The sequence below is a fragment of the Stenotrophomonas sp. PS02301 genome, from assembly GCF_029959485.1.
In the GTDB taxonomy this organism is placed as follows: Bacteria; Pseudomonadota; Gammaproteobacteria; order Xanthomonadales; family Xanthomonadaceae; genus Stenotrophomonas; species Stenotrophomonas maltophilia_Z.
Genome location: NZ_JASCOO010000003.1, coordinates 1 through 57671, shown reverse-complemented (window position 1 = coordinate 57671; position 57671 = coordinate 1). Strand labels below are relative to the sequence as shown.

Here is a 57671-nt window from a genome sequence, read left to right as displayed (position 1 = left end):
CGAAGGATGGACAACTGTGTGTCTCACCGAAGGACGGTGATGCCGCCTTTGGCTACGACGCCGACGCTCAAATGATGTGGGCGAACGTGGAAGCTGCGTCCGGCACGCGCATGTTCCGTACATCTGCTGGGCGGATCACGGTGCGGGATGTTGTGTCAGACGAGTGGGACACTGTGATCGCTGACCGCGTGATGACCAACGCCTTGGGGGCCAGCGTCGATGGGCTCAATTCCACCGGTAAGGCCGCATCGGTTGGCTTCACCACCGCACAGATGGATGCGTTTCACCGGGAACTTCCCTACCATCGCTTCAAGAGCGCGTTCGCTTCCAGGTCGATGTCTGTGCCAATGGATCCGAGTGCCGGCAGAGAGCTAAAGCCCCACGCCACCTTGGTGTTCCAGTACAGGTTGCGAAGCCCCTTGTTAGCTCAAGGGCTGGATGTCCAGGCCGCTACCATGGAAAGCCCTGTCAGCCTGGCTGTGGAGAAATCAGTGGTGCTGGCTGACTTGATTGCTGTCGGCATAGTCGATGGGCGCACTGGCAAGGTTCTCGCTGTGAAGCGGCCCACAGAGACACCATAATTTCTCGATCCAAACCTCAAATCATCTAAGGCGAAAGAATGAGCCAAGCAGAGTGGAAAAAAATTGATGAAGCTTGTCGTGCGGCATTCACTGATGAGCAGGTGCAGCAGAAAATTGCTTATGCATCGCAATTGCTAGGCTCCGGAGGAATGTCAAGGGAAGATGTTTTAAACCAAGGAGATCTGGTTACAAGACACCTTTGGATGGTCTATGAAGCGCAAGACTTGTTACACACTTGGAACGCATCAGCAGACATACAAGCCGTAAAAGACGAGGACAGTCTTCTGGGTATGGTCGATGCGGAAACGGGAAATATTGTAGCTTTTACGGCAGACTTTTCCGACATTGCTGAAATTGAGGTCGAATTGCCTAAGGGCAAGTACGCTGTAGCTTCGTACTCGGATCTGTTGATTGGAGTTTTCGACAGCTTTAATGAGTACCGAGCGAAGTGGGTAGATGCATTCGGAGACAATTCACAACAAAAAGCTCAAGGCGATGTTGACGGCATGGAGAGCATGGTTAACTCGCTTGACGCCATGTTGGATGCGGGCGGCGCGAAGGGGTTGATGCAGCAACTTGCGACGGAACGTCTCATCGATGCTGATGAAGATGCAAGCCAGGGTCATGATGTTCTGCGATCAAACTTAGATCAGATGAGTAAGATCGCAAACGCCTATAAACCGCCATCAACAATCTATGAGGCGCGCCAACAAGCAGCATCTGTATTTCGGGAGCCGTCGGATATATTTCTTGAGGGCGTGATTAAAGGTTTGTATCAACGCAAACTTGATGACATGGATGAAGGGGATCTACGACACAGTGCCATCGCAGCAATTAGAATTGCAAGCCGCCACTTGCATGAAATTGCCAACGTGGACTTTGATGAAAAAACTCAATTCTCGCGCATTCGATCAGTTGTCGATGATGATGGTGCGATTCAGTCCTACCAGTTGAACGGTCACCATGTTATTTTTGGTGATGAGCCATTGGTTGAGGGTGATGAATTTGTTGTCGATGGTGGTTTCGTCTATGACTCTGTGTTTTACGTTGACGCGGAAACGCGTACGCTCGTAGACATCGCAAATCGCATTTCAAAGAAAAGCGGTGAGCGGGAAGGCGAAGTCATGAAGTTTCCAAGCCTCATCGATCTTATTGAAGGGCGGGGGCATGATCACCTTAAAATTGTCGCGAACAATTTGAAAGTGATTGATGGTGTTGCGCTTGATCAGGTCAATCAATCCTTAGTCCTCGCATTGCAAGTTGCCAAAATGCAATTTAGGGACGCGGAGCTCGAGACAGTTGATGCGTACATTCGCGTTCGCTATGCAATGCGTGATAGCGGTGATGCAGGCTGGGTTGTAGCTCAGAGTGGCCGAGCCGTAATTGGTAAGCACACGGCTATTATGCTCAACCACACTGGCGGTACGCCTGACCAGTTCACTGACACACAAATTGCTCTTTTTGGTTGCAATGCGCTGTACTTTGTAAACAGCGATGGTGTGAGCAGGTTTGATCGGTCCGGGTCGTAATTGTGAGTGAAATTGAGCCGGTGTTGCCACCGGCTTGTTTCATCTGAGTAATTCACCAACCGCCTTCACCAACTCAATAAGAAGTTGTATTTTTGATGCTGGGGTTTGGGTTGCGATGAGTGCAAGTAAAACGATTGTTGTGTTGATGTCCATAATTTTATCCTTGTGTTCTTATGGTTGCATGCAATTCCTCTATTGAGTGTTGAGTGCCTGGGCATTTTACCTGCGGTGTTATAATAAACAACTGACCAGTGTGGTTGACAAACTTCCTTTTTTTGTTTGGCTGTATCGAGTCAATCAATTTAAAGGAGGTTTGCATGTACATCGGTTCAAGTTTGAAAGATGTTCAAGAAGTCATCGCGTCAGGCCGCAATATGCTTGAGCGCAGCGGCATAACCCAAAGTTCAGCGTTGCACCGCGCCGTAGATGGCAAATTCTACGAGCCGGGAGTCGTGACCGCGCTTGTCCAGGCAGGCTTAGATCCCAACGCACGTGAGGTCAACAAGCGCACGCCCTTGCACTACGCGCGCCATCCTGAGGCCATTGCGGAACTCCTCGCTAACGGCGCAGATCCCAACCTGGGTGACGTAAATGGTCAGACGGCCTTGCAGATCAACTTATCCAAGGAGAAGTCGATTTGCCGAATGGAGCGCGTCCACGCGCTATTGAACGGTGGGGCAGATATCAACCACGCAGACAACAACGGGGTCACACCACTTCTCTCCGCTCTTGAAGCACGACGCCCATCGGAGTTCATCGAACTGCTGATTGAACGGGGAGCGGACATCAACGTCCAGGATGTCGATGGGCAAGGTGTGCTGTGTTGGTCCACAGCCGAAGGGGATGTTGAGAACACAAAGCTTCTCATTTCACTGGGTGCGGATATAAATGCTGTTTCACGCAGTGGTATGAGCGTGCTCAACTACTGCGCACAATCAGGGCAATTGGAATGTGCCGACGTACTGTTGGACGCCGGGGCCGATCCGAGGATTGCAAACAGCTACGGGATTACCCCATTACATAATCTTGCAAGCTCGGGGCGAAGGGCTGTCAGTGGGATCGACGTAAATGATTTGGTTCATAACATGATGAAGGCAGGGGCGGACATCAACGCCCAGGATGTCGATGGGAGGACCGCACTTCATGCAGCTGCAAGGCATTTATGTATGGAAACGGTCGAAGCACTCATTGGGCATGGCGCGTCAAGCACAATCGTAAACAAACAAGGTAAGACCGCATTGGAGATCGCAAATAGATCTTCCGAGCAAACGAAGCAGGGTAAGTCAACGGCTGACGTGGCTAATGACTACAAAGTTCTATCGGTGATCGAAGCTGCAACCCAAAAGGCAGCTTTGCAAGAAGCCTTGCACATCCAACGCGACGAGCCACAGACAGCGTCACGATGGCGGCGTATGTAAAGCAACGGCCCGCTTTCGCGGGCTTCATTTTGGAACTACTATCAGCGAACCTACACGCGAAGGAGTGCGTATGACATCCCATAAAACACACCATGGTTCCGTGGCGATCTACCACGAATGCAATCCCGGCTCAGCCGCCGAAATGATCATCACTGGTGTTTTCAGAACATTCAACAACGTTGGCGGATACGATGGGGGGATGAATTTTTGTGGTGTCCTGGGGCTTGTTCCCAATACACAGCCGGTCGGAGAAGGGGCTAAGCTTCATTGCTTATGGATTGGGCCAATAAGTGAATCGTTACCACCTGCCTCATACAACTATTCAACCCCCAACATACTGTACGACTTCAATGGTTCAGGAAATCATTTTCAGAACAACGATCCTCGCTGGTTCCTTCCGTATGGATCAGTCATCGTCATAAAAGGTATTGAGTGCAATCCCTCTGCCTTAGAAGTTTATTACTTGAGTCACTCAAAATGGCTGTGGCGCTCGATTTACAAGATATCAAACCCTGCAAAGCGCAAAAGATTGCTCAAGGAATTTTACGACCACCTCAACGACCTTTGCAGTGCTGAAAGGAGGACGTTGAGAATTGAGCGGGGACATCCTACGCGAAGTAATGGCGGTGAGTTCTTCGGAAAACGGCTTGACAATCAGTAAATATTTGTTTGGATGAGGCTTTCTATCAATAGGAGGCCTCATGCAAAGATTGAACGACAATGATTTGGCAAAGTATATCGACTCAAGCACACCCGATGATCTATTGGCATATTTCGCGGAGCACAACGTCAACGACAGAATTACGGTTGAAGTGGGTGACCGATTTGGAGTTGAAGAGGGCGCTGACGCAACTTTCTATGGAACAGCGCTAAGTTATGCTATTTGGAGCAATAAGACCGGTGTGGAGCATATCCGTACATTGATCCACGAGGGAGCGGATGTGTCATTTGAAGACAACTTGCAAACCACCCAAACCCGGTCAGCGGTGCAGTTTGTGGATGAGGAAGGTGACGAGAGGGGACGCATTGAAATAAATCTACTGCGAGACACCGAAGGCGAAAAAGGGGCGTTAATCAATCGAACGCACCAGCATTGGAGGCAGCGCGACCGGACTGATGCAGAGGTGGTAACCATGTTGCGGCAAGAACGCTTAGATGTAATTGCAGACTACTTTGAGTCGCGTGATCCGAACTCTCAGATCACCGTAGAGTTCCCACGGGATGACATCCGTTACATTGGTCCTGTCGCTGGTTTTGCTGCATTTGACAGTCATGTTCCGAACGAGGCATTCAAAGCTCTTATGGAACGTGGCGGTGAAATAAACGCCGTGTGCCGCATTGAAAAAATAAGCGACACCCGTCAATACGACCAGGACGCTGTTCTACACCAATGCTCATCACCCGCCAAAGTGCAGACTGCCTTGGATGCCGGGGGCATGCCAGACGTACGTTTGATCAATGATGTATTGAGCCTTCCCCACTTCAATGCTCCTGGACGATGGGAGCTCGAGCAGCGTTTGGTCAACGTGGCTTCTGAGCAGTTCCAGGACCGACATTTACACGAACTGTCCAACCCAAAAGTTCTTGTCGATTTGTTGATGATGGGGCACGACGCGTCTGTACTGAACGCCGACGGACAATCATTGATGGTCAACGCTGTCGTATCAGGTGACTTCTTAAGGGCTGATGCATTGCGGGAATTTGGTTTGCCAATGAATGGGGGGGCGGGTCAGCACCCGATGGATCACGTGGTCAACAAGTTCAATGAGGATCTTGCATATTCCAATGGATCGGTTCTGCATCTTGAGAGTAGATGCAACCGTTGTGTTGATTATGTTGTAGAGAACTCCGAGGATCCAACGGCTGATTTGGTTGGTTACATGAAAATGGCGTATGGGGTTCGGGAGAGCAAACTTCAATCCCTCTTCGATAAAGGCGCTGACTCAAGCCAAGTGGATCTAGCGGACATCAAAGATGAGCGCCTACAAGGAATTTTCAATAATCAGCAATCCAATATTCTTAATAGGCATATCGGTAGCCAGGATGCATTGATATCTAGGCAACAGCGGCGAATGTAAATTGGTTGTTTAATTTTCAAAGAGCCCGCTTCGGCGGGCTTTTTATTTGCCCGCGAAAAATAACTTGACAATGTTGAAGTCCGTGTTTGATTGAAACCATATCAATCAATACGGGGGTGGTATGAACCAACTTAAATATCTGGCGGCAATGGCGTTGGCTCTTGAGCTTATATTGGCTTTCATTGTCATCCACAATGCGATTGTTTTTACGACCTGGGCCGACATCGTTATGCTGTTGTTGTTTGTCGGTGTGGGTTCCAATTACGCATGGATCAATGTTGTGGACACCTTAAAAGACTATGCGTTGGCCGCGCTTGCGTGCTACACGGCATGGACACTTGGCGATTTTTGGCACGTTACTCTTGTTGTAATGTTCCCCGCAATGCTGGTGGTGAATGGGTGCATGGCCCGGTTGGTGCAGAGGGCTTTGGTATGAACGCACACCTTTATTCTCTTCTGGAACTTGCGTGCAACAACATGGACGATAACGCGCCTCGCCTTGACTATTTGGGTGCGCCCCAAGCGATTGTCCGCTCTGTATTCCATTCACACCAATCTGAGTTGCATGAAAGATTGGAGAATGGAGCGAAGATCAATCCTTACGACGCGGCAACACTCCTGCAAATGCACAGTCATGCACTGTATTTCGGCGATGGCTCATGCGATCCGCCCAAATGGGTGTCGGATAATCGGTGGCCGACGCATCAACAGCAGTGCGACCATTTGATTGATGTGGTGCGCAGGCGACAACGAGGAAAGCTGCAGGATGCAATCTCCGACGTACAACATGACGTTGAAGCTCCAGCGAAAAGAAGAATTTAAGAGCAAAAGAGTAAGCCCGCTTCGGCGGGCTTTAATTTATTGGCATTTTATCCCACTCTTAAAGCCGCTTGGGGCTTGTTAATGTGAAGCACAATAAAAGGTATTGACAATATTGGCCCCTGTGTTTGATTGGAGGTGTATCAAACATTTGGAGGATCAAATATATGTCAAAATTGTTATTGAGTGGTTCGCCTAAGATGTGTGCTTGGGTGGCAACCGCCAAAAAAAAGATTGCTGATGCAAAGCGCAGGTTTCAATCAAACAGATCAATAAAGGAAATGGAGCGTGCGCTTGCAAAACGCCCGGTCGGTTTGCGATTGGCGCGTGCCATTTCAAAAGGCGATGTTGGGATGTTCCGGTCGTTGATAAGCATAAACCCATGTCTTGCTCAACAACACACTCCACTGGGGACAACCGAATTTCTCACGATAAACGAAATTGTCTGTTCTTACTCGGCTGATGTTGAGCCATACAAAGAAGAGATGATCTTGTTGGCACTCAAAAGTGGGGCTGACATCAACGCGCGTTTGCACGGTAAGAGTTTTACCGCTTTGGAGTCCGCAATCTATTCCAGAAACATTAGACTTATCCCGTTTCTTATCAAGCATGGTGCGCGACCTGTAGACGGTGAGGGGGGCGATGTTCTTAGGAGTGATAACATTTTGCAGGAAGTTTTCACAATCAATCGCTCGTATCTTGCTGTTAAGAATTGGACACTTCTCCTGGAAATTGTAGACACCTTTGCTTCAATTGGACTGGTAATGAATTGTTGCAATCCAAATCAGTTGTTCATTGAATTTATCTACTCTGATCCTCCCTCTGAGATTTACGTTGCAGTTGTCAATCGCTTGGTGGAGTCGGGCCTGAAGACTGATGAGGTGAAATTCGACCTTTGTTGGCTATGGGGGTTGCTAAACGAAAAGATGGACGGTTCATTTGATCTGACCGTACTCAGAAACAGTTTTATCGAGAACTTGGCTGTAAGTGGTTTTGAATTGATTGATAGAAATAATATTTGCAACATCAACATGTTAACCGTCCCAACTGGAAGGCGCCCCGCAATTAAAGAATTGATTTCTCAATTCAGTGCTGCAAAGGCAATTGTGCAGGCTAGAAAAGAGAAGGAAAATATCTTGCACGAACTTGCTATCGCTTCGGAAGATATAGAAGTCCGACCAAAGCGCCGCATGTAACAGCAGTTCATAAGCCCGTTTCGGCGGGCTTTTTTGTGCTTGACAATGTTGAAATCCGTGTTTGATTGAAATCATCTCAATCAAATTAGGGGGTTTTAATGAGCTATAACCAACAATACTATAATCAAGAATATGTTGATGGATTAAAGAAATTGCATCATGCCCATGTGAGTGCGGTTGAGAGAATGTGGTTGGGACATCTATTGTTCGCCATTGTCGCCGCTATAAGCTTGGGGATTTCTGTGGGTATTCTTTTTTTATCACTTTTATTATCAGTGCCGATGACTCAACAACAATCCAGCCAGGGCGTTGCTCCGCAGTCAGAAAGCGCTAATGGACAGCGTGTTGCGAATGAAAGGCAGTGAATGCAGTGTAAAACAACGAGAAGCCCGCTTTGGCGGGTTTTTTGTTGCTTGACAATTTGATCCGATCTGTTTGATTGGAGTTGTACCTATCAAACACAGGAGGCTGTATGGATCAACACAAATTTGCAAATATCATGGAGAAATCATCGGGGCTGGATCTTGAGTTTCAGCTGGCGCACGTTTTAAGCGATTGGCGCAAGTACAGCGAACGACTCAAGGAGTACCGCCACTTGCTTGGTGAAGTGGAGGATATCAACGCCCCAAACGATAACGGCTACACCTTGCTGCACATGGCGGCCATGCAAGGGCATACCCATTCATTGCGAGAGTTGGTGGGTGCAGGAGCCGACATCAATGCAGAGCACTCTGAGACACTGACGCGACCACTGCACACTGCAATGTTTGAGGATCGGCAGGCCAGTGCGATTCAGTTGATCAACCTGGGCGCGAACCTCAATGCAACTGACAGCGAGGGCCATAACGCACTACATATCGCAGCGTCGTACAACCTTAGTGCAGTTGCCCAGCTAATAATTGAAAAAGGTGGTGACGCCACTGCACAGAACAGCAAGGGTGATACACCGTCAAATCTTGCACTACATCCTGAGTTGCGTTCACGTTTGGATGACGCATTGGCGGTTCAACAACGAGAAAAGCTTGTCGCGGCCGTTGAGGAATTGGAGACAGTGCAAGTTCAAGCTGTACGACGACGGATGTGACCCAAAGCCTATTGCAATCAAGCCCGCTTTCGCGGGCTTTTTTGTGGCTTGACAAATTTAGGTCTTCTGTTTGATTGAATGTATTCCAACAGCAAACAAGGGGTGCATATGAAAGAAGTGTCGTGGCAATCAAATGGAGATAGTCTTGTTGTAACCGTCCCTTACGAAATCAAAGATGATTTCCGTGCGGAATTCAAGACGGCAAAGTGGAGTTCCAGTGATAAAGGTTGGTTGGTCGGTGACAACAAACGAAACCTCAACAAACTTCAAGAATGGGCGCGTGGACATGTCAACGAAAAACTGGACATGATTAAAGATGGGTACGAGCCTATCCTGGAAGGCGCTGAACTGGATCGCGCTAAAGCTCGTATTGCAGAGGTGGGTAAATACCACTTGTCGTACGAGCAGGCGCAGCACTTCTATGATGAGGCGTTGTCCAACATTGAGCAATTCAACCAAACGGGTGGCGACCTAAGCACCGAAGTCAGTTCGCTAAAAAACACCATGGAAGTCGGCATTGCTCAGGACAATGGGAAGATTGCGCTCAAAACCTCTTTTGATCTGAAAGACGCAATCAAAGGGACATTTCCAACAGCCAAGTGGGACGGAGAAGGTAAATCGTGGGTCATTGATGACGTGCCGGGCAACCTTGAAAAGGCTGAGCGTTGGAAGGATCTTGTTGATCAATCGGGGATCGGTTTGGCTCAATCACTAACCAAGCAGGCCCAAGAATTAGAAGCACGCTTGGCAAAAGCTAACCCAGTCGCCCAGGTGTTGAGTAGTCCGGATGTGCATTCTGTTCTCAAAACAGATCAATCCAATGCCGTTTTAGATCGCAATGCCGTACGAAAGTTCTTTGAGACACATGATGTCAACGCTTCTTTCAACGTCCTGAGTTTGATTGACAATAAGGAGATGACACCCTTGGCTTTTGTGGCATCAAAGGTGATGTCTTTCAAAGACGAAGAGCATGTATTGGATGTCATGAGCGACCTGATCGAATTGGGCGCGAATGTAAATTCCATCGTTGTAATCAAGCGTTATGGTGATGGTGATGGTGATTTGGACTATGATTTTGAATGCAACAAAACTACTGACCTCGTTGATATCGCAAATGGTGGCCAACGAATTAAGTTGCTGGTAAAAAATGGCGCCCCAGTCAAAGAGAAACACGTTGAATTGATGATCCGATCAAGCGGTGATCCAGAGCTGATCGCTGATAAGTATATTGACATGATAAAACCACGGCATTTTATGTGGCTTGGAATTCATGAGGATGGTTCCACCTTGCTGGAAAAGCTTATTCTTGCAGGCCATGACGTTAACGCCCAGGATCACAATGGTGATACCGCTCTCCACTATGTTCGGAGCATTGAGCATGTGAAATATCTGGTGGACGCTGGTGCGTCAATGACCATTGAGAACAATGGGGGTAAAAGTTTCCTTGACTTTTGTGATGCGTCGTTTGTAAAGCGAAATGCAAGCCGTGCAGGTGTGCAGATCATGAAAGATCTAGGTATTGATTTGAATTCGACGGATCAAGATGCTGGTAACACTGCGCTGCACCTTTTAATAATGAAGGGTGACGGATTGGAAGAAATACGAAATTTGCTAGACGCTGGGGCGGACCCGGAGGTTCGAAACAACAGGGGGCAATTGCCTTCTGAAATGGTGTATGTCCATGGTGTTAATCGGCAACAAAGTCAGGAGGCTAGATTGCTATTGGAAAGTACCGCTCTTAAGAAAAAGTTACAAACGGAACTCGGAGACGTACTGGATGATCGGCGATCACAAGTCCGACGGATGTGATCATTTGCAAATGGTATGAATAGTAAAAGGCGCCAATGGCGCCTTTTATACTCAGATCCAGAAAACCATTTTCACCCTGTTGTGAACAGGGACAGCCACTATTGACTGCTGGGAGACGCTCTCTTTCACCTGGTTAGTCGTCCCGATGTAAATTTCATAAAGGGTGAGTAAGTTCCTTTATTTCCTTTACGCAATCATTCTGCGGGCCACTTTTCATTTGTCAAGCATTGACAATATTGGATCTCCTGTTTAGCTGAAATTTCAGTTGAATACATAGGGGGGGTTCAATGGCTTTAGTTTTCGATGCGGGCCCGACAATTGATGAGTCTCTCAACAAAGGGGCTGGCAATCCTGATATCGTGTGTCAATGGGAAAAGTACTTTCAGAGCAAGATACGAGAATACGGTTTTTCCGATAAGTCACTTGCTGCACTCGATCAAATAAAGCTCGCATCGAAAGATATCCGCATCAATTTCGGAAAAGCGAGGGCAATGAAATAAGATCTTCCAGCGTTGAACTTCTCAGCCCGCTTTGGCGGGCTTTTCTATGCGCTTGACAATATTGGATCTCCTGTTTAGCTGAAATTTCAGTTAAATAAATAGGAGGTTTCAATGACTTTAGGTTTCGAACGATATCCAACAATTGATACGTTTTCAGAAAAGATAAAAATGCGCTGTTTGCGCAGTACGGAGAAATGGTTCGCAGTTGAGAAAATTCATGGTGCAAATTATCAATTCATTACGGACGGGATCGAGGTGCTCTCCGCTTCACGCAATCGTATCCTTACCGATGAGGTCTTCTTTAATCACAAGACTGTCTTTGACCGCTACGCGGACGTTGTGCGTGAGAACCATCGCCAACTGTCTGCTGCTGGTGTGATCAATGAAGGGCAGACCGTACGTTTCTACGGTGAGCTCGCTGGTGAAGCTGCAGGCTTGAAGGTTCAGCAGAACGCGGACTACGGCGCTCTGGACTTCTATCTGTTCGACATCGTTGTGGACGGAGTGCGTCTGCCCTTCAACCACGTCCTCGATGCAACCGGCTTGAAACGTGCCCCCGTTGTCGCAGTCGGGTCGTTTGCGGAAGTCATCCAACATGGGAACAAATTCCCCACGTTGGTGGACGGTTCGTGCACTTGTGAGGGCTACATACTCCGCTGCGACGCAAGTGGTGAGGTCTACAAGTTCAAGAACGACTTGTTTGTTGAGAAGGTGGTCGGTTCGGGTTTGAGTGTTCAATACCCCCTCTACGTTACAGAAAACCGGGTTCGCGCGGTTCTGTCAAAAGAAGGAGCTTTTGAGCGAGCACGGTTCAACGAATACATTCAGTTGGTCACAGGGGATGTCGTCCAGGACATGGTGTCTGACGGCATTTGCGTTGACTTTGACGGAAAGGAGAAGCAGTTGATATCCCGAGTGATCGCGTCAGTTGGGTTGGGACGATGAGAACCATGCGTAACGAATAAGCCCGCGAAAGCGGGCTTTTTTTATAGCTTGACAATATTGTCATCCATGATTTGTTGGGAGAATGTTGACAAGCCTAAGGAGGCATTTATGCAGACATTACTAATACCTTTTTGCACCGTTCTCATTGTTGCATTTGCAATTCTATTTTACCGGTGGGCTCATCCGATACTTCAGGATGACTAAAATATGGGGGTTCCAATGACGGAAATGATTTGCAGCATGGGTCCATGGCGCGTCGTGACGCATCTTGAGCAATTGGCTAACGAGAAGCGCTTTGATGAACTGGCTCAATCAATTGCCGTAATCCCGATTATTCCTGATGAGTGCAATCCAGATCTAACGTTGGACAACGTAATGGGCAAGGCCAGGAGTGTTGAAGTCATCAAGGCATGCTTGGCTGCTGGCGGTGATCCAAACAGACCTGATGGGTTGCCCGCGTTCTACACCGTCCTCAGCGATGAGGCAGCGGCATTTTTGAAGCCGTTGACGAAGATGCTCAGTCACGACGAGCGTTCCAGTAGAACCCACGGCACAGATCTATTTAAGAACATTTTTGACGATGATGAGTCGGACCCGTATGCGACCGATGAACAGTCCTTGCAAGAGGCCGGAAACTCATTGGCAGTGCACGAGATCGTTGAGAATGAATTGCTCGGCATTCCCAGTGCCATAAAACTACATCAAGAGTGTCTGCGCTGGTCTAACAGCGCAGACCATGCGCGCGGCCTGATCGAATGTGGTGCAAATCCCTTTGTCTCCGAGGCACTCTTTCATCAGGATAACGCCGAAGTCGTTGCGTACTTGTGCAGTGTGGGAGTTGATGCCAAGCACACGACGTACGGAGGTCGAACGGCGCTCCACAGTGCACAAACCGGCGAGGTGGCGACTGTACTCATTCAGTATGGCGCGGATGTCAATGCAACCGATGATGAGGGTGAAACGCCATTACACACAGCACACAGCGCCGATGTCGTGGGGTCGCTGGTCCAGGCAGGGGCGAACCTGAAGGCGCGAGCTAAAGGCCGTAGGACCGCACTGCACTCACTGAAATCTGGTGAGGTTGTAAAAGCACTTATTAAGGCAGGAGCTAACCCTAATGCGCGCGACTCCCATGGGGACACTCCGTTGCATTATATGTGCTACGGCTTCAATTATGAGGATGGTGATGGGGTCAGACACCTAATTGAGGCGGGTGCAGATGTGAACGCAACCAATCATAAAGGGTTGGGTGTGCTCGGTGATCGGTACAAGCAAAGTCCGGATGTTCTGCGGGTTGTCCTTGATGGTGGGTACAACCCTCTGGATAAGCCTCTTGCGCGCGATGGTGGAACTATTTTGCACTGCGCACTTAAGTACAACACAAGTTGTGCTTTGATACACCGAATCATCGACCTGGGAGTCGATGTCAATGCGCAAGATGTGGAGGGACACACTGCCCTTCATTTAATGGTTCTGTGGGGATACAAGAAGAGATTGAACTGGCTCTTTCAGAAGAAGGCAGATCCCCTTATTGCAGACAATGAAGGGTACCTCCCAGTGGATCTTGCCACCTGTGACGAAGTGCGAGAGATGCTCAACGCGTATATGGCCCGCCGTCAGAGGACGGCGCTCAAAAGATCTCTTGGACATAAGCGAACGGCTGTTGCACCTGGAACGCGCCGCCGGATGTAGTTGTCAGCAAGAATGTTTGAGCCTTAATGGGCCTTGACAATATTGGGATCCATGTTGTTGTTGGATTATCACTACAACAAAGGGGGTTCGCATGGATCGGTTTTATATCAACTCAAACAATGTCATCTGCACAGAAGAGAATTCCGCAGTTCGCTTCACCTTGTCGCGTACGTTATCTAAGGATCTCGTGTACGACGCCGCGACCTGGAGCGAGGACGGTTGGTCTGCGGATCCCATCAAAGTGCTGGTGTCCGGTACATCTAAGGAAGACATCGTGCAGGCGTGGCAGGATTTGGAAGAGCGGTTGCTTGAGCAAACGCTCAAGTCGCTAGACGATGGAGACGAGGATTGCCGAGGCTGTGAGGAAGGCTTCATGGAGTGTGTCAAATGGTGAGCGCCAATCAATCCCAAAAGTCGATTTCCGATCTCCACGGCTACACCGTCATGCACATAGCAGCACACGCTTGCGATCTCGATGCAGTTCGTACACTGATTGACCAGGGTTGGGACATCAACGCCCTAAGCGAACGCGGTGAGACACCCTTGCATGCATTCGTATGGGGTGCGGCTCGCCTTAACGAAGTCGCTGAGGGCATCCACACGAAAGAGCGCGCTATGGTTCAAGGCTTGCTCGATTTGGGGGCAGATCCATCCATTGCGTGCCATTACCGCATGACGGCCATGGAAGCGGCTTTACTTACGGCGCGTCCGGACCTGGCTGAGCTCATTGAAACCTTCACTCAGCGCCGTGTTCTACTGCTTCAATTGGGCGGAGTGGGCGGGGTTGAGCAGCAAATGAAAAGAAAGATCTGATTAGCTTGGCAATTGAAATTTGTTGGGATATGATCCAATTGCCAATAGCGGCCAACTGACGAATACCTGACATGACCGACAAGTCTTTGAACTGGAAAGAAGCCGATGCACAGGAACAGAAGCTCGACAAAGAATTGGCTGCACTGACAGAGCGTCAGACTGCGGAACGCCAGCGTATCAAGGACGCTCGCCGCGCTTCTGCTGGTGAGGCGCTGAATGAAGCATTGGAAACCCTCTCCAATGTGGCCGAGTATCTTACCGAAGCACAGAAAGCTCAGGTGAGCAATTTCTTTGGTCCCGCTAAGAAGATCAAAGGCACGAGCAAGCCGCGCAACACCGCTCCCAAGGAACCGCGTGCACACAACCGCTTCCTGCACGACGGTAAGAAGACCCCGTTTGCATACGGTGGCAAGGGCCGCAAGCCGGACATCCTGCGTGAGTTTGAATCCAGCGATGCCGGTGTGAAGCTGATCAAGGAAGGCAAGCCGACCTACGGCGATCTTTAAGAGATCACACGCAAGTAAAAGATGAGCCCGCGAAAGCGGGCTTTTTTTTTGGAATTTATTTCATCATCAAAGCAAAAGCCTCCATGTATGAATTCATCAACTCCACGGCTTGACAATATTGAGATCCGTGTTTGATTGAATATATACCGCAATCAAGGAGGCTTTATGGAAAACATCTATACACAACTGAGCGAAAATGGATTTATCCAATTAACAGAGAGCGCCCAACTTTGGAGCCGAGAGGGAATTATTCGTGAGGCTATTGTTCGCGCCCAAGCACGTGAGAGTGATGATCTCTTGCGAGGTTGGGAAGGAAACTTTTCTTCGCAATATTATCTGACATTCAATTGGATTGACGCGTCTGAGATCTCAGATGACCAAGTTCCTGGGCTCATCCAGCAGGCAATAGAGATCAATCGCCGTAACGGTGAGGAGGGCTATGTATGAAGAAAATCGGATACTACATAGTTGGGGTTCTTACCGTGGCACTTTTGATGTCTGTGGTGCTTATCGCCATTTCAATCGCCATTCCGCATGTACCTGTGTCGATGACTTTATTCTTGCCCCTGTTAACAGCGTTCGGTGTATGCATACCCGTTTTGATGATGGATATTGAATAAGGAACGCCAACAACAAGAAATATAAAGGCCGGGAAACTGGCCTTTTTTTGTGCCCGCAATAAAAGTTTTCAGTTATTTATGACCAATATCAAAAACTGTCGGTTGCCTCACACTTTTTGAATAATTTATCAAGTTCTGCGCTTGACGAATTATAAAGTTTATTTATATTGAATATATGGACAACACAAAAGGAAGAAAAAATGATTATCGCCACTTTGCTAACAGCAACGGTTTTGCACGTATCAATCTGTAATTTGATCAACAACATCTGCGGCATCTGACGCATTTCGCCAAACACAAAAGGAGGCACCATGGACAACATCATCAATGAAACAACAATCAAAGCCGCCGCAGCCATCCTGGGGATCGCAGTTGTCTGCTGGATGGTATGGGCAATCGGATCGAGCATCTTTGGCTCAGTGTCCAACACAGGGTCCATGTACGACCGTGCAGATGCCATAACAGCATCAGCAATGAAACCGCGCTAATGGAGCGCTTACAACCGGAGAAGATCAATGATACATCGGACATTCAAAATCGAGTTCAGGCGAATATCAGACAAATCGCGACGCAACAAGCGTCTGAGTAAAAAACTGCAAGACAAAACAAAACGCCGCTAATCACATATCCACTTGGAGAATTTAATGAATACATCAACCCAACTTTTCAACGCAGTCGAAACCGCAGACTTGTCCGCCGTCCAATCGATTGTTCATGCTTACGCTGAGGTCAAAGGGCGTCCAACACCTGAAACCGTTTCGATCCTGACCAACCGGCGTTCAACCACCTGTGACGCGACAGCCATTCACTTGGCATGTTGCTTGTACCGCAAGGCTGTGATGTCCAGTAACTCAACATTGGCAGACACGTACGACAGGATCATTGAAGTTCTTTCGAAGGATGGATACGCATCTCTCACAATAGAAATGAACCGTAAGTTTGACCGCCGGACAGGCGCGTTGGTTGATGGATCGGGTTGCACAATATTCCAATTGTTCGGTCAACATCTGTCGCCATACGTTAAGGCTTACATGAAATCCGTGAACATGAGCACCTACGACAAACACACCGCCGTTGTCGAATACTGAGGAAAATACACTATGAAATTACACTACGCCAATAAACCCGCCCGCAGCGCATTCACCCACTACGCACTTAAAGCAGCGTTGTACGCGGCCATCGCCTTTGACTTCTATGCAGTGTTCTACGTTGTGTATGTTGAGGAGAACGATCCAATGGTCCTGGAGCAACCCATCGCCACAGTCGCAGATGGTTCTTCTAAGGAGTAAGCAATTATGAAATCCAGTCAATCGAAACGAAAGCTCATGGACTTCGAAGCGCGTACGCGGGTCCAGATCAACGTTGCCATGACTGCCATGCTTGCGATCTTCTCGTTCACAGCGGGCGCGATGATCTGAGGTGCACGGCAATGAAGAACAGATAAAAAGGCCCGAGTGATCGGGCCTTTTGCGTTACGAGAGTTTGAGTTGGAGCTCAAGCATTTCTTCCAGCTGCTTGCAGCGCATGTCCCAGTCAGCAGGCTGGCCCGCTACAACGCGCAGATCAGAAACGTGCGCATGGCGCTGCATGTGTTCCAGTCGCTCTTCTTGCTTGCGGGCGTAGTGCCTACGTGCGCGCACCGCACCGGCCGTCTTCGATAGAGTTTGTTTGACGGCCCAGGGAGCCTGCATTTCTCCATAGGTCTTCCGGCGTTGATTGTCTTTGAGCGTGGGGTACGAGCGGGGCCAGTACGACCGCCAGTCCTGGGGATCCTCATGACTTGGCGTGATCTCCACACGGATCTCGCGGAGCAAACAGTTCTCTTCTATCAACGCCATTGCCAGATCCGCCAACCGACTACGCTCAACCACAAACAAATGCAGCCCTGCCTTTTGGGCATGGCTATGGTGATCACCATGAGTGTCAAGTCGTTCGGCACTGAAACCAAAGTTGACCAACGCCGCCATGCTTGACACACGCTCAGACGAGCCACTTCTGTTTGTCAGGCCAACGACGGCATGCGTTGGATGCATGGTCAGGAACGCCGTTGTGCGCTCTTGAAGCCAGCGCTTTTCGACGTGCGCGCTCACCAACTTCAAATCAGATCGGGGCGACAGAGGCGTCAGATGGTTCATAGAGCGCAGTGATGCGTCAAAGCGAATACTTCTGAGCTTGTCAGACCAGGTGGGTGTGAGAGCTTGGGAATTGATTGTCAACGCCGACAAGCAATCCGCAGATCCAAATTTTTGGATGCATGGAATGCACGAGGGGATCCGATTGTCCGCTGATAGTTCGCCGCCCAAGTGAACAGGTATGGCGTGCGTGACACCCCAAGCGTTCTTCTTTGATCCGTTCAAAACTGTGCCGCAGTAGGCGCACACACCGCCGAACTTATCGAGAATATTCGGCTTTTGATATTTGGGAATGTTGATCCGCCTGCGCGCGTCTTGCATAAGAATTTTTTCAATCATAACGGCTTTTGTGTTTGTCATTGTCGCTCCTTGGGTTCGGTAAAAGTCATCCAATCAGATAAACGAAAATTGTCAATTTGACGTATTTCGTTTCGGATGCAGATGCGCGGTAATCCCATGCCGCTGCGCATGACCTTGAGTCATTCGATACGGAACACCCTGACGGCAAACCAAAGTGCATCACGAGCAGTCGCCCAGGACGTGCCCAACTGATGAACCTGGAAACTGAGCTGACAAGGCTTGAAAGCGTGCGGCCACCAGACGAACGGCCCGCTCTCACGCCGATAGGCAGTGGTGCCACACCAGACGACCGCGAGCCCAGTGCATCGAGCCTGTGACCAACGAAGCAGACGACGCGGGTAAGCAACGCGGCAGAGCACCGGCCGAGAGGCGAGGAGCGAACGGCTCACGTCCACACCGAAGACCCATGGAGCTGCAGGAGGCCCGGTACGGGCCGTGCCTATGGCGTCCCAGGAGGCGGCAGAGGGCGCACCCAACGGAGGATGGAAGCCGCGCAGAGGGGCAGGGTAGCCATCGCAATGTGACGCCCGAAACAAACAAAAACGCGAAAGCCAATGAACGGCGAGAGCAGGACAGCCGGAACAAGGCGAGTGTGACGTGCGCTGAAAAAAAATCGGAAAAGCAAAAAGAAAAATCAAAGGCGCGCGGTGGCCGAAAGAGAAAGATGTCGGATAGGGACTGTAAGGAACTTATGCACATGTCGCACCTATGGTGTTCTAACGCCATGTACATAAAAAACAGCAAAAAGCCCGAGGACGCTTCTCCGTCAATAACTCGACCGTATACACACCCGTGTATTTCATGGCCCATATTTAATTGCGAAAAAACCTTTATTTATAAGGCTTTGAGGCGTGAGCTTGACAATTCTCCGTTTTTTGTTTCATTGAGGTAATGAAAATGGAGGAAAAATGAAAACAATTAGCAAGCACATCAAAATTGCAGAGCGGCAAGTTGCACGCATTGAGCAGCAAATGGCTATATCGGGGATGACCTTTACCGACTGGGTGAGGAATGCAATAGAGATCAAGCTGGGTCATGTTGAAACAGTTGATGCAATTAAAGAAGCGAAAGCTGATTTATTGAGAACACAGGTCGAAGTACAACGAGAGGTTGCCAACCTGCGTTTAAATATTCTCGCGGATCAAAAAACATTCATTGATCAAACACGGTCTTTAAACGAACAGATGTCGGAGCGTCACATTGACATCTGCAAAAAACATATCAGCGGTTTGACCACGGTGTTCCAAAGAGGCATTGAGGGCGGAACATTCGCAGGCGGCGGATCCGGCGTTGCCCGACCCTATCAGAGCAAATCGAAGTTCGACGGTGGACAGGGACCGATATCGTTCCCGAACGATGAGTAAAGAAATCTCGTGGTGTTAAGGGGTGCATCACGATTTTAGATTTAAGCACCCCGGTAAGGAAAAACATTATTCAACAACAAACAAAGGAGTACATATGAAGAAAGTATTTTTATCAGCGGGATTAGTAATGGCGTTGGCTGCGAGTTCATTTGGTGCAACTGCACAACAAACTCAACATGAAGATGTGGAGCGTACATCGAAGGCCGGAAAGATTGGTTGCGCAGTCGGCGGAATACTCGGCGGTGTCGTCGGGGCCAAGGTGTTCAAAGACGACAAGACTGCGGGTGCATTGGGTGGTGGAGCGTTGGGGTGCGCAGGCGGCAACTTCTTTGGGAAGAAGTGGAGCAAGGCAAAACAACTCAATGAGTTCAAAGAGGCAAGCGTCCAGGCGCAACAAGCTGGGCTTCATGCAACGGTCAACGAGCGCGATGGAGTCGATGAGAAGGGCAAGCCGACAAAAGAACTTGGAGCAATGGTCATTGCTTATGACCCCAAAGACCTGGCCCCGGTAACAGAAAAGACGGCGGCAGTGTTTGACAAGGTTGCTGCTATCAGTTCGCGCTCAAAAAATCAGCTGACGTTTGAGTTCAGTGGAAAGGCTGGTTGTGAACTCCCGCTGGCCGAGCTGGGCAAGCGTGGGGCCTTCAATGGCGCTGGTGTTCAACATGCAGTCAAAGTGAGCTGCGGTCAGGGCGACAATAAGTTTGACATCACTCCATTGCCAGAGTTGGCTCAGCGGTAATAACGGAAGGGTGGTGGGGCAATGGTGCTCTGCCACTCTTTATCAACAATAAAAAATAAGGAGTAGACAAATGGAGAGCAACAACGAACCAAAAATTGATCCGCGAGCCCTCGACATGCAAATGGACGATGACGGTGAGCCTGACGAGAACGAGCAGGCTGTAGACCTCGCCGTAGATAAAACATTGGAGGCTGCTAACAAAGTGAAAGATGGTGCAAAAAAAATGGGATCGAACATCTGGGCTGGTTTAAAGAAAGGAGCCTCAAGCGCATCCCAAAAAATTGCAGAGCGCAAATCCAAGGACGATGCGCCAGTAGCGGGTGCAGCGCAGTTAACTGCAAAGGCGAATTCGAACGAAGATGGAAGCGTTATGACTGTGGACAAGGGCAGAAGCCGCGCGGCATTTGACTTGACATCTAGCCAGCCAATGTCTGCGCCGGCGCATTTGGCCTCGTGCGAGGACGAGAGCAGCTTAATTGAGGAGCAGGGCATTGCCGATGACCACATTGGAGATTTTCAAAGCGGCGATCAGGAAGTTGTGGGCAACGCCAAACAGGTTCAGCCCACATCTGTACCTGTTAAGACTAAGACGAAAACAAAAATTATTCCGGCTGACGAAAATGAATCCACGGACGAACATCTAAACGAAGAGGCAGAGCGTCCCGCCACGGTCGGAAATAAGAAGTCAAACAAAGCGGGCCTATTCGTCATTGGGACGGTCCTGGCAATTGGAATGGCCGTTTGCGGTTACTTGTGGTTACAAAGTGGTTCAGAAGAGGCGAGTTCGAACGAACAGACAGTTGAAGCTAGATCGGAGCCAATGCGCGAATTCAAAACTCCACGCGGAGCAATATTAAATGAGCGTGTGACGGCAATTTTTGGAAAGACTTGGAGTTATGGCTTAAATAACTATTCAATTTCCGATACTGGCGTTGTGACCCTTTCGGTTGATGATCGCGACTCAGTCGTGACATTTTCAATTGAGCCGCAAGAGAGTTACAGCCCTACACAACTCAATCCTCGAATTTTATTTGTATACGGCGATGATGACTACATTCCCATGACAATCAATTACGACTCGATAGAGGATGTAACGCCAAAGGGAATAACTGTGGAAATTCTAGAGGGTATGTTCGTTATGCTCAAAGACAAGTCGTTGATTGAGCGCGAAATGCAACAACCCGAGCAAGAGGTTGCAAAGGAGCCATTGCCGAAATCCATCGTGGAGGAAAAGGTGCAGCCTGCGATGAAGGGAGTGACAGTTGATGTAAAGGCAAATGATGAGAGTAGGGCCCAACCGAAACCTGCAAGCCGTAAACCGCAAACGGCACCAGGCGTTCATCGATCTGCTGATCGCGGGAAGAGCGAAAACAAAGTTCCACCAAAGCCAAGTGAATGGCAAGACAAAGCGTCCGCAGATCTTGATGCATGGGGAAAACAGTTTTGACTCTTGACAATAGATTTATCCGTGTTTGATTGAGTTCACCAACCACAAAGGAGGTTTTATGCTTTCAAAAATATACGATCAATACAAAACGAAGTTCAACTTGTCTCTTGGCAGTCGCGTTTACGATTTTTACGGACGCTACGTCATACGGACTCCATTGCATAAGTTCTCGAAAATGAACCCACATTTGGAGCGCGAATACTATTACAACGTGGGTGATCGAGCCAGCACCGAGGCTATTAAAGAATCCGAATCGAACTGGCGCGATCAAAGTTTGTTGCTGGCACAGGTCCGCGATGAGGAGGCACCTCGTGTCTCCCGTGCGGTTTTCTACACTTCAATATTGTTGATTGGACTATTGGGTGTGGCGTTTTGGGTTGTCATTCATCTCAACAATTGAAAGGAGGTTTCATGGGCTTAAACATATTTTTTATCACAGACTTCATCGACAAGCTTTTTGGTCGATTAAAAGGCGAGGTGGTTCAGACGAGCGAGCAGAAAACAGTTGTCAACGCAAACAAGCGTTACATGCGGTTGATCGGCCGTGGTGATCGTTATGTTCTGAATGGCGAATTGCCTAATGTCAAACCAAAGGACGTGGACAAAGTTTTGAAGATGGGCGCTGAGCAGCGTGAGGATGGATCATTGTTCGTTCCCAAAGGAGTGGATCTTGCGCCATTCCGAAAATACTCGCCAATGATTGCGGAAGACCTGGACGACGAGCATTCGTTGTACAAGACCACGGCTGATGGCTTGCCTTGGGAAAACTTTGTCACTTTGACCGATACATCGAGCGGAGCCGACTCCACTGCAACATCGGTTGTCTATGGAATGATTCCAGTGCTGGCTGCGCTGACAATCGTTCTACTGGCTCTGCCAAGTTGGCTGGCACTGTCGGCGTTGATACCAGCGCTTTTGGTTATTCCACATCTCGTTGCATTGAAGCAGGGCGAGAGCTTCGCGGAGTCGGTAAAGATAGGCTTCATTGCCTTTATATTCCCCGTGTTGTTGTCGGTGTATGCGGTTATGGCTATCAAATTAGGCGCGGCTCCTGTTCCACTGGATGCTATGACGTCCACGGGCGGCGCTGGGGAAGTCCTGCCCATGATAGGAAAAGTGAGCAACGGATTTATTAGCGTATTTAAGGCCGGAGTCGGTGTGTTCTTTTGGTTCGCTGCAACCGCAGTCATATTTACCGTGGGCTGCATTCTTAATTACGACAACCAAGATAAACTCGGTGGTGCGTTCCAAGGTGGCATTGATTGGGTGTGGGGATGGACGAAGTTATCGGTTGGCGTGGCTTTAGCGTTGATGCTTCCGACGATGATGGCTCCATGGGTTGTTCTGCTGTTTGCTGCGGCGTATTCAATGCGCTACACGGAAAGAAACTTCCAAGCGAGAGGGTGGATCCTGGATCAACAGAACAAAGTCATCGGTGGCGTTATTCAGGACCGTTCACATGCACGCGCTATCGAAGATCGTCAATTTCAAGCAAAGAACGTGCATAACGACAAAACACCAACAATTGTGATTGCAATTGCGACGGGCTATTTGGCTTCGAAAGGCTATGAGTTCAGCCCAGACGCGAACAAGAAAATGGTTCTCTCCATCAAAGACCTGTGCACGCATATGCTTTCGCTGGGACGTACTGGTATCGGTAAAACCACAAGTTTCGCGCGACTGATCGCTTTGCAAATTGCTCTCGCGTCAATGAGAGGTTACCGAGTTGGATTGTTTGTTCTGTGCGGAAAGGGTTCATTGCCTGGAGAGCTCAACAACGTGCTGGAGAAAAACATCAAGCCTGGGATGGCCGTTGGTTTGATCGAAGGTCTTGACGCAGAAGAGTTGGCTGTAGCCATCAACTCAATGGTGTCATCAGATGGTGTCAAAGACCCAATCTGGTCCCAAGGTGCCGACACGCATGTGGTTAACGCCGCAATTCTATTCGAGGCGCTCTGCCAGCACGAAGAGGCCGTGTACAAACATGCAGTGATGGAGCTAAACAAAATAGACATGATGCTCCCCAACCTGGAATACATCGTTAAGGATTTATACAAAAATCCTAATACGCAGGGATCTGAGCAGCATGTGAAAGCAGTGAGAGAATTGCAGAACACCCGCGACCGTCGCAGCTTCTACATTGCGGAGATCAAGCGTCCACGTGAATGGCGGTGGTGCGTTGATGATTTCTTGGCCGTACTGGTGTTGCTGGATGACGTTGAGATCCCGCGCGGCAGCGAGGTGGGAGAAATTGGCAAGAACCTGAAACGTTGGTTGAACTTCTTAGGTGTCAACGTTGTGGGCGACGAACGCCAACCAATCGCTGTACATCCAGAAGTTCGCCGTCATGGGTCTAGCCTTCAAAAGGCAATCTCATATGTTGTCAAAACCTGGGTTCCAAGGCCCCATCAACAGCGCGAGTCTTTCCGGTTAAACGTGGACCAGCGGATCAATCCATTGATCCAGTCGAAAAAATTGGTTGACGAGAATGGAACGCCCTGGACTGCTCTGACAACAGGTGTTGATATAACGGATGTGATGCGCGGTGCGCGTTACGGAATCGATTTGCCGCAACCAATTTACGGTAGCGCCGGTGTTGCAGTCTCAGTATTGCTCAAGCAACGCGTGTACGCTCAACTTAAAAAGCGTGCTGTTGGTAATTGGGAAAAAGACAATCCTGATGCAACCGTGTTTATTCAAGTGATGGATGAGTGCCAGCTTTTGGTTAGTAAGCAAGAGCGTGAACTTCTTCCAATCGCGCGTTCTTTGGGGATGGGAGCTGCGTACTTGACTCAAAACGTTGAGGGTTTGATGCCATGCTTCGACTCAAAAGATGCGTTGGAAGGTTTCTTGGACCAATTCCAATCAATCACTTGTTCCATGGCCTCTGAGGCGACTTACGAGTTCGTGATGCGCAAGGTTGGCCACGGCTCCTTGATCCAATACAACCCCACTGGTCGAGGTCTGGACTATAAGGCTGGGACCAATGCGTTCAAACGTTCAACGCTAAACATGGAAGATCATCCTCAGCGTGCTTTCTTGCGCCGCATGAAGCGTTGGGGACTGGGCAAGGTTGTTTCGCGCGACATGATGGCGAATGACTATGGCCGTCGCTGGGATCAAAAGTGGGACGCACTGCGGGGCACCAATGTGGACGAACGTGGTTTCTCATCACGCTCCGCAATCATGATCGGTGGGTCGGGTTCAAAACAAGACGGTCCGATTGTAACCATGGCTGAGTTGGGGCTGGAACTCAACACAAGTGGTGGTGCACGAGCACTGGTTTATTTGAACCGTGGGAACGTCCGCCGCGTTGACTTCGCACGCACAATTCCGGTGACCCCATCCACAGTGGATGAGTACCTAGAGAAGTTCCGCAAGGATAATTTGGAAAGTGAGTTGTTTGAAAATGAAGCTGCATAACAAAAACCAAACAGGAGACTAAAAAATGAATAAAGACATTAACAAGCAAGAGCAATACAACAACAGCCTGTTGAGCACGGATCTCAATTCAATCTTCACGGCCCCGGATGATGCATTCCGTTCGGAGAAGAAAGAAGCTGCAGAGCAAGGGGACACTCAGGCGCAAGCCTGGGTGTCACAGGACATTATGGTTGATGGTCTTGAACGGCGCATTGACCAATACGACAGTGAGATCTCGCGACGCCAGGATCCCACGCATGTATTGAAATTGGAGGATGACTATCAACGCATGTTGTTGGGACGCAGCCAGTTTCTTGAGAACAACCCTAAGCCAGCAATGTTCGGCAAGGACAAGTGGCAGGAACAGTTTGATGTGTACGAGACTGCGATTTCAAAACAAAAAGAACAAATGCAGGAGTGGCAGGAAAAGTCTTCACCAGAAGTTCTGTCTGAACTTACCCAGCGGCGAAACCAGAAATTTGAGGAAATGCTGGAAGCTACGGGCCAGCGCCAGAAGCTCGGTGAATTGCCATCTGAGCAGTTGATGCAGGCTCAAGCAAGCAAGGATGCCTACGAACTGTTCCAGGGCGAGGGTGCATTTTCGCTCTCCCAGCGGTTGAAGGAACGACGCGGAACTCAGCAGACTGAACAGGGTGAAGCTGAAGGCCAAGGCGCTCAAGGTCAACGCACGGGTGGCCCAGCATGGGCCGCTGAAACGCTGTCAAAACCCACAGATGAAGAAAAGATGCTCGCAGATATTCAGCACGGTTTTGTCATGGAGCACAACCGTTGGCCTAAAGAAAAAGAGGTCGATGCACTGATTGCAAAACGAAATCAAGTTCAAGCGCCAGTCGATACAGATGAGCAGGCTCAAGTTCAAGATCAAACTCAACGTCGAGGGCAGGTCTACGCCCAATGACGTATCTTCCAAACAACGAAGGCCAGCATAAGCTGGCCTTTTTTGTATAGGCAATTTATCAAGTTTTGCTATTGACAATATTGGGAGTTGGATTTGAATAAAAGGAGTTAACAAATTAGGGAGTTTGAATGATAAAAAACATTATGATTGCTGGGTTGCTGATTTTTTGGGCTTTGCCAGCGGGCGCTACAATCGAGCAAAAAAGCGTAGATGCGTTTGCAGGCGATCAATTGCAGATGAGTCCTGCCCCAGTACGCAACGCCAACGAAGCGCAATGGTGGAACTTCTTCAAGAAGAAGCACAATCAAAAAATTTGGAAAGGCGTTCACCCAGATCTCAAGATGAAGCTAGAGGCCGTCTACGAGGCTATGGCTCAGCGTGGCTATGACATGCGACCGCTGGAGGGCGTGCGCAGCGAGGCAAGGCAGGCAGCGTTGCTCGCGAGCAACACCGGGGTGACAAGCGTAGGGGCTGGGATGAGTTGTCACAATCACGGCTACGCTATCGACAGCGTAATGCACGTGGATGGCAAACCCACATGGGACATCGATAACGCCCATGTCCGTGAGGGCTACCTGATGTTCGGTGAGCTCACCCAAGCATTGGGGTTGGAGTGGGGTGGCAGTTGGACCCGTATCCAGGACTACCCGCATGTGGAAATGAAAGTGGAGTGTCGTCAGGCAATACGCGCGTATCGTATTGGCAAAAAGCCTCCAATAATGGTTGCCTCATTGGATATGGCTGACCCGGCACTGGTGATTGCAGCCCACTTTAATTCAACAGCGGTAGCGACAATTTGCACATTTGATCAGCCCTGTGAATCGCAATTTGGAATTGTTGCTCAGATGTGTCCCAGCCCCGTTTACCAATACAGCCAACAAATATGGTCTAAAAACACATATTTGAATTGGGTGTGAGCTTGACAGCAATCAAACCCTCTTTACATTCATTGAAAAGAGGGGGTTTATGGAAAAGATACATGATGCCTTTGGGCGCGTGGGCAAACACATCGCGCCGCATACACTGGTTCGACGCTGGGATACCGCCTTGCTTTTTGGAGCTGGCGTTTTCCTCGCGGCATACCTAATTGGTATCGCCATTTTACGAATTGGGGATGTGTACCACTCCGTTCCATACGTTTTGCATTTACAGGTTGGGATCTACTCGGGAATCCACTACGCAACGCTTGGAACATTTCTGAGAGACGTGTCACCGCAGACCGTAGAAGTGCTGCGTATGACACAACACTTTTATTCGACGCTTGCCTGCTTTTATATCTCCATTGCGCTTGCGCTTTGGGCGACGAAGTACGGCTTGAAACCCCGTCGCAATATGTATGTATTGGACGGGCCTCAGCTGTTGAAGGGAAAGAGCGCGGAGCAAGAAGCAAAGCGCATTACAAAGATTGAGGTTCAAGACAGCGCAATGCCTTTGCTGCTTCACCCGCTTCTGAGGCTTTCCCAGGAGCGCTGGAACCGCCACATGTTGATTTACGGATCCGTGGGCTCAGGCAAGACACAAGTTCTACTGCCAATCATTCGTCAGGTCATCTACAAGCGAAAAAAATTGCTTCTCTATGATGTGAAAGGTGACTTTACCAGCTATGGCGATTTCAGCGCAGCGACGTACATAGATCCCACATGGACGCGTGCTCAACGGGCGCAGGCCGCGTTTTGCAAGTCGGTATTCCCACGCCCAATTATTGTTAGTCCATACGACCGACAAGGATACGTGTGGGATGTTGCCTGTGATGTTCACACAAGTGTTCAGATCGAAGAGTTCGCGCGATGCCTTATTCCGCAGTCGCCGGGGGAAAGCAACCCATTCTTTACCAACACCGCGCGAATGATCCTTGTTGGATCACTGCGAACCTTGGTGGCAAATATGGGTAAAACGTGGGGGTGGCCTGATTTTGATGCGCAACTCAATAAGACGGCTGAGCAGATGAAGCCGGACATTCTTGCCAACTACAAGAAAGCATTTCCGCTGATTGAAAACACTGAGTCGCAGACGACGGCAAGCATCATGTCAACAATCATGGCGAATATGCAGGCCATTGAGTACATGGCAAAAGCATGGCCGAAGGTCGGAAAACGTCGCTTTTCCATCGTTGAGTGGGCACAAGACGACTATAAGGGTCGTCGCGGAGTGATCGTCCAAGGCGGTGGAATGGAGGTTTTGACAAGCTCTTACATCTCCGCGCTGATCAACATTTTAGTGGGCGAAGTCATTTCCCCCAAAATGACGGAAAACAAAGACCGTGGTATTTACATCGTCCTCGATGAGTTGACCTCAGCAGGCTGGTTGAACATTGGGCCACTAATCGATAAAGGGCGCTCCAAAGGTGTCACCTTGATCGCAGGGATCCAGGAGTTGGGACAACTTGCAAAAGTGTATTCCCAAGAAGACGCGAAAATCATACCGACGATTGTTGGTACACACGTGATTTGCCAGCTTCAGATGTCCGAAACACGCAAGCAGGTCGCCGACATGTTCGGCACAAATGTCACTGCAACCCTTGCACACGACGAGCAGGCGAACGTCCACCAAGACGGCCGACAGGTTGTCTTTGAGCATCAACTTACCAACGAGCTTGGTCCACGCAAAACAAAGAACGGCGGATTTGAAGTCCGGGCGATAGTTGCTACTGCCGGTTACGATCCTTTGCTTTTGGCATTTCCCGGTCAAAGCTTAGAGAAGCAACGTCCTGGTCAAGTGCCAGCTAAATGGATGACGGAGGCCGCTGCGGTGAAGGCTGAAGTAAAGGAGCCTTACGTGGAGCCGGAAGCCGAAGCCGATGGCGGATTGGAAGTATCAGCCCATCAATCACAAATTATGAGTCAACAAGAGTTGTATGAGCTATTTCGGTAATTTTGGCGTTAATGCTCAGGTTCTAGCTTGACATTGAAAATATCTTTGTTTGAGTGGGAGATAGTCTCAAAACAAGGAGTGACAATGAATTATTTCGACCATACATTTAAAGGGGCGATCATTGACAATGATGTCTCCGCCGTTCAACAGAAAATTGAACAAGTCGGACCAAACGTAACAGACGAGAACGGCATCACGCCTTTGCACTACGCTGTCCTGGGCGAAAGATCAAACATCACAGCGGTGTTGCTCGATGTAGGAGCGAATATCGAAGCCGTAGATCGATACGGCATGAAGCCCTTTGATCTGCGCAGGCCTGTGGTGAACAACCGGCAAGATCACAGACTAACGGCACATCAAGCAGCAAGCATGGGCAACCTTGAACAGACCCGCGCATACATCTCCATGGGGGGTGATCTTCACGCCTTGGACTACGGCAACTACAGCCTCATGCAGCACGCAGCGCTCAACGGTCACAGTGAGGTTGTTGCAGAGCTTCTCAGCGCGGGAGCGGACGCTCAGCACTTCCACCCATCGACTACGCCCCCGGTTCACCTGGCGGCAAAGAGCGGCTCGATACACGCCCTTGAAGTCCTGCTTGTGCATGGAGCGGATCCATCCGCCCTCAGTCCACTGCGGCAGAACGCAGCGCACCTTGCCAGCGAAAGCGGTAACGTCGAATGCCTTGATTTGTTGCACAAGCACGGGGTTGACCTTCACGCCGTGGATCTGCTTAAACAAACTCCTATGGATATTGCATTGAGCAAATCACACGATGTGGCAGTGCGATGGTTGGAAGAACATGGTTGTAGACACGGCGAGGTTGATAGTGACCAAACGCTTAGCAATACCGCTGCTGCCTCGTACAAGCAACGACTGCTGTCGAATGCATCACTTCAATACATTGTTGGGCGGGATGACGAAATGCCTCGACTGACATTCACAAGGATGCAATGAGCCTTGACAAACCCCTTATTTTTGATTGGATGAACTATCACTTCACGAAGTAAGGGAGAATAAATGATCCAAAATAAACCAATCAAGTTGTCGTCAAAAAGACCGAAGGGCGACGACCTGATCGAGTATCTGTTGTCTGTTCCTAATCTCGAATTGAAGATTTCGGCGCAGGTTCAAAGTGCGGGCGTTGACGCAGTGTCGGAATATTACGCCGAAGATACCAAGATCGAAACACATCTCATAACGACATCGCATTGGGGTGGAAAACTCGCGCAAGACCTGGGGCTCACTGGTAAGCCAGTCAACAAAGATGACATGTTGAAGCTGTTTGAGGGGTACGCTCCCAACGGTGACAAATTGTGTCAAAACGCGGGTCAAAAGCCACGGACAGAGGTCAAGATTGATCCCAAGACTGGCAAGCCCAGGTTGAATGAAGACGGAAGCGTTATGACGGTGGACAAGGGCGGACGGCGAGCGGCGTTTGACTTGACACACTCCCCACCAAAGTCTGTGTCGTTGCTCCTGGCGTTGGGCGATGACGAAACCAAGAAGGTCGTAATGGAGGCGCAGCGCGTCGCTGTCGATGCGTCCATGTCAAAAATGTTTGAGGCGTATACGCAGTGCCGTCGGGGTAAGGGTGGCAAAGATGTTATTGACGTTGATGGCTTGGCGTACTCGATGCACATGCAGTTCGGCAACCGAAATCTAGAGCCGCACATTCATTCGCACGTTCTGGTGTACAACGTGTGCAAGGGCTCTGATGGCGGCTATAGCACGTTCGACAGTTCCGAGATATTCCGCTTCCGCCATTCCGCCGATATGGTCTACCAGAACGTGTTGGCTACTGAGCTCACCAAGGCGGGATTTAAGATCCACCAAACCGAGGAGCTCGACGCACATGGCAAAAGAACCGGTGAGCGTGCGTGGGAGGTTGCCGGACTGCACGACCGTGAGTTGATCAATGAGTTCTCAACGCGACATCTTGAAATCATGGCGGAGCGCGGGAAGGGTACAGCGGATGCTTTGGCTTGGGCCAAGACGCGTAAGCACAAAGACGAACCGTCCTACCCCGAATTGATCGATCACTTTGATAAGTTGCTGGCTTCTGTAGGCGAGCGCAGATGCATCCCAACTGTCGAAGAGTTGAGGCAGCAGGATCATGTGCGGTGTGCTCCCCGAACCCGTGAAGAAATTTTGGAGCTCTTGCACGAGAACGATTCGATGTTTTCGTATCCAACCCTGTTGAAGCAGTTGGGCATCGAGAACCTGGGCTTCATGACCGCCGACGAACTTTTCAGTGCTGTGGATGAGACTGTTCAGGACACGGAGGATTTGTATGAAATCAACCCAATGGCGCTGCACGACGACGACAAGGGCTTGACGCTGGCCCGCAGGCACACTGAAATGCGTTACGCCGCGAAGTGGATGGTTCAAAGCGAGTTGCAGCTTATTCAAATGACCGAGGCACGTAAGGCCGAGGAATGGTGGAAGGTGCCACAGGCTTACGCTCAGCCCATCATTGAGCGAATGGAAAGGCGCAAAGGGTTCAAGCTCTCCGACGATCAGCGGCGTGCCGTTGAACACATCGTGTCGAACAGCGCGGGCGTGTGCATTGCGGAAGGCTTCGCGGGCACGGGGAAAACCACGGTCTCCGATTTCTACTCGGAGGTCTACCGATCGATGGGGAAGCGCATGCTGGGATGCGCTATCGGCAACCAGGCTGCGCAGGTGCTTCAAAGTGACTCCGGGATGGAGTGCAGGTCGGTTACCAAGATGCTCGCAGACTTGCTGCGCAAGCGTGTAGTGCTCAGCGAAAACGACGTGGTTGTCTTGGATGAAGCAGGGATGATTGACGTGCCGCAGATCAGAGCGCTGTCGTCGTACTGCAAAGCTGCAGGAGCGAAGTTGATACTGCAAGGCGACGAAGAGCAGTTGAAGCCTGTGGGTGCAGGGCAGGGCATGGCTTTGATGAGCGACATCCTGGGCTCAAGCACTCTCACTGAAATTCGCCGTCAAAAAGATCTTGAGATGCGCGAGATCGTGAAGATGTTCTACGCGTTTGACAGCAACGGTATGCCGGTCAAGCAGCGCACACCAAAATCGCGCGATGAAGTGCTGCAACAGTCGGCCGAAATTTGGTCCGCCATGGAAGCGGCGGGATGTGTGGATGAGTACGACACCCATGCACAGGCTGTAACGACGCTGGTGAGCGACTACTTTGAGTCCACCGCCACCACCGATGAGCGCTTGGTTCTGGCGCATTCCAATGCAGATTTGAAGACGCTCAACCAAGCCATCCGTAAGGGCTTCCAGGAGCGCGGGGTGGTGGACAGTGAAGAGGTGCAGATACGTGCAATTGGTAAGAAGTATTTTGAGGACATGTCCATATCAGTAGGGGATCGCATACGCTTCACGACAGCGGACAGTGTGATGAAGGTTGTGAACGGAACAGAGGCGTGCATCACATCCATTGTTCCCAACCGCAAGCGCGGTGGCTATGACGTGAATGTTGACGTTGACGAAGGTGGTGGTGTGTTCCGCAAGTTGAAGTTCAACACTGAGGAGTGGAAGGCCATTCAACACAACTACGCGCGCACTGTTCACGGCGCTCAGGGGCAGGGGAAGACCGACGTGTTCTTGCTGGGGAACGCTGGTATGACCGACAGCAGTTCGATGATGGTTGCCATATCGCGCGTGACAAAAGGTAAGTTCACGTTGTACGTGTCGTCCGACAACGCGGACACAATTCGTGAGCGTGTGGCACTGGATCGGGCAAAGGAGAACAATTTACATGTTGGTGTTCGTGGTGAGGTGGGTGAGAACTTGGAAAAAATATTTGACAGTTTCAAAATCAAGAAAACAGACACTCTCGATTTAAGAGCGAAGTCCACCAATTCAAAAAAGAAGGCTGTGGATGCACGGGAACAACTCGCTTCCAGGGAAATGGACGACTGGGTGAACAAACACGTTGACGTAATTCGTCAGGCTACTGATAAGCGTGCGTTGACGGTCCATGGACACCGTGCTAGCGTTCAAGAACACAAGCAATGATCACCATTATGTTAATCACCGCAGCAATCATTTTGATTGTCATCGGTGCGGGCGTTGTCTATCGCCGCGCCAGGAGCCGAGCTTTGCCGTCTGAGCAAGAGCAGGAGCGGCGGCGCGACGCAAACGAACGCAGCTACTTCTAAGACTATGGCCCCGATGGGGCCATGTCTTTTAAAGGTATGCGGCTACAGCTGCCACGGTAACCCCTATGCCCAGCAACCAATGGATCAAGGTCCACGATCTGGTTTTCTTGGAGACGGGCCACCGGCATTGCTTGGCGATCTCCATGCGCGCGGGTGTCATTCTCAGCACGGTGTTGACTCGGATGTTGGGCGGCTTGCCGTAGATATTCCATCCAGCCCGCTGCGCTGTGTACCGCCATGCGTACTCATGATCTTCTGCCTGGGCCGTTGTACCAACGAGGCTCGCGAGGTGAAGCATGGTGAAGCGCTGATCTTGCCAGCCCCCATCCGGTCGCCGGTGCTGCGTCTCGCGGCGCTTGAGGTCGGTAGACTGGCCTACGTAGCAGCAGCCGTTCTCAAACAGCAGAGCGTAGATGTGTCGTGTTCGGGGTCGGTATTTCTCTGAGCGGCCAAACCGTGCCGCGTCAGAGCCACTCATCCGCCCCCTTGGCGTAAGCGGATCCCATTGTCACTTAAAAGACTGAGATCCATGGTCCACTTCTGATTGTTGGAAGAGCGCTGTGTCCATAATCCAAATGCGTCGCAGATGTGCTTGTCTAAAAATTCATCATCACAGCCTGTTGCTGCTTTGAAGTGATGCCGCACTTCCGTTTCTTCGCCAACAAGTTTCGAGTACCCGTAGTTCGTCGCACGTACGCACTTTTGACAAGCACTTACAAGCCGTTTCATGGTTTGCACTTTTGAGGCGTCGTTGTAATGCCAGCGGGCTATGACATCCAAGTATTCTTCGCGTTTAGGATCCTCTACCGCTCCGCACAACTCACACGTGTGATTGCTGCGTTGTCGAAGGCCATTGGACAGACGCTTCCAATCAGACGGATCTAGGGCATTCTTGACTGATCTCATCCAACAACTCATTGGAACCATTGCAATATGCAAATGGTTGCCGCCGTATGTTCGATCTTCTCCAGTCAACGTGGTGATCGGTGAGGGATTGCTAATCGGAGTGAAGTGCAGGGACATCGATTGAGCTGAGTCTGTCGTATCGGCGTACCAAGCTTTACATTCCGCATCAAAGCGCCCACCCAGTGCGCGTGCTTTATCTTTCTCGATGAAGGGGACATGGAAGTATTGAGACATCATTCACCCCTTTCGTCTTGAGATATAAATGTCACATCGCTGCGAGAGCGCCCTGGGCCAGACCAGATCCATGAGAACAAAATGGTTGGAGTGTCATACCGGGCTGGCTCGCCAACAAAGTTTTGTCGGTGCGTCTTTCCAAGCAGAAGGCGACCGGTGTATGACACTCCATTGTGTTCGACAGTGTATTGACCGTCTGATCGGACGTTGTTGAAGTGGTATCGGCCCTTGCTGTTCGTGCGGCGCTCAATCAGTCTGTGCGTTTCATGGTGATAGGCACGAACAATCTCGCCTGACATTGGTTTGGCTTGCGCATCGACAACCACACCTGTGATGTCTGACGCAAGTACGTTAGATGCATGTGCATTTGACGAAGCGAACAACAGTGAGACTGCAATAATTAGAAATTTGATCATGTGTATTCTCCTTTTTGAGTAAAAAAATGGGGGCGCTTGACGGTGCCCCCATTGGTACTGCCGAGTTGTAATGACATGCGAAGCTCATGTGCTCCCTGATGATTTATCGCCTAAATCGGTAATGGGCTCCAACTGCTCCCATGGCCGAAGATCCTCCACCCACGGCAAATGCACCGCTGAGTGACCAGCGCTCACTTACACGGAAATTGGCACCCACGGCGATTGCTGTTTTGTTGGACGAAGCACCACCAGCAAACCCAAATTCTCCTTCGCCTACTTCTAATGGTGAAGTTCCGACATTGACCTGGCTTATAGCCGCAGCCTTCGCTCCAAGAGCGTTCAACTTGTCATCGAAACGGCGTTCCAGTGCATCAATGCGGTTGTTGGTTGCGGTCCACTGATCGTTAAATCGTTGTTCCATCGCCCACGCCTGACCACCATTGATGGCGTCCAGGCTTCCTTGTTCAATTCGGCCATCTGAAACGTTGGTGACGCGGTGTCTTCCAGCATCTAAGCCGGTTCCTGAGATTGATGCCCCGCCGTTGATTGATAAGCCACCTTGCTCGGACAATTCCACACTGTCATTCAGCGACACAGTTGTGGTCCCTGTGCTGTCGGTGTCAGTCGTGATGTTGCGTCCAGCGGCAATTGATGCCGATCCATCGCGGCCCGGATCACCCTTATCGCCTTTTGGACCAGTAATGCTTTCTCCCGGTTCGCCTTGGGGTCCCTGCGGGCCAGGGGCACCGCTGCCACCGCCAGAAGAGTTTTCCACAGTGGTCAAACGACCATCGATGGAGACAAGAGCATCGTGAACATTGGAGTAGCTCGATCCGCCGAGGGAAACGGCCCAGCCGTTGTACACGCCGTAGGTGAAGCCAGCAGTGCCGCCCAGTGTGGACGTGACGGATTTCAACTGACCAAAGGTGGGCGCATCGGAGTCGTTGAGCGCGTTTTGCAAATTGATCAAACGCCGCTTATATCTATCGTCACCGATTGAAAAGACATCGGCCTCTCTGCAACTCGATCTATCTCCAATGGCGACACAGCCCCAGGCAGTCGCACTTGAGAAGCCGCCAATTGCTGTTGTAAATGGTTCCGATGCATACGCACCGTGACCTATCGAGGTGGCGTTGTCCCCTGCATAGCCGAAGAAACCAATCTGCGTTGAGTAATTCCCTGCATACCCCTGGGTGCCGTAACTTGTTCCTTGAGACCCAGCATAGGAGCCGACACCCGTAGCTATTCCGTCAGGCCGCGCAACTGCACCTATTCCTTGCGAAATGCCCATGAAACCACTCCCAGCTTTCATCAATGTTTGTCCAGACAAGTCGTAATCGGATCTCAACATCAGGTTTCCATATCGGTAGCCGTAATATGTAAAGCCGTCTATATCCAGTCTGTTGTAATACACGACTTCACTAAGATCAGGGTCCAGCGGCTGCACTTGCCACTCTGGACGGCTCATTAAAAACTCTTTTTGGCTTTCACTGAGGCTTGTTGATACCTCGGCGATAGCAATCGTTGGCATGGCAAGCGCAATGCCGACTAAAAGCAAAGCACCTTTTATTTTTTGACTCATAGAAACCTCCTTATGTTTTGAGAAACGGCATTGCTTTAGAAAAGCAAACATTTCTATTTTGTCAAGTGCTTTATCTGGTGCGCACTTGATTTATCAGATTAAGAAATAAAAAAGCCCCCATTACGGGGGCTTGCCGATATCGCCAAGGAGGTGAGGCTTTCGGCTATCTCAAACTAACAGTGCGCGAAGACATGTCAAGATCATTGACAATATTCATTTTGCTCATAACGTGAATTTAAATCATGTGTTGAGGTGAGTATGTCTAAGGTAATTTATATTTGCGCGTTTGGCTTAATGCTTATCGCATCACCCATTGCTATTGGTGGCACAGTTGATGCTGAGAGTTTGGATGGGGAACATCTTCACGAATTTATTGAGCGCGTGTCTTTGGAGGATCGTGCGGGCACGTGCGGGTTTATTCGGCGCGAAAATGGCAAGTACGCCATAGGCGCTGCCGATTGCAATTTGTTGTCCCGTCGTGCGGATATCATCGTGTATCACACTGGCAATTGGCGTCGTCTGGCATATGCACCCGTAGACGCCTCAATCAATGTCAACGGAAAATCACTGCCTGGACGTGTTCTTGCCGAAATCACAGCGCCCAAAGCACTAAGCCAGGATGAATTTGCGAGCGCCTTGGCGGAACCAATCGCGCAATACACCAAGCAGTTGCAGCACGAAGTGTGTGCTCAGATCTGCAAATCGAGTGATGGAACATGGGGCGCGACGATCACGACCGTCCACTCCCACGTGATGTGTCCTGTCACCACCGTCTGTCCCGCAGGCATGGCATCAACTGGGCAGGGTATTCACACTCATCCTACGGGCGCGACATACAAGGTGAACGCCGCCGATAAAGATGTTCTCCTCGCTGGCCCCTTCTACCGGATTGGATCCAGAGAGGCGCGCGGGCACACGGATGTGTTCTCAGACGAAGACTACAAAGCCGGTCCTGGCTACATGGTCACCGACAAGGGCCGCTTGATGCACCAAGGCGGCCCAAAGAAAGTTCGCGTCATAAGCATTGGTATGTAATCCAATTCGTTTGCCCTGACGATCCCTGTTGCGCCCCGATAGCTGGGGCATCGTTATAGCCCTGCATGAATAGAGCATGCCACTCCGCTGGACGGCCACTTGCCCATCCAACATAGGGTGATGATCCAGCACCGGCAACGATCTGCCATCCGCTTGCAGTACATACTGCTGCCCGGAATGTGCCACCGCACGGACCCACTGCACTGCAACTGATGTAGTTGGACCACGACCTCTGACCGATATTTGATCCATTGCAATCCTTCAATCCATTGAGTGGGGAGGAGTTCTGCCACGCAATGCGGTACGAACGGTTTTCGACCGTGCAACTTGCCGCACAGGAGTTCACGTGATTGCGTTGCGCGCCTGTGTCATACCAGCCACCCCAGGCACCGACGTTCGGCGACGGTGGTGTTGGCTGTCCACTGGGGCAGCTAAAACTTATCGTGCGTTGACGGTACTGCTGTTTATCAAACCCGTTTTGCCCGGAGTAGCCAACGGGGCATCCGTAATCCACCTGCACCCATTGTTCGTCCGTCTCGTTATACGGTGAGGGGCATGCACTGCAATTTTGATTGTGGTTGCGGCTGCCGCTTTCGACCCAGTTGCCATACGTTTCGCTGCGTCCTGGGTCTGTTTGGTTTGCCGAAGAATTGCATTCATATGTGATATTGACAGTCTGTTTAAAGATTGCCTCCCACGTTTGATTGCCAAACGTTCCCGCTGGGCACGCACCCGTACGTGGTTCCGTACGCTCCAATGTGCTTGATGAGTTCGCGGGGCAAGTGTGGCATACACCAACTATGGAGCTGCCTTTCATATCCCATATGCCACTCCAAACCGGGGTTTCAGTTGCGCTCGCACAGCGAGAGTATTGTTGCTCAACACCATTGCGCATGCCGTACGAATTGATGGGGCAGGGGGCATTTGCAGGGCGTTCCAAACGTCCTGGCGTACAGCATGTGCCCAAGGTGACACACGAAGCAGCACATGAGTTATTGACTGTTTTCCAGTCTCCCCATTCCTTAATGCCGCTGCCATTGCAGTTGCGGTATCTTTCTCGCGATATGCTGCCCCCTTGACCGGCCGGGCACGCGATTGAAGATGTTTCCTTGTCCGTAATTGGGTCAAATGCGCACGACGGTGGAACAGGCAAAGGGCTCTTGCATGTGCTCAATGTGGTTGTCCATGACCCCCACTGTCCGCTCGGGCATTGTTTTGTACGGGTGTTCACCACGTAACCGATCTGGGTCGCCGGACAGTTGCCGATTTGCGTTTCAGTTGTCTCAATGCACTGACTTAACGGCGGTGTTGGTGTTATCGGGTCTATTGGTGTCGCGTTTGCGGCGCACGTGTTGAACGTCGTTGCCCAGGATGACCATTGCAGTTTAGGGCATGTGGACGATGGGCAAGTCCCATTGCGGCGCTGTGTAATTGACCCGCTAGTGTTTCCAGCGCAAGCAAGGGTCTGTGTTTCAATTGTTGGTGAGCATTCGCACGCGCTGATATCTTCTGCGGCTGTCACCGTATGCTTGTTCGTGTATCGAAACAGTATTTCGTTGTTGTTACGGGTTGAGCATTGGGTTGCCAATAGATCCTCTCGCATAGGGCTATAAGGCCGTTGCAGCTGAAATCCATTGACTCTGACGAAATCCGCTGACGCGCCAATGGCGCTGGCAAGCTTTATGCAGGTCTTGCTTGGCACGGACAAATACACAAGATCAATTGAGTCGTTGTTGCCAAATGCGCTTCCCGGCTGGACAACTGTCATTTCAGCAACGGAGGAAGGCGGGTGCAATGCGCCGTTTTGTACGACAAAGTTGGAGTTGAATGTGTTGCGAAGTGTATCGGTGTTTAGTCCATCGTAAGATGGATGCAGGACGTATAAGTCCGTGACAGATTGGACAATTTTAGCTGCGCGCTCTTGTTCAACGCGAATTGCAGCCATTGAGGCTGATGGCGTGAAAAGTTTGTAAGTCATTGCTCCGAGACCCACAATCAGGGCAACACACAAAGTCAATTCAAATAAGTTAAATCCTTTTTCACGCATTGTTCCCCCTGCTTATCAACTCGATTGATTTTACATTACGGTTGATTTCGCATTTGGCAAGCTTATGCTTTGCAATGCATTGGCGATCAATCAATGCATTTGTTCTTTCCGGATGGTTGGTCAAGGCCTGATGAGGGCGTCCTGGTCCCGTGGACACGGACCCATGCACTGCTTGCCCTTTGACGCACCCGCACGCTGAGACAGGCTGAGACGCTACGAGAAACCACCTGTGTCCATGTTGTGTCCATGCAGGGTGTGTCCACCTCAGGGCATAAAAAAACCCTTGCAGGGCAAGGGTTTATGGGTCGATACTGTTCCTACGCCAATGGTGCTTCATCAGCGGGGTGTGTTCGGGCTGCTTCTCTGTCACGCGGGGTCCATCACAGTCGGGGGCAGCCCGGAAGGCCGCCTGGTCGGCCATTGTAGGGGAGGGGGCGGGCAGGGCGAAGGGCGCGCCGCGCAGCCGTGCCCTGGTGCCTGAGGCGTGCACAGGCCTCCCGTCATTCAATCGCGAACCCGGCAACATGGCCTGTCTCGTCAAGCCGGACCGTGTAGCCGACGAACGCACCCGGACCAAACTCGGCCACATAGCTGTAAAGCGTGCCCTTTTCGCCTTGGCTCGTGCCCTTGAACACCATGTCGGTCGGTTCGCCGTAAGGCCCCACGGAACTCATCAGGCCGGCACCGATGCCAGCGGCCAGCTTGCCACGCAGGTCGTCGCTGAAGGCGCTGTAGTCGGTGCCGTTCTGCAACTGGCGGAACGATGCCTTTGCGCTGTCGCGGACGGCGGCAACCTCGCCGGCAACCGGACGTTCCCACGCCGCGACGATGTCCGGGTGCAGGGCGGCGAACACCAGATTGGTCATGGTGACGCCGGCCTCGGGCTTCTTGTCGCCCAGGTTGGTAAAGGCCAGGATGCGCAGGCCATGATCAGGGTAGTACTCATCGGCGGTGGTGAAGCCCTGCGCGCCGCCGGTGTGACCGACGCGCGCCTGCCCGTACACGGCATCCACGAACAGGCCGAGGCCGTAGCCCACGGGCTTGCCATCGGCCGTAGCGAAGGAGGTCTTCATCTGCGCATAGCCGGCTGCGGATACCACCTTGCCACCGCTCAGAGCGGCGTCCCACCGAGCCAGATCATCTAGTGTGCTGACCAGGAAACCGGCCGCACCGCTCCAGTCGGGGTGGAAGTACGGCGAGCGCTGCAACGCGCCCTGCTCATGCCGGTAACCAACGGCCATGCCGGCCAAGCGGTCGCTATCAGCCAGGGTAAAGGTGTGGGTCATGCCCAGCGGCGCCAGCATGTGCTGCTGCAGGTAGTCGCGGTAGTGCTCGCCGGAGACGGTTTCGATCACCTTGCCGAGCAGCGCGTAGCCGGTGTTGGAATACGACCAGCGCGTGCCTGGCGGGAAATCCAGCGGCTGGCCGGCAATGCGCGCGATCAGGTCATCGAAATCGATGGGGCGTGTCACCAGGTCATCGACCTCCGCTTCGGGCCCATCGAAGTACTCGTGCAGGCCGCTGGTATGGGTCAGCAGGTGGCGCAGGGTCACCTCGCTGGCGTGAGGCGCATGCGGAAGGTAGCGCGCCAATGGGTCGTCCAGTTGCACCTTGCCCGCTTCCTGCAGCTGCACGATGGCGGCGGCGGTGAATTGCTTGGTGATCGAACCGATCTCGAACGGCGTATCGGTACGCACCGGCAGCGCGCGCTCACGGTCTCGCAGGCCGTAAGCACGGGAATAGAGAGGCTTGCCATCAACGATCACCGCGATGGCTGCGCCGGGCACCTGGAAGCGTTGCATGACCTGCTGCACATCGGCATCGATGCGCCGCGTCACAGCGGGGTCGAGGTCGGCGGCATTGCCGCCACCGCCGCCGCTCTGCAGGGCCGGCAGCGTGGATGAGGCCGACGCGCCGCCGCAGATGGCAATGGCAGCGACCAGGCCGCCGGCAACGATCCGCAGGTATCGAGTACGCATGTACGAATCACCCATTATTCAATTTTGATCTATAGTTTGAATTATGAGCCAACCCCTAGCAAGCCCTCATGCACCGCGAGCCCTGGAACTGACCCCCGACCAGCTGGGCGCCATGGCGTCCTCACCGCGGCTGGCGATCCTGCAGCGGCTGGATATCGACGGCCACGCCACCGTGCGCGAGCTGGGCGAGCGTCTGGGGCGCCCGGTTACCGCGCTCTACCACCACCTCGAGCGGCTGGAAGAGGCGGGCCTGGTGCAGGTGGTGGAACGGCGCAGCACCGGTCGCCGGCCCGAAGCGGTCTATGCCGTGGTATCGCGGCAGCTGTCCTCGGCCGCCGCACTGCGCACGCCGGGCGGGCGCAGGAACCTGATCAAAGTGGCCAGCAGTGCGGTGGGTGCCAGCTTGCGCGCGTTCTCGGCCGCCGCCACGCATGCGGCGGCGCGCTTCGACGGCAGCCAGCGCAACTGTGCCGTGCGCCATCTGTCGTTCCGTGCCGACGCTGCCCAGTTGGCGCGCATCAACGCGCTGATAGGCGAGCTCGAACAGGCCAGCCTGCAAGCCGGTGACGAGGCCGAGGATGGCCAGCCCCTGCTGCTGACAGTGGTGCTGGCCAGCGTGCCGGACAAACGCAAGGACTGACGGCGGCTCGGCACGATCGTCGGGCGTGCCGCGGCGAGAGCGCGCGTGCGCGATGCACAGCCGGTCAGTCCGTGCGCAGGTGCAGGGTAGGGTGGGCCGCGAACACGTCCATGATGAGGTCGAAATAGGTCTGGCCGGCGCCGCGTTCCAGCGCATCCAGCTGGGTGGCGATTCTCGCGGCATTGAACACGCCGGGCCGCGCCTGTTTTTCCTGCAGCCAGGCGCGGGTGGCCGCCACCCCGAGCGCGGCGCGGCTGTGTGCGATGTGCGTCCAGTGCACCGTGGCGGATGCGTGCCCGGCCAGTGCGCCGTAGCCGCCATAGAGCAGGTCATCCAGTGCATCCAGGCTCGGGGCCAGCTGCCAGTCCTCGTTGGTCATGAACACGCGGTTGATTTCAGCGTAGAAGCCGGCGATGTCGTGGATGGCGCTTCCGTCCAGCACCAGGGTGGGACCGGTCATCCCCGGGTCCGCGCGTCCAGGTGCGGTGCGCACCGGGCGGTGGTTGTCGGCGGCAGAGTGGGTTCATGCATCGGCAACAGTCCTCGTGACGCGTTGGTTGGGTGGCTGCCCGAGGCGCGACGTGGGTGGTCACCCCGGCAGGTTGCAGCAATCGATTGTGCGTGCAACACGGTGATGTCCGACGCTTTTCTTCTCGTGGTGCACTGCAGCGCATTCGGCGGTCGAAACAAATGCTATCCAATGAATGTCCGGGACCGCACTTTTAAAGGGCTTCCAATTCTGCAGACTGCGCGGGTTGATGAGGGAAAACCATGCGTAGCAAGCTGTTCGTCCCCGGCGCCCGGCCGGAATTGTTCGACAAGGCCATGGCCGGCGAGGCCGATGCGCTCTCTTTCGACCTGGAAGATTCGGTGCCCGAGGCCGGCAAGGCCCAGGCCCGCGACCAGGTCGCCGGCTTCCTGCGCCGCGTGCAGGGCGGCGCCGGTGACAAGCAGTTGATCGTGCGCAGCAACGGGACCGACAGCGCCCATTTCGGCGCGGACCTGGATGCGGTGGCGCTCCCCGGTGTGGACTTGCTCAACCTTCCCAAGATTGAATCGGTGGCTCAGCTGCTGGCGGCCATCGCCCGGCTGGAACGGGCTGAGCAGCGCAACGGCGTGACGAGCCCGATCAGGCTGCTGATCAACATCGAAACCCCCAAGGCCCTGCGCATCGCCGCCGAACTGGCCGGCGCGCACCCGCGCGTGGCCGGAGTGCAGCTGGGGCTGGGTGACCTGTTTTCGCCCAATGGCATCGACCGTCAGCCGAGCAACGTGCATGCCACGCTGTTCGCGCTGCGGTTGGCGGCCGCTGAAGCCCAGGTGTTCGCCTGCGACGGTGCGTTTCCGGACGTGGCCGACAGCGACGGTTTCCTGGCCGAGGCGCAGATGGCCCGGCAGTTGGGCTTCATCGGCAAAAGCTGCATCCACCCGCGCCAGGTTGCCCTGGCCAACGCCACCTTCAGCGTGCCGCCGGCGATGCTCGCGGAGGCGCAGCGGATTGTTGCCGCCGCCGCCGGTGCCGAAGGGCAGGGGCACGGCGCGTTCCTGTTTGAAGGCCGGATGATCGACCTGCCGTACCTGCGCCGTGCTCAAGCCCTGCTGGCCGCGTCTTCTCCCCCGCTTGCCTGATTGCGGTATCGGGATGCATCGACCACTGTCTCTTACCTGCGCTCTTGCCGGCTTCGGCGTTGCCGCACTTCTTCCGGGTAATTTCATGCACAAGCCTGCACCGTCCGCGTTCCTCTCCACTGTGCTCCGGCGCTGCGCGCGCAGCGTGCGGCTGGTTGCCGCCGCTGTCCTGCTTGCCGGCAGTGGCGCCGTGGCCGCCGAGAGCCTGACCACGGTGGCGGCCGGCAACCTGCCGGCACTGCCGGCGCAGATTGCGCCGGGCGGGCTGGTACATGTGGACGGGCGCCTGGTGGCACTCAGCCATGACGGTGCCTGGGAGCTGCGCGCCGACAACAAGGCGTGGGAGGCGTTGGCGGCGCCGGCCGCAGGGCAGCTCGGCGGGCTTGAGGGCAGCGTCAGCGCAGCCGGGCGCACCTATCTGTTGCAGGGCCGGGATGCGCTCGGCGACCGCCTGCAGCCGGTGGTCCTGAACAACGGCGCGCTGGTGTTCGGCGCGGCCATTGCGCTGCCCGCGCCGCTGCGCAACGCGCGGGCGGCCACCTTCGGTGACGCGCTGTATCTGGTGGGCAACGATGGGGCTGGCAGCGCCCAGCTCTACCGCCGCACCGCAGCGGCAGGCACCGCCGCCTGGCAGCCTCTGGAGGATCTGCCCCAGCAGGGGGTTGCCAGCGCATTGCAGGCGCAGAAAGGCGCGCTGTACCTGGGCCTGGGCACCGGCACGGGCAGCGACCAGCTGTGGCGCCGCAATGCGGACGCCAGCTGGCAGCAGGTCGCGTCGCCGGACGGCACGATCGTGGCCGGCTCGATGCGCGCGCTGGGCCAGGCGCATCTGCTGATGCTGGTGAAGGACGGCAGCGGCGTGACCCAGGCGCGTACGTTCCACACCATCACCGACGCATGGACGACACTGGACACGCCGATTGCCGCAGCACCGCAGGCCGTCACGGCGTGGGGCAACGGACTGGCCTGGGCCACCGCGGGCGCCACCGGCAGCCAGCTCCAGTACGCCGAACTGCAGGGCGGCAAGCACCTGCTGCGCTGGCTGGACTGGACGGTGATCGGCATCTACCTGCTGGCCATGCTCGGCATGGGTTTCTACTTCTATCTCAAGGACCAAAACGCTTCCACGGCGGACTTCTTCGTCGGCGGGCGCTCGATTCCGTTCTGGGCGGCCGGCATCAGCCTGTATGCCACCAACACCAGTTCGATCAGCTTCATCGCCATCCCGGCCAAAGCCTTCGATACCAACTGGCAGTACCTGACCAACAACCTGATCGCGGTCGTCGGCCTGATGTTCGTGGCGGTCTGGATCGTGCCGCTGCTGCGCCGGCTGGACCTGATGAGCGTGTTCTCCTACCTGGAAACCCGCTTCCACCCGGCGATCCGCATGCTGTCCAGCGCACTGTGCATCGTGATGCAGATCGGCAGCCGCATGAGCGTGATCCTGTTCCTGCCGGCGCTGGCGATCTCCACCATCACCGGCGTGGACGTGGTCTGGTCGATCATGCTGATGGGCGTGTTCACGATCATCTACTCCACCGTGGGCGGCTCCAAGGCGGTGATCTGGACCGACGTGGTGCAGGTGATCGTGATGTTCGGCGGTGCCTTGTTCGCGATCGGCTTCATCTTCCTGCAGACCGGCGGCGACATGCCGCAGCTGCTCAGTGCGGCCGCGGCGGAGGACAAGACCAAGCTGTTTGATTTCAGCTTCGACCTGACCAAGGCCACGGTGTGGGGCTTCATCTTCCTGGTCGTGTTCGATGTGGTGCTGACCTTCCCGAAGGACCAGGTGCTGATGCAGCGCACCTTGTCCACGCGCTCGGACAAGGAAGCCGGGCGATCGATCTGGGCATTCGCCGCCATCATGATTCCCGGCGGCTTCGTGTTCTACGGCATCGGCACGGCCCTGTGGATGTACTACCGCAACAACCCCGAGCGCCTGAATCCGCTGCTGCCGATCGATGCAACCTTCCCGCTGTTCATCGCCGCCGAGCTGCCGGCCGGCGTCACCGGGCTGATCATCGCCGGCATCTTCGCCGCGGCGATGTCGACCCTGTCGAGCATCATCAACTCGATCTCGACCCTGGTTTCGGTGGATTTCTACCAGAAACTGGTCAAGGACCCGAACGAGAAAACCGCCGTGCGCGTGGCCGAATGGTCCGGCGTGGGCGTGGGCCTGATCGGCATCGGCATCGCGCTGGTGATGAGCCGCTATGACATCCATTCGCTGTTTGATGTCTCCATCGAACTGGCCGGCCTGCTCGGCGGTGGTTTTGCCGGTGCCTACACGCTGGGCATGTTCACCCGCCGCGCCAACGCGCCGGGCGTGGCGATCGGTGTGGCCGGCTCGATCCTGATCACGCTGGTCTGCTGGAGCATGAACCTGGTGCACCCGTACTTCTATCTGGCGATCTCGATCCTGCTGTGCATCGTGATCGGCTATGTGGCCAGCCTGTTCTTCCCGGCACCCACCCGCTCGCTGAAGGGGCTGACCATCTACCGCGATACCCCGGCCGAAGCGGCAGCTCCATGACCAGCACCGTTGAGGCGCCGGCGCACGGGCCATTGGTCCAATCGCATTGCGCCAGTGGCTCGTGTAGGTTGCTCACGCGCTGAGAGGTAATCCGTGGAAACCCAGTTCCTGAGTACGTTCGTAACGGTGGTGGACCGCGGCTCGATGGCTGCCGCGGCCCGCTCGCTGCATATCACCCCGGCCGCGGTCGCCCAGCAGATCCGCACGCTGGAACGTGAACTCGGCGCGCCGCTGATCGCCCGCGCCGGGCGCACCGTCAGCGTCACCGAGGACGGCGCGCGCATCCTGCAGCGGGCGCGCGACCTGCTGCGCCAGGTCGCCGATCTGCGCAGCGTGGCCAATGAGAACGACCTGGCCGGCGAGCTGCGGCTGGGCGCGTGCCCGACCGCGCTGGCCGGCCTGCTGCCGGACATCCTGTCGCGGATGGTGGCGACGTTCCCGCAGATCAACGTCTTCATCAAGCCGGGTTACTCGGCCGATCTGTACCGGGCGGTGGAGGCTGGCGATCTGGATGCGGCGATGGTGCTGCAGGCCCCCTTCGCGCTGCCCAAGACCTGCAAGTGGCAGCAGCTGCGCGAGGAGCCGCTGGTGGTGCTGGCGCCGGCCCATCTGGGCAGCCGTGACCCGCACGAGCTGCTGCGCGAGCAGCCGTTGATCCGCTACGACCGCCACGAATGGGGCGGTCGCCTCGCCGATGACTACCTGCGACAGGCCGGGATCGTGCCGCGCGAGCGGTTCGAGCTCAATGCACTCAACGCCATCGCGGTCATGGTCGACCGCGGGCTCGGCGTGTCACTGGTGCCGGATTGGGCCAAGCCATGGCCGGAAGGATTGAATGTCGTGCGCATTCCCTTGCCGCAGTGCAGCGAACCGCGCCGGATTGGCGTGGTCTGGTCGCGTTCGTCGGTGCGCATCCGCCTGGTGAACGTGCTGCTGGAGGAAGCGCGTGTCGCATTGACCGAGCCGCAACGCTGACACCACGGGTTTTCGCGCGGTGCGCCGTACGAAGCGAAACAAATCCTAGGCTTTGAACATACCTGAGCACAGTTCTATCGCCATGACGCCGCGCCTAGGCTCTCGCCTCGTTGCCGGACAGGACGTGGAGACCCGCAAGGGAACCGCATCGACCGGCGGAAGGGCGAAAGCCCACGCGCGTCATCGGTGGCGACGGCTCCCCGGCCGGCTGTCCCGCATTTCCTTTTTTGGGGGGGAGAAACGAATGATCAAGCCACTTTCCGCGGCCATCAGCACTGCACTGTTCGCCTGTGTCATCAACCCTGCCATGGCGCAGAGCACGACGCCCACCGATCTGGACCAGGTGATCGTGACCGGCAGCCGGACCCCGATCTCGATCGAGAAGGTCCCCGGTGCAGTGACCGTCGTGAACCAGGAACAGGTGCAGCGCACCCTCAACCTGACCGAAGACGCCACGGCCGTGCTGGCACGCATGGTGCCGGGCTACTCCGAATCCTCCCAGGCGATGAGCAACAGTGGCGAGACCCTGCGCGGCCGCGTCGCGCTGCGCCTGTTCGACGGTGTGCCGCAGGGCTCCCCGCTGCGCGAAGGCAGCCGCAACGGCACGTTCACCGACATGGGCGTGATCGGCCGCATCGAAGTGATCAACGGCCCGTCCGCTGCCGAGGGCATCGGCGGTGCCGGTGGCGTCATCAACTATCTTTCCAAGAATCCGGAAGTGGACGGCCACCAGACCACGGTGAGCACGCGCTACGGCACCCAGTTCAAGGATGACAGCGGGCAGTCCAAGATCGGCATCACCCACACCTTCAAGGGCGATGCGGCGGACTTCCTGATCAGCGGCGCCTACATCGACCGCGGCATCGCCTACGACGGCGACGGTCGCCGGGTGGGGTTGAACACCTCCGGTTCGCTGTCCGATTCCTACAGCAAGAACCTGTTCCTGAAGGGCGGCTACAACTTTGGCGAGGGCCAGATGCAGCGCATCCAGGCCAGTTACAGCAACTTCCATATCGGTGGGAAGCACAACTACATTCCGGTCGAAGGCTGCCGCTACGACGCCGTGGAGTGCCCGATTCCGAGCACCAATACCGCCGAGAAGGGCTCGATCAAGGATTCGCTGGCCGAGTTCAACGATTTCGAACAGTTCGCTGCCAAGTACACCCATGCCGACTTCTTCGGCGGTGACCTGAGCGTGGATCTGTACTGGGCCAAGCAGGCGATGCGCTATGTGCCGGAGAACGGCGCCGACCGCCAGCTGGTCAAGCCGGCCCCGCCCGAAGCCGACCGCATCTGGGACCAGTCGGAGATCAATTCCGAGAAGAAGGGGCTGCGTGTGGCTTACGCCTACAGCGGCCTGTTCGCGGTGGAGGGCCTGCGCCTGCGTACCGGCCTGGACCTGGTGGAAGACACGGCTGAACAGCGCCTGGCGTTGACCGACCGGGTCTGGGTGCCGCCGATGAAATACACCAGCCTGGCGCCGTACGCGCAGCTGAGCTGGGACATCGGCCCGGTGACGCTGGATGCGGGCATCCGCCGCGAAGATGGCCAGCTGGAGATCGACAGCTATACCACCACCGCCTACCGCGACTTCACCCCGGTGCAGGGCGGCAAGCTCGACTACAAGGCCAACCTGCCCAACTTCGGTGCGATCTGGCGCATCAGCGATGCGTGGTCGGTGTTCGCTTCTTACTCGGAAGGCTTCGGTATCGCCAACGTGGGCATCCCGTTGCGCAACATCCAGGCCAACAGCCCGTGCAAGGCAGTGGCATGCATCGCCGATCTGCAGCCGCTGATCACCAAGAACAAGGAAGTGGGCTTCAACTGGCGCGGCGAGCAGGCACAGGTCGGCATCTCAGGCTACCGCTCGACCTCCGAGTTCGGCTCATCGCTGACCGTGGACAAGGTGACCGAGGACTTCATCCTCACCCGCGCGCCGACCCGGATCGAAGGCGTTGAACTGAACAGCGCCTGGACCTTCAACGACCAGTGGAAGGCGACGCTGTTGTACTCGCGGATCCGCGGCCAGACCCAGTACTACGACGGCTCGGGCCTGAACAAGGAGATGGGCATCCTCGATATCTCGCCGGACAAGGTCAATGCCTCGCTGACCTGGACACCGAATGATCGTTTCGATGCGACGCTGGGCGTGAGCCGTACCTTCAGCCGCGACCTGCGCGAAACCTTCGCCAATCCGTCCAACGGCGCGGTGTACCGCAATGACGAGGATACCTACGGCTACGCGTTGTGGGATCTCAGCATGAACTACGACACCGGCACCTACGGCAAGCTGTCGCTGGGCATCGAGAACCTGCTGGACAAGCAGTACGTGCTGACCTGGTCGCAGTTGCCGGGTTGGCAGAACTTCTTCTCCGGCCGTGGCCGCATGGTGTCGCTGACCCATACCTTCACGTTCTGACCGTCACCGCGGACCGGTGCTGCGAACCACTGCAGCGCCGGTCCGTTTTTATTGCCTTACCCTGTCATGACGTTACCGCCACTGACAGCAGGAGAGCGGATGTACTGGCCATCGCACGGACCGGCCCACGCCCGTCATTGCCGCCCCCGGGCACGCCTGGCCGTGCTCGCGTGGCTGATGCTGGCGGTGGGACAGGCTGCGGCGTCGTTGCCGGAACGTCCCGCCTCACCGCCACGGCTGCCGGCGGTCGATGCTCTCCTCCGCGAATCGACCGGCCGCCAGGGCTATACCGGCGCGGTCGCGCTGGTGATTCATGACGGCCGCGTCGTGCATGACGCCGGCTACGGTTGGCAGGATCTGGCGCATGCCACGCCCATGCAGCGTGACAGCATTTTCCGCATCTACTCGATGACCAAAACGGTGGCCTCGGTGGCCGCCTTGATGCTGGTGGAAGAGGGTCGGCTGGATCTGGATGATCCGGTGGCGCGCCATCTCCCTGAGTTCTCAGGCCTGCAGGTCTTCACCGGGGGCACCGCCGCGGCGCCACAGCTGCGGCCGGCGAGGCAGACGCTGACCGTGCGGCACCTGCTCACCCATACCGCCGGTTTCGCAGCGGGTGGGGAGGGATTCGAGGCCGTCACCGAGCTGCTGGAACAGCAGCACGTGCAGGCTGCGGACAGCCTGGCCGCCTACACCACGCGCCTGGCCCGCGTGCCACTGGCGACCGAGCCGGGCACGCGCTTCCGTTACGACAGCACGTCGATAGAGGTTCTGTCGCGCGTGGTGGAAGTGGTGGGGGGGCTGCCATTCGAGCAGTTCCTGCAACAGCGCATCTTCCGCCCGCTGGACATGCGTGACACCGGGTTCGTGGTGCCGGTGCGCGATCGCCCACGCGTGGTGGCGTTGACCACCATGGGCGGGCACGGTGATCTGGTGCTGGCCGATGAGGTACATGCACGGATGCCCGGCAGTGCGCTCCGGCCGTATCCAAGCGGTGCCGGTGGTCTGTATTCCACGGCCGGCGACTATGGCCGGCTCGCGCAGATGCTGCTGGACGGCGGCCGCTGCGGCGAGGTGCAGTTGCTTCGACCGTCCACCGTGGCCCTGATGATGCAGAACCAGCTGGTGCACACCGCCTTGCCCCGCCCAGTGACCGAGTTCAGCGATGCCGAGGGCTTCGGCCTGGGCGGTTCGGTGTTGCTGGATCCGGCCCTGAAAGGACGCACCGCTTCGGTGGGTGCGTTCGGCTGGTCGGGCGCGGCCTCGACCTATTACACGATCGACCCGGCACGCCGCCTGGTCGCGATCCTGATGCTGCAGCATCTGCCCGGCGGCAATGACGATCTGCCGCGCATCAGTACGACGTTCTACAACCGCGTTGATGAGGCGATAGACCCATGAGTAGTGCGGCACGTTCCACCGTCCTTGTCGCCGGCTCGGCCAATCTCGATTTCGTGGTGCGCGCCACGCATGTGCCGGCGCCCGGTGAGACGGTGCTAGGCCGTGGCTTCAGCACGTTCCCCGGTGGCAAAGGCGCCAACCAGGCCGTGGCCTGCGCGCGGGCCGGGGGGGCGCCGACACGGATGCTGCTGGCCGTGGGCGAGGATGATTTCGCCGCACCGATCGAGGCGTCCCTGCGCGATGCCGGCGTGGCCCTGTCGACCGTGCGCGATCCTGCGCTGCCCACCGGAACCGCCTTCATCTGCCTGGCCGACACCGCCGAGAACGCGATCACGGTCGCGCCGGGTGCCAACCTGGGGCTGCGCGAGGAGCACCTGCCGGCGCTGGAGGGCGTGGGCTGGCTGCTGCTGCAGCTGGAAACGCCCGTGCCCACCATCACCGCCTATGCCCGCCGCGCCCGTGCGGCCGGGCTCAAGGTCGCGCTCAACGCGGCGCCGGCACAGGTGCTGTCCGATGCGCTGCTCGCGCTGCTGGATGTGCTGATCGTCAACGAAGGTGAGCTGGACGTAGTGGCCGGCCATCCCCCGGACCTGGCCACGGGGCTGGCGCGCGTGCCGGTGCCCTGCGTGATCGTGACCCTGGGTGCGCGTGGCTGCCTGGCCCGGGTGAACGGGGAGGTGCTGCTGCAGCCGGGCTTCCGTATCGACCCCTTGGACACCACCGCGGCCGGCGATACCTTCTGTGGTGTCCTGATCGCTGCGCTGGCGGACCATCAACCGATGGCCGAGGCGCTGTTTGCAGCCACCGCTGCCTCCGCGTTGGCCTGCACCCGCCTGGGTGCACAGGCGAGCATTCCCACCCGCGCCGAGGTGCAGGCGCTGCTGGCCGATCCCACGCGCGTTCCCGATGCCGCCGCCCATGCCGCGCTGGCGGCAGGGTACGCGCGCTGATGTACCTCCTTTCCGTTTCCTGCTGGATGCCTTGCCCATGACCACGCCGTATCAGAGCCCCGACTACGACACCGATGCAGCCGACTACGGGCGTGAGGCGATCCGCACCGAGTACAAGTTCTCGCACGTGACCACCGGGCGTTACCTGCCGACGCCTGGCAAGGCGCCGGCGTGGCCCTTCGCCGATATCGGCAGCTGGATGATCGATGCCAATGCCAGCGCGGGCGATTGGCTGGAAGAACTCAAGGACTGGCGCCGCGAGCACCTGGTCCGGATCGGCTACACCGATGTGAACTACCGTCGTCCGGAGCTGCAGTGGGCGCAGCGCAACTTCGTGCATGCGCAGATGATGGTCGAGGACCGCTACTTCTTCGATGCGGCCACCGGGCAGTACACCGTCGATCGGTATCTGGACGATCTGACCGCACGGTTCGGCGGGCTGGATTCGGTGCTGATCTGGTACATCTACCCCAACATCGGCATCGATGACCGCAACCAGTTCGATCTGGCGCACGACATGCCCGGCGGCCTGGCGGGACTGAAGACAGCGGTGCAGGCCTTCCAGAAGCGCGGCGTCAAAGTGTTCCTGCCGGCCAAGCCGTGGGACCACGGCACCCGCGACCCGGGCGTGACGCACTGGGATGGGCTGGCCGAGATCGTCAAGGCGGTCGGTGCCGATGGCATCAACGGCGATACCTTCAACGGTGTGCCGCGGGCGTTCTTCGATGCCTGCGATGCACGCGGCAATCCAGTGGTGGTGCAGCCAGAATCCACCATCAGTTCCGAAGAGCAGTTGATCTGGAACGTGCAGAGCTGGGGCAAGAAGGCGCCCGATGGCCCGGTGCCGCCCGTCTCCAAGTGGAAGTGGCTGGAGCCACGCCACATGGTGAACTACGAGAACCGTTGGGGCCGCAACCGCAATCACGACCTGCAGTACTGCTTCTTCAACGGCATCGGCTACAACGCCTGGGAGAACATCTGGGGCGTCTGGAACCAGTTCACCCCGCGCGACGGTGAAGCGCTGCGCCGGATCGCCACGCTATACCGGCAGTTCCCGCAGCTGGTGGTCTCGATGGACTGGGAGCCGTACCAGGTCTGCCTGCAGGGCGGCATCTTCGCCAGCCGGTTCCCGGGCGAAGGGGTGACGCTGCACACGTTGATCAACCGCAACGAATACGCCGTGGACGGTGAGCAGATCGCGCTGGCGCATGCACAAGGCGCGCGTTACTACGATGCGTGGCATGGCCGCGCGTTGACGCCGCGGGTCATCGACGGCGCGGCGTACATCGCGCTGCCGATGGAAGCGCGCGGCTTCGGTGCGATCCTGAGTGTGGCTGCAGGTACCGCGGTCGAGGGTCTGGACGATTTCCTGGCGGCGACCGCCGAGCGCGCGCAGCAGCCCCTCAACAGCTACTCCGCCGCGTGGAAGGCCGCTCCGCAGGCGCTGCTGACGATCGCCAGCACGCCCCCCCAGGCCGAGGCGCCGAGTGGGATGGTCACGATCCCCGCCGGCGAGTTCCTGTTCCAGGTGGGCGGTATCGAGATCGAAGGCTTCACCTGGGCCGGCCTGGATGTGCAGTACCCGTGGGAAGACTGCGCGCGCCGCCATCATCGCCGGCGCATGGCGCTGCCTGCGTTCCACGTCGATCGCCACCCGGTCACCAACGCCGCGTTCAAGCGCTTCCTCGATGCCAGCGGCTACCGGCCGGCCGATGACCACAACTTCCTGGCGGACTGGAAGGACGGCGCGCCGCGCGCGGGCTGGGACAACAAGCCGGTCACCTGGGTCTCCATCGAGGACGCACGTGCGTACGCGGCGTGGGCCGGCAAGCGGCTGCCGCATGCGTGGGAATGGCAGTACGCTGCGCAGGGCACCGACGAGCGCCTGTACCCGTGGGGCAACGCCTGGGATGCCGCATGCGTGCCGCGGGTCAATCGTGGCCGTCGGCTCACCCCGCCTGCGGATGTCGATGCACATCCGCAGGGGGCCAGCCCGTTCGGGGTGGAGGACCTGGTCGGCAATGTGTGGCAATGGACCGATGAATTCAGCGATGCGCACACCCGTGCGGCCGTGTTGCGTGGTGGCAGCAGCTATCAGCCGCAGACCTCGCACTGGTACTTCCCGCAGGCCTACCGCCTGGATCAGCACGGCAAGTACCTGCTGATGGGGCCGTCCAAGGATCGCGCCGGCACGGTCGGCTTCCGTTGCGTGGTGGATGCGGCATGAACCGTCTGCATCCCGCTGCCCGCGGCATGACGCTGGTCCCGCCGCAACAGGTCACCTTGCAGGGTGTGCTGGGCGATGCCCTGGCAGCCAACCGCAGCGGTCGCCTGAGCACGTTCGTCGTGGATGAGCACAGCGCGCCGATCAGCATCTTCAGCCAGGCGCACAAGCACCAGAACCAAGAAGGCGACTGGTATGGCGAGCACGCCGGCAAGTGGCTCTCGGCCACGGCGCGCGCGGTGGCGCAGGGCGGGCAGCCGCAGCTCGAGACCTCGTTGCGCCGCGTCGCCGACTGGTTGATCAGCCAGCAGGACGATGACGGCTACCTGGGCAACTATGCGCCTGAGCGCCGCTTCACCGTGCCGCAGCCGCCCAAGCCGGAGAGCTGGAACGGCGAGCCGGCGCTGCGCACCTGGGACATCTGGACGCACAGCTATCTGATCCTTGGGTTCCTGGAAACGTGGCGCGCGCTCGGCAACGCGGCCTACCTGCAGGCCGCGTGCCGGATCGCCGACCTGTGCTGGCAGGCACTGCAATCGGGCATCGACATCACCACGCTGGGCAACCACCACGGCATGTCCGCCACGGTACTGCTGGATCCAGCCGCCGATCTCTATCTGGTCACCGGCGAGCCGCGCTATCTGGCGCTGGCCGAGTGCATCCTGGCGCAGGCCAACGCCAACCCGCGGCTGGCGCTGCTGGACAAGGCGCTGGCCGGTGAGGATGCGGCCTTCATCGCAACCGGCAAGGCCTATCAGCTCAGCTGGAACCTGGTCGGGCTGGCCAAGTTGTACAAGGCCACCGGGCATGACGACCATCGCCGGGCGCTGGATCAGCTCTGGCACAACATCCGCGAGCAGCACCTCACGCTGGGCGGCGGGCCGTGGGGTGGGGTAGCGCACCGGTCGCGCGAGGTATTCAACGCGCCGCGCACCTTCTTCCCGCAGGCCTATGTGGAAACCTGTTCGGTACTGGCGTGGATGCAGCTCAACCGTGAGCTGCTGGCCATCACCGGCCACGCACGCTACGCCGACGAACTGGAGCGCACCGCCTACAACGACCTGCTGGCGGCGATGGCCGTCAATGGCGAGGACTGGTGCTACTACACCTATCCCAACGGCCGGCGCGTGCACACCACGTACTGGCGCTGCTGCAAATCCAGCGGCGCGATGGCCGTGGAAGAACTGCCACAGGTGGCCTATGGCATCGCAGCCGATGGTGGGCTGCGGGTCAATCTGTACGGGCCGGGCGAGGCCACGCTGCTGCACGCGCAGGCCGGTGCGGTCACCCTGCTGCAGGCGACCCGATTCCCCTTCGAGGGTACGGTGACGATCACCGTGCTGCCCGAGTGCGTCGCCGAGTTCAGCATCGGCGTGCGGCTGCCGGGCTGGGCGACAGGTGCACGGATCGAGGTCAACGGACAGCCCGAGGCGGCCGAGGCCGGCGCGGATGGGTTCGTGCACGTGCAGCGCACCTGGCAGTCCGGCGACACGCTCTGCGTGCAGCTGCCAATGCAGCCACGCCTGCACCGGGCGGCCAACATCAACGTGCAGGAATCGCGCGCGCCGGATGGCTCGCCGGTCGCGCAGGAGGTCCTGCGCTGGGAGTACGTGGGGCTGAGCTACGGGCCGCTGGTGTATGCCACCGGCCTGATCGACGGGTACAAAACCGATGAGACGGTGCGCTTGCCGGACCGGCCACCCTCGCAGTGGCTGCAGGTAGGCGACGACACGGGCGAGGGCGCGCCGATCACCGTGCAGTTGGAGTGCCGCGGCCCGCTGACGTTCGAACCCTACTACCGGTGTGGTGGGCGTGATCACGGCAGCTGGCGGTTGAGCTGGCTGTCGCTGGCGCCTTCGGGCTGACGTCTCGGCGGGGTTCGGCGGCGGTGGTGCCGCCGACGCCGCAGCGTGTTTTTTGTCCACCCAGAACATACCCACACGATCTGTTTCTTCCCGTTGGCCAGGAGGAAACTTCCCTCAAGGTATCGAGTGTATTGACCATGACCGGAAGCAACCCCAGTTCTCCATTCGCCATCGCACAGCGGGAAGGTGCCACCGGACCGTTGAGCGGCATTCGTGTGCTGGACCTGAGCGCGTACATCGCCGGTCCCTACGGCTGCACGCTGCTGGCCGACCAGGGCGCGGAGGTGATCAAGGTGGAGCCACCGGTCGGCGACAACCTGCGGCGCTATCCCTCCACGCTGGAGGCCGAGAGCCGCGCATTCCTCGGTGTGAACCGCTCCAAGCGCGGCGTGGTGCTGGACCTGAAGCAGCCTGGCCAGCGTGCGGTGCTGATGCGCCTGGTGCGCGAGGCGGACGTGCTGGTGCACAACTTCCGGCCGAGCGTGCCGGTACGCCTGGGCATCGATTTCGAGAGTCTGCACAAGCTCAACCCGCGCCTGGTGTATTGCTCGGTCACCGGCTACGGCGAGCAGGGGCCGCTGAAGGAGAAGGCAGGGTACGACCAGGTGCTGCAGACCATGACCGGCATGTGCACGATGCAGGGCAAGACGGGCGGCGCCCCGGAGATCCTGTACGGCTCGGTGGTCGATTACTACGCTGCCGCGCTGGTGGCGGCCGGTGTGTCATCGGCGCTTTACGAGCGCGAACGCAGCGGCGAGGGCCAGTTCGTGGGCGTGTCGCTGCTGCGCAGTGCGCTGACGATGCAGTCGGCGCGGATGGTCTGGGCCGAGGGCGAGCCGGCGGCGGTGGGCCGCGATATGCGCTCGGGCGGTGTCACCGGCATCCATCCCACCGCGGACGGATACCTGTACATCTCGGCCAATACCCCGCGCTTCTGGCAGGCATTGTGCGAGCGGATCGGGCGACCAGAATTGGCGGCCGATGCGCGGTACGACACCGTGCGCAAGCGCGCCGCGCAGGCCGAGGTGCTGCTGCCGCAGTTGCACGCCGCACTGGCCACGCGCAGCGCGCTGGCGTGGGAAGCGTTGTTCGGCGAAGAAGTGCCGTGCGCAGCGGCACGCCAGGTCGAGGACATGTTCGAGCATCCACAGGTGCAGGCAGAGCAGATGATCACGTCGCTGCCGCACCCGCTGCTGGGCAGCTACCGCGGCATCACCCGGCCGATCGTATTCGGCCGCACACCCGGCCCGGAGCCGTTCGCCGCGCCGGTGTTCGACCAGGACACGGCAGCGGTCAGCGCGCTGCTCGACGCGTGCTCTGATGATTGATGCCAAGGACTCCGCCATGTCTTCGCTGTCCAGACTCTCCCAGTTGCGTGATCTGTCCGTGGTGGTCGCCGATACCGGCGATGTCGAGGCGATCAAACGTTTGAAGCCGGTCGACTGCACGACCAACCCCACCCTGGTGAAGAAAGCGCTGGACCTGCCGGTGTATGCCGATCTCATCGAGCGCGCGCTGGCCTGGGGCCGCGAGCAGACGGGTGAGCGCGAGACCATCGTGCACGCGGTGGCCGATCGCCTGACCGTGGGCGTGGGCACCCTGCTCAGCACGCTGGTGCCGGGCCGGGTCTCGACCGAGGTCGATGCCGACCAGGCGCATGACACTGCGGCCACGGTGGCCAAGGCGCGCCAGTTCATCGCGATGTACGAGGCGGCCGGCGTGCCGCGCAGCAAGGTGCTGATCAAGATCGCGGCAACCTGGGAAGGCGTGGAAGCGGCGCGCCAGCTGCAGGCCGAAGGGATCGACTGCAACCTGACGCTGATCTTCAATCCGACCC

General features: G+C 55.5%; 52 protein-coding genes (1 of these 52 running past the window's edge). 45 read left to right on the top strand and 7 right to left on the bottom strand.

Annotated features, from left to right (window positions below; all coding sequences use genetic code 11):
- The 19 genes from QMX81_RS01530 to QMX81_RS01440 all read left to right on the top strand — a co-directional run.
- Positions 1 to 581 carry the 3' portion of a hypothetical protein gene (locus QMX81_RS01530; RefSeq protein WP_282257736.1) on the top strand. Its footprint begins 223 nt before the window's first position, so the window shows 581 of its 804 coding nt (coding positions 224-804); its start codon lies off the left edge, out of view; the stop codon is at positions 579 to 581.
- A gap of 38 nt (positions 582 to 619) precedes the next feature.
- Entirely contained in the window at positions 620 to 2110 is a 1491-nt protein-coding gene (locus QMX81_RS01525) for a hypothetical protein (RefSeq protein WP_282257735.1), read from the top strand.
- 317 nt (positions 2111 to 2427) lie between these two features.
- On the top strand, positions 2428 to 3528 hold the full coding sequence (locus QMX81_RS01520; RefSeq protein ID WP_282257734.1) for an ankyrin repeat domain-containing protein: 1101 nt from the start codon (positions 2428 to 2430) through the stop codon (positions 3526 to 3528).
- Positions 3529 to 3598: 70 nt separating this feature from the next.
- Complete coding sequence (locus QMX81_RS01515) at positions 3599 to 4189, top strand: hypothetical protein (protein ID WP_282257732.1); 591 nt, start codon at positions 3599 to 3601, stop codon at positions 4187 to 4189.
- Positions 4190 to 4229: 40 nt separating this feature from the next.
- Positions 4230 to 5606, top strand: coding sequence for a hypothetical protein (locus tag QMX81_RS01510; RefSeq protein WP_282257730.1), 1377 nt, complete (start codon positions 4230 to 4232; stop codon positions 5604 to 5606).
- Positions 5607 to 5727: 121 nt separating this feature from the next.
- Positions 5728 to 6042, top strand: a complete 315-nt coding sequence (locus QMX81_RS01505) for a hypothetical protein (protein WP_282257728.1) — start codon at positions 5728 to 5730, stop codon at positions 6040 to 6042.
- Entirely contained in the window at positions 6039 to 6428 is a 390-nt protein-coding gene (locus QMX81_RS01500; RefSeq protein ID WP_282257726.1) for a hypothetical protein, read from the top strand. The genes QMX81_RS01505 and QMX81_RS01500 overlap by 4 nt, the downstream gene beginning before the upstream one ends.
- 164 nt (positions 6429 to 6592) lie before the next feature.
- Positions 6593 to 7621 carry a hypothetical protein gene (locus tag QMX81_RS01495; protein ID WP_282257724.1) on the top strand — a complete coding sequence of 343 codons (1029 nt, stop codon included), beginning with the start codon at positions 6593 to 6595 and terminating at the stop codon, positions 7619 to 7621.
- Between the two features lie 98 nt (positions 7622 to 7719).
- A complete protein-coding gene (locus tag QMX81_RS01490; protein WP_282257722.1) occupies positions 7720 to 7986 on the top strand; it encodes a hypothetical protein in 267 nt (88 codons plus the stop codon).
- 107 nt (positions 7987 to 8093) lie between these two features.
- A complete protein-coding gene (locus QMX81_RS01485; protein WP_282257720.1) occupies positions 8094 to 8705 on the top strand; it encodes an ankyrin repeat domain-containing protein in 612 nt (203 codons plus the stop codon).
- Positions 8706 to 8813: 108 nt separating this feature from the next.
- Positions 8814 to 10514 (top strand): ankyrin repeat domain-containing protein, encoded by a 1701-nt coding sequence (locus tag QMX81_RS01480; RefSeq protein ID WP_282257718.1) that lies wholly within the window; start codon positions 8814 to 8816, stop codon positions 10512 to 10514.
- Positions 10515 to 10801: 287 nt separating this feature from the next.
- Positions 10802 to 11014 (top strand): hypothetical protein, encoded by a 213-nt coding sequence (locus QMX81_RS01475; protein WP_282257716.1) that lies wholly within the window; start codon positions 10802 to 10804, stop codon positions 11012 to 11014.
- 111 nt (positions 11015 to 11125) lie between these two features.
- Complete coding sequence (locus QMX81_RS01470; RefSeq protein ID WP_282257714.1) at positions 11126 to 11959, top strand: RNA ligase family protein; 834 nt, start codon at positions 11126 to 11128, stop codon at positions 11957 to 11959.
- Between the two features lie 219 nt (positions 11960 to 12178).
- A complete protein-coding gene (locus QMX81_RS01465; RefSeq protein ID WP_282257711.1) occupies positions 12179 to 13651 on the top strand; it encodes an ankyrin repeat domain-containing protein in 1473 nt (490 codons plus the stop codon).
- Positions 13652 to 13742: 91 nt separating this feature from the next.
- Complete coding sequence (locus QMX81_RS01460) at positions 13743 to 14045, top strand: hypothetical protein (protein ID WP_282257709.1); 303 nt, start codon at positions 13743 to 13745, stop codon at positions 14043 to 14045.
- Positions 14042 to 14464, top strand: a complete 423-nt coding sequence (locus QMX81_RS01455) for an ankyrin repeat domain-containing protein (protein ID WP_282257707.1) — start codon at positions 14042 to 14044, stop codon at positions 14462 to 14464. The genes QMX81_RS01460 and QMX81_RS01455 overlap by 4 nt, the downstream gene beginning before the upstream one ends.
- 71 nt (positions 14465 to 14535) lie before the next feature.
- Complete coding sequence (locus tag QMX81_RS01450; protein ID WP_282257705.1) at positions 14536 to 14970, top strand: hypothetical protein; 435 nt, start codon at positions 14536 to 14538, stop codon at positions 14968 to 14970.
- Between the two features lie 165 nt (positions 14971 to 15135).
- Positions 15136 to 15417: a hypothetical protein gene (locus QMX81_RS01445; protein ID WP_282257703.1), complete on the top strand. Its 282-nt coding sequence runs from the start codon at positions 15136 to 15138 to the stop codon at positions 15415 to 15417.
- Positions 15414 to 15590: a hypothetical protein gene (locus QMX81_RS01440; RefSeq protein ID WP_282257701.1), complete on the top strand. Its 177-nt coding sequence runs from the start codon at positions 15414 to 15416 to the stop codon at positions 15588 to 15590. Before QMX81_RS01445 ends, QMX81_RS01440 begins: the two co-directional genes overlap by 4 nt.
- An 88-nt stretch (positions 15591 to 15678) precedes the next feature.
- On the opposite strand, the gene QMX81_RS01435 is transcribed toward QMX81_RS01440, so the two are convergent.
- Positions 15679 to 15999 carry a hypothetical protein gene (locus tag QMX81_RS01435; RefSeq protein ID WP_282257699.1) on the bottom strand — a complete coding sequence of 107 codons (321 nt, stop codon included), beginning with the start codon at positions 15997 to 15999 and terminating at the stop codon, positions 15679 to 15681.
- 235 nt (positions 16000 to 16234) lie between these two features.
- Between QMX81_RS01435 and QMX81_RS01430 the strand changes: the two genes are divergently transcribed.
- Genes QMX81_RS01430 through QMX81_RS01420 form a run of 3 tightly spaced genes read left to right on the top strand, consistent with a single transcriptional unit; the run spans position 16235 to position 17008 of the window.
- On the top strand, positions 16235 to 16678 hold the full coding sequence (locus QMX81_RS01430; protein WP_282257697.1) for a hypothetical protein: 444 nt from the start codon (positions 16235 to 16237) through the stop codon (positions 16676 to 16678).
- A 12-nt stretch (positions 16679 to 16690) separates the two neighbouring features.
- Positions 16691 to 16879: a hypothetical protein gene (locus tag QMX81_RS01425; RefSeq protein ID WP_282257695.1), complete on the top strand. Its 189-nt coding sequence runs from the start codon at positions 16691 to 16693 to the stop codon at positions 16877 to 16879.
- 6 nt (positions 16880 to 16885) lie between these two features.
- Positions 16886 to 17008: a hypothetical protein gene (locus QMX81_RS01420; protein WP_282257693.1), complete on the top strand. Its 123-nt coding sequence runs from the start codon at positions 16886 to 16888 to the stop codon at positions 17006 to 17008.
- Between the two features lie 54 nt (positions 17009 to 17062).
- Here the strand turns inward: QMX81_RS01420 and QMX81_RS01415 are convergent, their stop codons facing one another.
- Positions 17063 to 18082 carry a hypothetical protein gene (locus QMX81_RS01415; protein WP_282257691.1) on the bottom strand — a complete coding sequence of 340 codons (1020 nt, stop codon included), beginning with the start codon at positions 18080 to 18082 and terminating at the stop codon, positions 17063 to 17065.
- Positions 18083 to 18990: 908 nt separating this feature from the next.
- Here QMX81_RS01415 and QMX81_RS01410 point away from each other — a divergent pair.
- From QMX81_RS01410 to QMX81_RS01360, 11 genes are all read left to right on the top strand, one after another.
- A complete protein-coding gene (locus QMX81_RS01410) occupies positions 18991 to 19446 on the top strand; it encodes a hypothetical protein (RefSeq protein ID WP_282257689.1) in 456 nt (151 codons plus the stop codon).
- A 94-nt stretch (positions 19447 to 19540) separates the two neighbouring features.
- Positions 19541 to 20188, top strand: a complete 648-nt coding sequence (locus tag QMX81_RS01405; RefSeq protein WP_282257687.1) for a glycine zipper 2TM domain-containing protein — start codon at positions 19541 to 19543, stop codon at positions 20186 to 20188.
- A gap of 70 nt (positions 20189 to 20258) precedes the next feature.
- Complete coding sequence (locus QMX81_RS01400) at positions 20259 to 21635, top strand: hypothetical protein (protein ID WP_282257685.1); 1377 nt, start codon at positions 20259 to 20261, stop codon at positions 21633 to 21635.
- A gap of 25 nt (positions 21636 to 21660) precedes the next feature.
- Positions 21661 to 22035, top strand: coding sequence for a hypothetical protein (locus QMX81_RS01395; RefSeq protein ID WP_282257683.1), 375 nt, complete (start codon positions 21661 to 21663; stop codon positions 22033 to 22035).
- Positions 22036 to 22046: 11 nt separating this feature from the next.
- Entirely contained in the window at positions 22047 to 25058 is a 3012-nt protein-coding gene (locus tag QMX81_RS01390; RefSeq protein ID WP_282257679.1) for a hypothetical protein, read from the top strand.
- Positions 25059 to 25083: 25 nt separating this feature from the next.
- Positions 25084 to 25977 carry a hypothetical protein gene (locus QMX81_RS01385; protein ID WP_282257677.1) on the top strand — a complete coding sequence of 298 codons (894 nt, stop codon included), beginning with the start codon at positions 25084 to 25086 and terminating at the stop codon, positions 25975 to 25977.
- Between the two features lie 128 nt (positions 25978 to 26105).
- Positions 26106 to 26894, top strand: coding sequence for a M15 family metallopeptidase (locus QMX81_RS01380; RefSeq protein ID WP_282257675.1), 789 nt, complete (start codon positions 26106 to 26108; stop codon positions 26892 to 26894).
- 49 nt (positions 26895 to 26943) lie between these two features.
- Positions 26944 to 28848, top strand: coding sequence for a type IV secretion system DNA-binding domain-containing protein (locus QMX81_RS01375; protein ID WP_282257673.1), 1905 nt, complete (start codon positions 26944 to 26946; stop codon positions 28846 to 28848).
- An 84-nt stretch (positions 28849 to 28932) separates the two neighbouring features.
- Complete coding sequence (locus tag QMX81_RS01370) at positions 28933 to 29805, top strand: ankyrin repeat domain-containing protein (RefSeq protein WP_282257671.1); 873 nt, start codon at positions 28933 to 28935, stop codon at positions 29803 to 29805.
- A 63-nt stretch (positions 29806 to 29868) separates the two neighbouring features.
- Entirely contained in the window at positions 29869 to 32856 is a 2988-nt protein-coding gene (gene mobF / locus QMX81_RS01365; RefSeq protein WP_282257670.1) for a MobF family relaxase, read from the top strand.
- A complete protein-coding gene (locus QMX81_RS01360; protein ID WP_282257669.1) occupies positions 32853 to 32999 on the top strand; it encodes a hypothetical protein in 147 nt (48 codons plus the stop codon). The genes mobF and QMX81_RS01360 overlap by 4 nt, the downstream gene beginning before the upstream one ends.
- A 474-nt stretch (positions 33000 to 33473) precedes the next feature.
- Here the strand turns inward: QMX81_RS01360 and QMX81_RS01355 are convergent, their stop codons facing one another.
- The 3 genes from QMX81_RS01355 to QMX81_RS01345 all read right to left on the bottom strand — a co-directional run bounded on the left by QMX81_RS01355 (position 33474) and on the right by QMX81_RS01345 (position 36188).
- The gene (locus QMX81_RS01355) at positions 33474 to 34139 is read right to left on the bottom strand and encodes a DUF5710 domain-containing protein (protein ID WP_282257667.1); all 666 of its coding nucleotides are present in this window, start codon (positions 34137 to 34139) and stop codon (positions 33474 to 33476) included.
- The gene (locus tag QMX81_RS01350) at positions 34139 to 34555 is read right to left on the bottom strand and encodes a carboxypeptidase-like regulatory domain-containing protein (protein WP_282257665.1); all 417 of its coding nucleotides are present in this window, start codon (positions 34553 to 34555) and stop codon (positions 34139 to 34141) included. Before QMX81_RS01350 ends, QMX81_RS01355 begins: the two co-directional genes overlap by 1 nt.
- 103 nt (positions 34556 to 34658) lie before the next feature.
- On the bottom strand, positions 34659 to 36188 hold the full coding sequence (locus tag QMX81_RS01345; RefSeq protein WP_282257660.1) for a YadA-like family protein: 1530 nt from the start codon (positions 36186 to 36188) through the stop codon (positions 34659 to 34661).
- A 207-nt stretch (positions 36189 to 36395) separates the two neighbouring features.
- Here QMX81_RS01345 and QMX81_RS01340 point away from each other — a divergent pair, with 207 nt between their 5' ends.
- On the top strand, positions 36396 to 37172 hold the full coding sequence (locus QMX81_RS01340) for a hypothetical protein (protein ID WP_282257658.1): 777 nt from the start codon (positions 36396 to 36398) through the stop codon (positions 37170 to 37172).
- 2547 nt (positions 37173 to 39719) lie between these two features.
- Here the strand turns inward: QMX81_RS01340 and QMX81_RS01335 are convergent.
- Positions 39720 to 41198 (bottom strand): serine hydrolase domain-containing protein, encoded by a 1479-nt coding sequence (locus tag QMX81_RS01335; protein WP_121043502.1) that lies wholly within the window; start codon positions 41196 to 41198, stop codon positions 39720 to 39722.
- 112 nt (positions 41199 to 41310) lie between these two features.
- Here QMX81_RS01335 and QMX81_RS01330 point away from each other — a divergent pair, with 112 nt between their 5' ends.
- Positions 41311 to 41838 (top strand): helix-turn-helix domain-containing protein, encoded by a 528-nt coding sequence (locus QMX81_RS01330; RefSeq protein WP_282257652.1) that lies wholly within the window; start codon positions 41311 to 41313, stop codon positions 41836 to 41838.
- Between the two features lie 64 nt (positions 41839 to 41902).
- Here the strand turns inward: QMX81_RS01330 and QMX81_RS01325 are convergent, their stop codons facing one another.
- The gene (locus tag QMX81_RS01325) at positions 41903 to 42298 is read right to left on the bottom strand and encodes a barstar family protein (RefSeq protein ID WP_282257650.1); all 396 of its coding nucleotides are present in this window, start codon (positions 42296 to 42298) and stop codon (positions 41903 to 41905) included.
- A 311-nt stretch (positions 42299 to 42609) separates the two neighbouring features.
- Here QMX81_RS01325 and QMX81_RS01320 point away from each other — a divergent pair, with 311 nt between their 5' ends.
- The 10 genes from QMX81_RS01320 to QMX81_RS01275 all read left to right on the top strand — a co-directional run.
- A complete protein-coding gene (locus QMX81_RS01320) occupies positions 42610 to 43467 on the top strand; it encodes a CoA ester lyase (protein WP_282257648.1) in 858 nt (285 codons plus the stop codon).
- A gap of 85 nt (positions 43468 to 43552) precedes the next feature.
- Positions 43553 to 46000, top strand: a complete 2448-nt coding sequence (locus QMX81_RS01315) for a sodium:solute symporter (RefSeq protein ID WP_282257647.1) — start codon at positions 43553 to 43555, stop codon at positions 45998 to 46000.
- 93 nt (positions 46001 to 46093) lie between these two features.
- Positions 46094 to 46975, top strand: coding sequence for a LysR family transcriptional regulator (locus QMX81_RS01310; protein WP_102789143.1), 882 nt, complete (start codon positions 46094 to 46096; stop codon positions 46973 to 46975).
- A gap of 244 nt (positions 46976 to 47219) precedes the next feature.
- Positions 47220 to 49394, top strand: a complete 2175-nt coding sequence (locus QMX81_RS01305) for a TonB-dependent receptor (protein ID WP_282257638.1) — start codon at positions 47220 to 47222, stop codon at positions 49392 to 49394.
- A gap of 99 nt (positions 49395 to 49493) precedes the next feature.
- Entirely contained in the window at positions 49494 to 50795 is a 1302-nt protein-coding gene (locus QMX81_RS01300) for a serine hydrolase domain-containing protein (protein WP_282257636.1), read from the top strand.
- Positions 50792 to 51745, top strand: a complete 954-nt coding sequence (locus QMX81_RS01295; protein WP_282257634.1) for a ribokinase — start codon at positions 50792 to 50794, stop codon at positions 51743 to 51745. Before QMX81_RS01300 ends, QMX81_RS01295 begins: the two co-directional genes overlap by 4 nt.
- 37 nt (positions 51746 to 51782) lie before the next feature.
- Entirely contained in the window at positions 51783 to 53972 is a 2190-nt protein-coding gene (locus QMX81_RS01290) for a formylglycine-generating enzyme family protein (protein WP_282257632.1), read from the top strand.
- Positions 53969 to 55834, top strand: a complete 1866-nt coding sequence (locus QMX81_RS01285; RefSeq protein ID WP_282257630.1) for a beta-L-arabinofuranosidase domain-containing protein — start codon at positions 53969 to 53971, stop codon at positions 55832 to 55834. Before QMX81_RS01290 ends, QMX81_RS01285 begins: the two co-directional genes overlap by 4 nt.
- 200 nt (positions 55835 to 56034) lie before the next feature.
- The gene (locus tag QMX81_RS01280) at positions 56035 to 57162 is read left to right on the top strand and encodes a CoA transferase (RefSeq protein ID WP_282257624.1); all 1128 of its coding nucleotides are present in this window, start codon (positions 56035 to 56037) and stop codon (positions 57160 to 57162) included.
- 16 nt (positions 57163 to 57178) lie between these two features.
- On the top strand, positions 57179 to 57671 hold a 493-nt coding region (locus QMX81_RS01275), incomplete at its 3' end, for a transaldolase family protein (RefSeq protein WP_282257622.1).

Excerpts from the sequence above, each read along its gene's own strand:
- QMX81_RS01445 (WP_282257703.1), top strand. The coding sequence starts at position 15,136 with ATGGAAAACATCTATACACAACTGAGCGAAAATGGATTTATCCAATTA.
- QMX81_RS01425 (WP_282257695.1), top strand. The coding sequence starts at position 16,691 with ATGAAATTACACTACGCCAATAAACCCGCCCGCAGCGCATTCACCCAC.
- QMX81_RS01345 (WP_282257660.1), bottom strand. The coding sequence starts at position 36,188 with ATGTTTGCTTTTCTAAAGCAATGCCGTTTCTCAAAACATAAGGAGGTT.
- QMX81_RS01340 (WP_282257658.1), top strand. The coding sequence starts at position 36,396 with ATGTCTAAGGTAATTTATATTTGCGCGTTTGGCTTAATGCTTATCGCA.
- QMX81_RS01440 (WP_282257701.1), top strand. The coding sequence starts at position 15,414 with ATGAAGAAAATCGGATACTACATAGTTGGGGTTCTTACCGTGGCACTT.
- QMX81_RS01370 (WP_282257671.1), top strand. The coding sequence starts at position 28,933 with ATGAATTATTTCGACCATACATTTAAAGGGGCGATCATTGACAATGAT.
- QMX81_RS01300 (WP_282257636.1), top strand. The coding sequence starts at position 49,494 with ATGTACTGGCCATCGCACGGACCGGCCCACGCCCGTCATTGCCGCCCC.
- QMX81_RS01290 (WP_282257632.1), top strand. The coding sequence starts at position 51,783 with ATGACCACGCCGTATCAGAGCCCCGACTACGACACCGATGCAGCCGAC.
- QMX81_RS01335 (WP_121043502.1), bottom strand. The coding sequence starts at position 41,198 with ATGCGTACTCGATACCTGCGGATCGTTGCCGGCGGCCTGGTCGCTGCC.
- QMX81_RS01470 (WP_282257714.1), top strand. The coding sequence starts at position 11,126 with ATGACTTTAGGTTTCGAACGATATCCAACAATTGATACGTTTTCAGAA.
- QMX81_RS01330 (WP_282257652.1), top strand. The coding sequence starts at position 41,311 with ATGGCGTCCTCACCGCGGCTGGCGATCCTGCAGCGGCTGGATATCGAC.
- QMX81_RS01465 (WP_282257711.1), top strand. The coding sequence starts at position 12,179 with ATGACGGAAATGATTTGCAGCATGGGTCCATGGCGCGTCGTGACGCAT.
- QMX81_RS01450 (WP_282257705.1), top strand. The coding sequence starts at position 14,536 with ATGACCGACAAGTCTTTGAACTGGAAAGAAGCCGATGCACAGGAACAG.
- QMX81_RS01435 (WP_282257699.1), bottom strand. The coding sequence starts at position 15,999 with ATGCTCGATCCGATTGCCCATACCATCCAGCAGACAACTGCGATCCCC.
- QMX81_RS01510 (WP_282257730.1), top strand. The coding sequence starts at position 4,230 with ATGCAAAGATTGAACGACAATGATTTGGCAAAGTATATCGACTCAAGC.
- QMX81_RS01500 (WP_282257726.1), top strand. The coding sequence starts at position 6,039 with ATGAACGCACACCTTTATTCTCTTCTGGAACTTGCGTGCAACAACATG.
- QMX81_RS01320 (WP_282257648.1), top strand. The coding sequence starts at position 42,610 with ATGCGTAGCAAGCTGTTCGTCCCCGGCGCCCGGCCGGAATTGTTCGAC.
- QMX81_RS01390 (WP_282257679.1), top strand. The coding sequence starts at position 22,047 with ATGGGCTTAAACATATTTTTTATCACAGACTTCATCGACAAGCTTTTT.
- QMX81_RS01315 (WP_282257647.1), top strand. The coding sequence starts at position 43,553 with ATGCACAAGCCTGCACCGTCCGCGTTCCTCTCCACTGTGCTCCGGCGC.
- QMX81_RS01350 (WP_282257665.1), bottom strand. The coding sequence starts at position 34,555 with ATGATCAAATTTCTAATTATTGCAGTCTCACTGTTGTTCGCTTCGTCA.
- QMX81_RS01295 (WP_282257634.1), top strand. The coding sequence starts at position 50,792 with ATGAGTAGTGCGGCACGTTCCACCGTCCTTGTCGCCGGCTCGGCCAAT.
- QMX81_RS01375 (WP_282257673.1), top strand. The coding sequence starts at position 26,944 with ATGGAAAAGATACATGATGCCTTTGGGCGCGTGGGCAAACACATCGCG.
- QMX81_RS01360 (WP_282257669.1), top strand. The coding sequence starts at position 32,853 with ATGATCACCATTATGTTAATCACCGCAGCAATCATTTTGATTGTCATC.
- QMX81_RS01485 (WP_282257720.1), top strand. The coding sequence starts at position 8,094 with ATGGATCAACACAAATTTGCAAATATCATGGAGAAATCATCGGGGCTG.
- QMX81_RS01525 (WP_282257735.1), top strand. The coding sequence starts at position 620 with ATGAGCCAAGCAGAGTGGAAAAAAATTGATGAAGCTTGTCGTGCGGCA.
- QMX81_RS01480 (WP_282257718.1), top strand. The coding sequence starts at position 8,814 with ATGAAAGAAGTGTCGTGGCAATCAAATGGAGATAGTCTTGTTGTAACC.
- QMX81_RS01430 (WP_282257697.1), top strand. The coding sequence starts at position 16,235 with ATGAATACATCAACCCAACTTTTCAACGCAGTCGAAACCGCAGACTTG.
- mobF (WP_282257670.1), top strand. The coding sequence starts at position 29,869 with ATGATCCAAAATAAACCAATCAAGTTGTCGTCAAAAAGACCGAAGGGC.
- QMX81_RS01515 (WP_282257732.1), top strand. The coding sequence starts at position 3,599 with ATGACATCCCATAAAACACACCATGGTTCCGTGGCGATCTACCACGAA.
- QMX81_RS01355 (WP_282257667.1), bottom strand. The coding sequence starts at position 34,139 with ATGTCTCAATACTTCCATGTCCCCTTCATCGAGAAAGATAAAGCACGC.
- QMX81_RS01520 (WP_282257734.1), top strand. The coding sequence starts at position 2,428 with ATGTACATCGGTTCAAGTTTGAAAGATGTTCAAGAAGTCATCGCGTCA.
- QMX81_RS01305 (WP_282257638.1), top strand. The coding sequence starts at position 47,220 with ATGATCAAGCCACTTTCCGCGGCCATCAGCACTGCACTGTTCGCCTGT.
- QMX81_RS01325 (WP_282257650.1), bottom strand. The coding sequence starts at position 42,298 with ATGACCGGTCCCACCCTGGTGCTGGACGGAAGCGCCATCCACGACATC.
- QMX81_RS01475 (WP_282257716.1), top strand. The coding sequence starts at position 10,802 with ATGGCTTTAGTTTTCGATGCGGGCCCGACAATTGATGAGTCTCTCAAC.
- QMX81_RS01415 (WP_282257691.1), bottom strand. The coding sequence starts at position 18,082 with ATGACAAACACAAAAGCCGTTATGATTGAAAAAATTCTTATGCAAGAC.
- QMX81_RS01460 (WP_282257709.1), top strand. The coding sequence starts at position 13,743 with ATGGATCGGTTTTATATCAACTCAAACAATGTCATCTGCACAGAAGAG.
- QMX81_RS01490 (WP_282257722.1), top strand. The coding sequence starts at position 7,720 with ATGAGCTATAACCAACAATACTATAATCAAGAATATGTTGATGGATTA.
- QMX81_RS01385 (WP_282257677.1), top strand. The coding sequence starts at position 25,084 with ATGAATAAAGACATTAACAAGCAAGAGCAATACAACAACAGCCTGTTG.
- QMX81_RS01285 (WP_282257630.1), top strand. The coding sequence starts at position 53,969 with ATGAACCGTCTGCATCCCGCTGCCCGCGGCATGACGCTGGTCCCGCCG.
- QMX81_RS01495 (WP_282257724.1), top strand. The coding sequence starts at position 6,593 with ATGTCAAAATTGTTATTGAGTGGTTCGCCTAAGATGTGTGCTTGGGTG.
- QMX81_RS01400 (WP_282257685.1), top strand. The coding sequence starts at position 20,259 with ATGGAGAGCAACAACGAACCAAAAATTGATCCGCGAGCCCTCGACATG.
- QMX81_RS01410 (WP_282257689.1), top strand. The coding sequence starts at position 18,991 with ATGAAAACAATTAGCAAGCACATCAAAATTGCAGAGCGGCAAGTTGCA.
- QMX81_RS01380 (WP_282257675.1), top strand. The coding sequence starts at position 26,106 with ATGATAAAAAACATTATGATTGCTGGGTTGCTGATTTTTTGGGCTTTG.
- QMX81_RS01405 (WP_282257687.1), top strand. The coding sequence starts at position 19,541 with ATGAAGAAAGTATTTTTATCAGCGGGATTAGTAATGGCGTTGGCTGCG.
- QMX81_RS01505 (WP_282257728.1), top strand. The coding sequence starts at position 5,728 with ATGAACCAACTTAAATATCTGGCGGCAATGGCGTTGGCTCTTGAGCTT.
- QMX81_RS01420 (WP_282257693.1), top strand. The coding sequence starts at position 16,886 with ATGAAATCCAGTCAATCGAAACGAAAGCTCATGGACTTCGAAGCGCGT.